Consider the following 53,387-nt stretch of genomic DNA (forward strand, 5'->3'; position numbering starts at 1 on the left):
TGCGCTCGCTCGCGAAGGGCGAGGCGATCACGCAGGACACGTCCACGCTCGAGAACCCGGCGATCCTCGAGCAGCTCGCCGAAGTGCGCTGATCGCGCCTGTTGCGCACGTTGCGCGCACGGGCCCCTGCGCGGCAATCCCGATTGCCTGCGCAGGGGCTTTTTGCTAAATAACGGCATGACCGTTCCGCACCGTCCGGCGCCTGCCGCGCCGCCGCCCGTTCCCGAGCCGCTCGCGCGTGCGCATGCGCGCTATTGGCGCTTCAACGTCGCATTGATCCTGGTGCTGATGGCGATCGGCTTCACTGTGTCGTTCGTCGTGCCGTTCTTCGCGCCCGCGCTCGCGGGCATTCGCTTCGCCGGTTTCAGCCTGCCGTTCTATGTCGGTGCGCAGGGCGCGATTCTCGTGTATCTCGTGCTGATCGTCGTCTACATCGGCTTGATGCAACGCGCGGACCGCATGCTGCGGCGCGCGTACGACGAACATGCCGCGCACGCGGGCAATGCGCACCATGCTCGCTGATCCATGCTGACGCATCGACTGATTCGCGCGTACGCGCTTTACACACTCGGCTTTCTCGGGTTCGTGCTGCTGCTGTGGCGGATCGAGCGCGCGACCGGCTCCGGCGTGTGGATCGGCTATGTGTTCCTGTTCGTGCCGATCGCCGTGTATGCGGTGATCGGGCTGCTGTCGCGCACGTCCGATCTCGTCGAATACTACGTGGCCGGGCGGCGCGTCCCATCCGCGTTCAACGGAATGGCGACGGCGGCCGACTGGCTGTCGGCGGCGTCGTTCATCGGCCTTGCCGGCTCGCTCTACGCAACCGGCTACGATGCGCTCGCGTACGTGATGGGGTGGACCGGCGGGTTCTGCCTCGTTGCGTTCCTGCTTGCGCCGTACGTGCGCAAGCTCGCGCGCTACACGATTCCCGATTTCCTCGGCACGCGCTTTTCGAGCACCGCCGTGCGCGCGCTCGCGGCCGGCGCGGCGATCCTGTGCTCGTTCGTCTATCTGGTCGCGCAGATCCAGGGGATCGGGCTGATCGCGACGCGCTTCATCGGCGTCGATTTCGCGATCGGGATCTTCTGCGGGCTCGCGGGCATTCTCGTGTGTTCGTTTCTCGGCGGAATGCGCGCGGTCACGTGGACGCAGGTCGCGCAGTACATCATCCTGATCAGCGCGATCCTGATTCCCGTGTCGCTGATCGCGATGAAGAACGGGCTCGGGCCGGTGCCGCAGTTCAATTACGGCAAGCTGATGGAACGCGTGGCGGCGCGCGAGGCGCAGCTGCGCGACGCGGCCGAGGAGCAGCAGGTACGCGATGCGTATCGCCGGCAGGCGGCGGCCGTGCAGTCGCAGCTCGATCGCTTGCCCGCATCATATGCGGATGCACGCCGGCAACTCGTCGACCAGCTCGCGGACCTGCGGCGCCACAACGGGCCGCTGCGCGAGATCAACCAGCGCGAGCGCGAACTGGCGGACTTTCCGCGCGACCCGACGGCGGCGCGCGTGACGTGGACACAGGCGCGCGACGACCTGCTGGCACGCGCCGAGCCGCCCGTGCCGATGCACGAGCCGTTTCCCGCGGCGAACGACGACGACCGCAAGCCGCGCGAGCGGAATTTTCTTGCGTTGTTGCTGTGCCTGTCGCTCGGCACCGCGAGCCTGCCGCACATCCTCACGCGCTACAACACGACGACGTCGGTCGCATCCGCGCGGCGCTCGGTCGGCTGGACGCTGTTCTTCATCGCGCTGTTCTACCTGAGCGTGCCGGTGCTCGCGGTGATGATCAAGTACGAGATTCTGACCAACCTCGTCGGGCGGCCGACCGCTGAATTGCCCGCGTGGGTCACGCAGTGGCATCACTTCGAGCCGGACCTGATCAGCGTCGTCGAGGTGGTTCGCGACGGCATCGTGCACTGGTCCGAGATCCAGATGCAGCCGGACATGGTCGTGCTCGCCGCGCCGGAGATCGCAGGGTTGCCGTATGTCGTGTCGGGGCTGATCGCGGCCGGTGCGCTGGCTGCCGCGCTGTCGACCGCGGACGGGTTGCTGCTGACGATCGCGAATGCGTTGTCGCACGACGTCTATTACTGCATGGTCGCGCCGGATGCGTCGAGCCAGCGGCGCGTGACGATCTCGAAGGTCTTGCTGCTCGGTGTCGCGCTGTTCGCGTCGTATGTCGCGTCGCTCAATACCGGGAAGATCCTGTTTCTGGTCGGGGCGGCGTTTTCGCTCGCGGCGTCGAGTTTCTTTCCGGTGCTCGTGCTTGGGGTGTTCTGGAAACGCACGACGACGCGCGGTGCGATCGCCGGGATGGTGACGGGGCTCGCGGTGTGCGTGTACTACATCGTGTCGACTTATCCGTACTTCACGCAGCTCACCGGATTCGCCGGGCAGACGTGGTTCGGGATCGAGCCGATCAGTTCAGGCGTGTTCGGCGTGCCGGCGGGGTTCGCGGTGGCGATCGCAGTCAGCCTGTTAGATCGGCAGCCGGATGAGTATACGCGGGCGTTGGTGGATTACATTCGGCATCCGTGACGCGAAGGCGCTGGATGGGGGGGGCATCGTGGCGGGAAAAAGAAAGCCCCTTGATTTCTCAGGGGAATCAAGGGGCTTCTGCGTTCTGGCGGAGAGAGGGTCCGCCAGAATTAGATTAATCGAGACAACGAAAGACAACGAAACACTATATGTGTCGGGCATTTGGCGAAATGTGTTGTCTTGATTCGCCTTCGGTGTCACCATTGAATCTCAATATTTATGGTGGGTACGAAGGCGGGTAAGAATGCCAAAGGTCGCGAAAGAGCTTGGGGCTCTGGCTGTATCAAAATTGTCGCAACCCGGGATGCATCCGGTCGGGAAGGTTGCCGGCTTGTACCTGCAAATTGGCAGCTCGAATGCGCGTTCCTGGATCTTGCGGGTGAAGGTCGGCGATAAACGTCGCGAGATTGGCTTAGGACCGTACCCGTCGGTTTCGCTGAAGGATGCTCAGACGAAGGCGCAGGCGGAGCGGGACAAGATTAAGGCGGGCTTCGATCCAATCCTCGAGCGGAAGGCCGCAGAAAGCGCGCTGCGCGTCGCGCAGGCTTCTGAGATTACATTCGCCGAGGCGGCCAAGCAGTTCATCAATTCCCGGTCCCACGGCTGGAAAAACGCGAAGCACGGCGATCAGTGGCGCAACACGATCGCCCAGTATGCAGAGCCGGTGCTCGGCAAGATGCTTGTGCGTCATATCACTCGTGAGCACGTGCTTCAGGTGCTCGAGCCGATGTGGACGACGAAAACCGAGACTGCCTCCCGCGTACGCGGTCGCATCGAAAACATCCTCGACTGGGCTCGCGTTAAGGGCTATCGGTCAGGGGAGAATCCAGCACTCTGGCGCGGCAATCTGGATCATCTTCTCGCCAAGCCGTCGACGATCGCAGTCGTTCGACATCACCCAGCACTTCCATATCAAGAGATCGGTGCATTCATCGGAAGCCTTCGCGAGACTAAGGCGACCGGCGTGAAATGCTTGGAGTTTGCGATCTTGACTGGCTCGCGCTCGATTGAGGTGCGCGGCGCCCGCTGGTCTGAGTTCGACCTCGATACCGGTGTTTGGGCCGTGCCGGCTGAGCGCATGAAGCTCAAGAAGGAGCACCGGGTACCGTTGTCACAGGCGGCCGTCGATCTATTGCGCGGACTTCCGCAACCCGAAAAGACAGATGGGGATCGCTTGGTATTCCCGAGCCCTCGCGCCAAAGTGCTGAGCGATATGACGCTATTGGCCGTTATCAGGCGGATGAATGGCGACAGTGCGCCGCCGATCTGGCGCGATCCGAAGCAAAAGAATGCGCCTGTCGTGCCTCATGGATTCCGATCGACATTCAAGGACTGGGCCACTGAGATGACAAACCATCCCCGCGAGTTGATCGAGGTGGCGCTTGCACACATCCCAGGCGACTCCAGCGAAATGGCTTATTGGCGCAGCGAAGTACTTGAGCGGCGTCGCCGGCTCATGGAAGATTGGGCGCAATTCATTTCCAGACCATTCGAAGCCGGTAAGGTGTTATTACTGCAATGAACGGCATGAATTGATCAAACCGCGCCTAGGCTGATCCCCCGAAAACCGGCTCCTCGCCGGCTGGCGCGGTCCCTAACGAGGGCTATTGCGTGAGGGCGCAATGACTGACGAAAAGAAGGACATCAACGAGATTCACGCTGAGTTTTGGCAGAAGAGAAAAAAGCAAACAGACGAACTGCTTTCGCATGTGCCCATCGCGAAAATGGCCTATGCGGTCTATCAATCGCAGGTCAAATACACGCCGTTTGACCAGCAAAAGCCCTACGACCTGACGGTCGACATGGCCGCAACGCTTGCCGGGGAGCACGTTGAGGCGCTGCGCTCAGTTGTTAACTCGGTTAACGCTAGTGCGCCCAGACCTCGATCACGCAGCCACCGCAACATTGTGATCGAGGTCATGAAGCGCGCGCTGCGGGAGGATATGACGCTGCCCCAGTTCTTGGAGAACATGGCAGAAGAGCGTGATGGCGTGGAAATCAAGCCAATCGCGAAGCGTGGCGTGACCAACCTGTACACGGTGTTTTGCGCGGAATTGGTACCTGTCGACGAGGAGGGTGCCGAGACGGCCAAGGCTGCCGCGACAAAGCAAGTCACCTTGAAATCTCTCGAAGGTTGGTTCACTGCCGCACGAAAACCCTGAGTTAGCCGGCTCTCTTAGAGTCTGTTCTTAATCTGCATGACAACCAAGACAGATTGTCTTGGGAAACAACCTGATACGAACAGGAGTTTCTATGTCAGCAGAAGCACAAGGGCGCGCCCTGCGCCCATCGAAGGCCGCCGAACACCTCGGCATCGGCGTTTCGACCTTCTGGCGCTACGCCAAGACCATCCCCGATTTCCCCAAGCCGATAAAGCTTTCGCCGCGCTGCACGATCTTTTTCGAGTCGCAGCTCAATGACTGGCTTGCATCGCGCGCAGCCTCCTACAAGGCATAAGGAGTCGCGCGCATATGACCACCAATGCAAACGAAAAGGGCCGCAACTCCGGCAAGAGCGCGACCCAGAAGACCACCAAGGTCAATCATAGAGACATGTCGGCCGCCGCGCAATGCAAGCGCGTGCTCGAATTTCTCAAGGCCGATGGGCAGACCACGTATTCACTCAGAAGCCACGGCATTTCGCATCCTGCGCAGCGCATCAAGGAATTGATCGGGCTCGGCTACAGGATCGTGGCGGATCGAGTCGTGGCTGTTGATTCCGACGGCTTTTCACACGCCAATGTGGCGCGATATAGCCTCGTCGACCGCGAGCCCGATCTCGTCGACGCGATGCTGGAGGGCGCGTGATGTATGCGGAAATCAAGGCGACACAGCACCTCCAGCCGCGACGCCGGCGGATTTGTGCCGATCCCATGGATGGTGCTGGACAGTCCCGCGTACGTAGCGTTATCGCACCCAGCGAAGGCGCTGCTACTCGAGATTGCGCGGCAGTTTCACGGGGACGACAACGGGCGGATGATCGTCACGCTTGCGCACCTGAAGCCGCGGGGCTGGACCTCCTACGACACGATACAGCGCGCCAAGCAGGAATTATTGGACGCCGGTCTGATTCACGAAACGGTCAAGGGTCACAGGCCGAACAAAGCGAGCTGGTATGCGCTCACGTGGCTGAGCCTGGACAAGCTAGACGGGTTCGACGAGGGGGCTGCAGCCGGATTTGTGCGGAGTGCGTATTTGAAAACGCAGCCCTTACACCGCCAGACGGTGTAGAAACCGCCCATATTGCACCGGGAGACGGTGTAGAGACCCCTTCCACTACACCGCCAGACGGTGCAATGAAGGCCGTTTTCTGGGTTCTCTCTACACCGCCAGGCGGTGACCCTCTAGAGAAGCCATCTCCTACGGCAATTCTGTCGACGGGAGAGCGCCATGAATGACTCGAGCATGTGGGCGGCGATCGAGGGCACGCTTTCGAGCGAACCGCATCGGGCTCGGACGGGGATGACGCTGCGCGCCAAGTTGCTGGCAACGGACGCCAAAGGGAACTGGGTGCGGGTGCGCCTCGTGATCCGTAGGGGCGCTGCATACGACTGCATGGCTCATCTGGCGGCCGGTACGCGTGTCCGGGTCATCGGACAGTTTGCCTTGCCGGAAGATGACGCCGGCAGCGACGAACAGACCAAGTCCAACCTTTGGATGGATGTAGACAGTGCCGTGCGGCTGGGCGCCGAACGCACCAAGCACTCAGTTTTCGAGCGCCTTACCGAACGACTAAAATTTTGGAGTGCAAAATGAAATCCTACTGGCAGATCCGTGACACGCAGGGTCGCATCCTTGCCGATCACCTGTCGTGGTCGATCGTCAGCGACGTGCTGGCGACCTTCCAGCATCACAACATCAACGTGACGCTGCACCAGATGCAGGCGCAACCGGAAGGTGTGCAATGAGCGATTTCGATTGGATGGTTATCGACACGACCGGCCATGTGTATTCGCGCGGCCTATCGAGCGACGGCGCGACGGCGATGATGGAATCGCTGCTCTCGTCGAAGCCGGCGCTGGGCATCAAGACCGTGCGCGCGAGCTGGGAAGGCAAGGAGCCACTCAACATGCTCGCCACAGTTCCGGCTTACGTCCCTTCAGCGCAGCCGCTGCCGGCCATCGAGCCGGGCAGCGAGCGGCACGCATTGCGCGAGGCGCTAGAAGCCCGTCAGGACGCCACCAAGCGCCTTGCAGATGCCGTACAGGCGGTCGAGCGCGCAAAGGCCTTTCACGACGCCCGGAAGTCCGAACACGTAGCGCTCACGGTCGCACACGAGGCCGAAGTGCGCAACGCCGGCAGCAACCTGGCTGAAGCGTTCAAGGCTGGCGGATCGGTGGCGGCGAACCGGTTTATCGATCGCAGTGCCTTGGTGGATTGCGAAACGCGGCTCGCTACGTCGCAAGCTGCTCTCGACCAGCTCGAGGCCGAGCGCGGGGCGGCTGAATCTGCGGAGCGGAGCGCAGAAAGCGCCGTGCGGCTCGCAATTATGGCCGTGAAGCGTGTCGACGTCGACGCCATGACGAAGCGCCTGATTGACGTCAAAGCCGAATACATGGCCCTGGCGTCCGCGATCGACGCAGCGCGCTTCTCCGATGTTCCGACGACCCATGAAGCGCTGGAGGCGATGCAGATCGATGATCCTCACGTTGGCCATATCGACCTGATGGCGAAGCGCTGGCACGCCTACACCACAGCGCTGCGCGAAGACCCGCAAGTTACTTGGGAGATAACAAATGGCTAATCAGGAAGTTCTGCGCGAATTTTTGGTGTCTTTAGGCTGGAAAATCGACGAGTCCGGCCAAAAGAAGTTCGTCGATAGCGTTGCCGCGGCTTCTGTCAGAGTCGCCGAGCTTGGTGCCGCCATCGCAGCTGCTTCAGCGGCTGTCGTGGCTGGCGTTACGAAGATCGCCGACCAGATGGAATCGCTGTACTTTGCCTCGCAGCGCACTGGCGCGGCAGTCGCGAACATCCAGGCGCTTGGCTTTGCCGCCGCTCAGATGGGCTCAACGGTAGATGCTGCCCGCGGCTCGCTCGAGAACCTCGCGCGCTTCATGCGTAACAGTCCGGGCGCGGCTGGATTGATCCAGGGCCTTGGCGTTCAGACGCAAGGCACAAACGGCCAGTTGCGCGATACGGCCGACATTCTGAAGGATCTCGGCAAGCAGTTCGCGAACATGCCCTACTACCGGGCTAATGCGTATGCGCAGGCGCTCGGCATCGACGAAAAGACCCTGATGGCTTTGCGTCAGGGTCTCGGGCAGTTCGGTGATGAATACAAGGACATGCTCGCGAAAGCGGGCTTGAACTCGCAGCAGGCGGCGGAGTCTTCGCATGCATTCATGAACGAAGTGCGCTCTCTGGGCGCAGCGTTCGTGATTCTCGGTCAGAAGGTTGCTACCTCACTGACTGGAAAGATGTCGGGAGACATCAAGCGCTTCCGCGAAGGGCTGGTCGACAACTTCGGGCGCATTGCGGCAATCGTCGAAAAGATCGCCAATGGCATCCTGAAGTTGGCGGATGTGGTTAGCACGCTGGCGCTCCGCGGTATGCAGGCAATCGGCGCGGTCATCGACTGGTTCGATAGTCTCGACGACACGACGAAAAAGGTCATCGAGGGTTTGGGCCTGCTACTCATCGCGTGGAAGGCGCTAAGTGCTGGCATCTTGGCTACACCGACTGGCCGCGTGCTCCTGTTAGGCACTGCTCTTCTGTCTCTATATGACGATTACAAGGTCTGGCAGGAAGGCGGCAAATCCCTTCTCAACTGGGAGGTCTGGGAGCAGCAAATCGAAAAAGCGCTGTTCGGCCTGTCCAAGATCGGTCATGCGCTGCGCGCGCTGAGCAAGCTCGCTCAAGATGCCTGGCACGGTAATTGGGCAGCCCTCGGGAAGGATTGGGAGGCTGTCAAAGGGGCATTGACCGCCAAGGAAGTCGCGCCAGGGTTCTCGCAAACCGACATCGACGCAGCCAAGAATCAAGGCGGTGTAAAGCTGACATCAGATGCGCAAAAGCGGCTTGCGGCTCTCCCCGCACCATCCAGTCAGGAGCCTCGTGGCATCCGCAACAACAACCCTGGCAACTTGAATTTCGCCAGGCAGGTCGGGGCGACATTGGAGTCGGGGCCGAACGCACGGTTTGCTGCTTTCAAAACGCCAGAGGAAGGTTTGCAGGCGCTTGCGCATCAGCTCCGTCTTTATGCTCAACGCGGCATCAATTCGATCCGCTCGATCATCTCGAAGTTCGCCCCGGCTAGCGAGAACAATACCCAAGCGTACATCGCGAATGTGGCGAAGAGTCTCGGCGTGGGGTCCGAAGCAGCGCTCAATCTCAGCGACCCTCGAATCATGCAAAGCCTGATGGGCGCGATCATCCGAGTTGAGAACGGCAAGAACCCGTACAGCGCCGAACAGATTGCTGCTGCATCGGGCGTCCGCGCAGCAGGTGCACCAGCTTCTGCGCCCGTCTCCGTAAGCCAGACGACGACGATCCACGTGACAGGTTCGGGTGACTCGCATTCAACAGCACAGGCGGTCGCTCAGGCCCAATCCGGCGTGAATCAGCGTCTCGTTCGCAACATGAAGGTGGCGATCCAATGAAGACGGTTCGCAAATTCACCTGCGACGCGCTCATCCGCCTGTCGCTGGCAAAGCGTAAGGCCTCTGCGCCCAAGCCTGCGGCGACTGCCGATAAGCGTCAGCCGGTCGACCTAAACGAGATTCATCGGCGCTTCTGGGCGAAGCTGGCCGGACGGGAGGAATAGCAACAGACGGGGATTAGTCGTGAGTGCCCCAGTCCATGAAAAACCGCGACAGCCGGCGGGTGCCCTTTGGAACGCCGCGGCCGGCACCTAACACTGGAGAAACGAATGGACGAACAGCTTTGGGAAGTGACCGACAGCACCGGGCGACATCACGGCACGTTTGCGCGCCATGTCGCCTCTGACGTGCTGGACCAGATCTGGCTGGATAACCCGTCTCTCGCCTGGGTCGCAATGACCGAGACGAGCGCACCGGAAACCACGCACTAGGTGGACGACACATGACGCAACAATGGCTCAGAAGTGCTCAGCTCGTAATCGGGGACAACGCCGGCAACGGTCTGGACCTGTCGCAGCTGCATATCACTTTCTCAGTGAAGGGCGCGACTACGCAAACGATGAAGCAGGCGTCCGTGCGCATCTATAACGCCGCCCCGACGACTCTGCTGCGCATTCAGCAGGAGTTCACGCGCATTAGCCTCTCGGCTGGCTATGAGTCGGACGGCACCGAGGGCATCATGCAAATCTTCGCCGGCAGTATTTCGAAGATCAGGCAGGGACGGCAGAACGCAACGGACACGTTCATCGATATGGACTGTTTCGACTCAGACCAGGCCTATAACTGGTCTGTCACGAACGCGACTCTTGCGGCCGGCTGGAGTCCGGACGACATGCACCGGACACTGTCGCAGTCTGTCGGTCTGTACGGCGTGAACGCTGGTCTCAAACCGACACTGCCGCAAGTCAAATTGCCCCGCGGACGCGTCCTGTATGGGATGACTCGGGACCATTTGCGCGGACTTGCTAACTTCGTCGGCTGCGATTGGAATCTGCAGGACGGGCAGCTGAACCTAGTTCCTTGGAATGGTTATCTGCCGGGAGAGGCGCTCGTGCTGAGCCCGTCTACAGGCCTCATTGGCACGCCCGATCTCACTATCGAGGGGATCATCGTGCGATGCCTGCTCAACCCACGAATCAAATCGGGGATGCGCATCCAGATCGATAACTCGTACATCACAGATACCGTGGTGAAGACGCCCGTAACGCAGCAGGACATCGCAATGCCGTCGCTCGATCCTCGAGGCATCTACAAGGTTCTGTATGTCGTGCACAACGGCGACACGCGCGGGCAATCATGGCAAACAGAAATGGTGTGTGCGGCGATCGACGGCACTCAGCCGCTCAGTGGTCCCGCGATCAATGCTGTGCCCGAGATTGGCGTTTGATAAAACAAGGAAAGAACAACGCCCCGCTTAGATGGGGCTTTGAAAACAATCAAAGGAAATCAAACGGGCGGTGCGGATAAGTTCGCAGTTTCTTCGCATTTTTCCGAACCGCCGTGAACGCGCAAAGCCCCGCCCAGCTTGAGAGACGGCCATTCCGTGAACAGAATTTCCGAACCGATTTCTCCGCACTTAGATGCGCCCGTCCAGCGATTGTTGCATTTTTAGCAACATCGAAACGGGCGGTAGCCACTCTGGTAGCCACGGAAAACGCGGTTGGTTTCCACGATGGTTTCCACGGTTTTGGGCCTTTTGGAAACCATCTACTTCGCACGTTGCTTCGCACTGTTGCTGCGAAGTAAGGCATTCGGTACGCAGCCCGGTACGCACGGTTTGGCGCCTTCGGGAGCGCACTGTAACAACCGGTGTAACAGCAAAACCGGAGTTGAGTTTTCCGAGTCCATAAAAAAGGAAGTGGCACCCCAGGTGGCAGGCCACATAGCCAAAAAGGAACAGTAGGCAGCCCGGTTCGCACAGCCGAGGTTCGCAGGGTTTCAGGCCTTTTCCGAAACAACCTCATGAACGAGGCCACCCGCGTTTGGAACGCGACCAAGCCGCAACTTCAAATCCCACCTGTTCATGTCGACGTTTACGACATGAACACACTATTGCCAATGTTGGCTCAATAGCCAATGCTCGACTACTATGGCCCGATCACGTTCAATTTCGGAGAGGCCACCATGGATGACGAACCGATTGTGTACCGTGTCAGCATCGCGATGAAGAAGCTTGGCCTGTCGAAGGCAACGATTTACCGTATGGCCGCCCGCGGCGATCTGAAGCTGGTCAAGATCGGGCGCAGAGCAAGCGGCATCACAGCCGAGAGCATCCGCGCCCTGATTGAGCGCGGTAGTACCTCATAAGGAACTCATTGTCGTTTTTGGGACGGCCGGCGTTTAGTCGGCTTTGCCGGTTCGAGTCCGGCCTCGGGCAACCTCAAGCACCTAGTTTGCGCTGAGCTTATCGACCGGAAGGTTAATTCCGGCTAATTTCCAAGACCAGAGTCCGTCCCGCTTGAAAACAAACGTCACCTGATCCTCAGTTCCTTTTCGCGCCGTCGCCGTGACGGTCGACCAATCTTTGTAGCCCACTGAGTAATCGACCTGCGGAGAATCATTTGACGCGTGCGGCGTCACCTCACCATTGGCATTTGCCTGACCTTCCTCCGACTTCCCCGCGGATGACGGTGGTACGTCCGGGTGCACGGGCTTAGCCGAACCTTGGGCCATCATGGTCATTACTCCGGACGGGGTCACCATCGTGTCAATCAGCTGATTCGCAAAGCCCATTGCCATCATCATCCCCAGTCCGGCGAACGGGTTGTCCTTCATGTCCGCCGAGTTCGTCATTTTTACCTGCATCAACGCCGCGAACTGCGCCCGCAAGCTTTCGCGCAGCGATGGGAAATCGACGTGAGAAGAGAATGCATCGGCATTTTTGTCGACCATGGCTGATCGCATTTGATGCATGGTTATGTATGGACTTGCGTAACTTGTGACACCGCCGATGGCAATAACGATTACCCCTGCAATCAATGCTTTCTTTTTCATGGTCTCTTAGCACACGTAGCGCGTTTGTTGTTGGAAGGTTATTTGGCCATCGTCGCTCGATTCGCGACATTTGGCAATCGTCGGCAGCAATACGGCGGATCATCGGTCCGCCTCAAGGTACTGCTGGGCTTGCCTGATAGCGTTGTTTGGCCAATATACCCACCAACCATCCCGCCATCGCTAATCCTGAGTTAGCCGGTTAGCTTGGGATGCGGTAATTCAATAACTATCAAGCTGAGACTTTAGACCACTAGCGGCAGCAAACGCACAAAGAAACACTCAGCCCGCGAATAGCTGTTGCGCGAGCAAACAATGAGTAACCAGCAAGCAGCCGGCATCGATTCCGCCGTGCTGAATTTTGATCTACTGCCGGACTCGGCCTATGTGCCGCGCCGCACTCTAGCCGCGCTTCTCGGCTGCTCCGAGCAAACCATCACGCGCCGTATCGCCGATGGGACACTGCCTCCGCCAGTCGGCATCCTCGGCCTGCAGCGCTACCAGGTGAGCACGGTTCGCGCGATTCTTGGATCGCGAGATCTCATCGCGCTCGACGACTCGAGCGGCGGATTTGGTAGGCCGCTGACAGCCGCCAGCTATGTGGGAGGCGAGCAATGACAATCGAGAATGATTTCCTTCCATTTGCAGTCGGTGGTTCGGCAAATGTCGTAAGCCAGTCGGCGTATGCGGCCGATACCTCCACCCTGCAGAACGGCTTCTCGTCGGGAGTCGCCCAATCGAACAGGCTAAACAAGGTGTGGCGCCAGTCGAGCATCATGTCCGCTGTATTGGCGCAGTTCATTTCAGACCGCACCGGACAAAATGCGGTAGATGACGGGACAACAGCGACACTGCTTGCCAACCTGAAGCTCGCTGCAGCGGCGCTCAACGGGGATGCGGCCCAGACGTTTTCTGTCGCCCCCGCCACGCAGAGCCAGCATGCGGTCAACCTTGGTCAGTTCGCCAATTCGCTGGTGACGAGTGGTTATTCGAAGCTTCCGAACGGCCTCATTCTCCAATGGGGTGTTGGAACGTTGCCAAATAGCGGCGCGCGCACCAGCAGCGTCACGGTAACGCTGCCTCTTGCATGGCCGGCCTCGACATTGTTCTCGGCAGTAGCAAACGCAAACGGAGCGGCCAACTCATCAGTCGGCGGCTTACCTGTGATCGGCGCCACCTCCAACACCTCGTCAAGCATCACATTTACGGCTGACACTCTCGGCTACACCACATTCAACCAGACGATGACGTTTCTCTGGTTCGCTATCGGGAAATAACGATGGGAAAAAAATTCGCAGCATATGACGCGCAAGGAGACATCTACGCGTACTACGACGACATCGATAGCCCGGTTCCGTCCGGCGTTACGAGCGTCCTCAAAATCACCGACACGCAATGGCAGACATGTATCGCGACACCGGGCTATAGGGTGCGGAGTGACGCTCTCGTCGCGCCCGTCACGCTGACAACGGCGGAGATCGCTGCGCGACAGGCCGCTTCTGCGTGGTCCGCCTACCAAGCCAGCGCCAAAGCTGCGCTCGATGCATCGGACCTCACAATCCTCCGATGCTGCGAGAGCGGCGTAGCGGTGCCGGCGGTATGGGCGACGTATCGAAAGGCTCTGCGCACAATCGTGGGTGCTACGGCGGGAGATCCAACGCAGCCGCTTCCCGCAAAGCCGGCATACCCAGCGGGAACGTGATGGTCGGTCGGCCGCCCTTGGGCGGCGCTTCATGCCCTCCCCGGTGACGCGCAGCAGGAGTGCGCGGAACCGCTATTTTGGCGGTATCGAATCCGCAAAGCTTTGTTTGACAAGGCTTTGACGGCGCGCGCACTTCGCGCATGCACATCGGGCCCCAGAATCACCAAAAAATGCCCAACACCCTTATCGGATAAGGGTTTGAGGGCGGCCCGCCGTCGACGCTGCACGTTCGTCCCCGTGCGACGTTTGGCAGGCTTTCATTTACTCCAAACGGTGCTATGATTTCCCCACGGGTGCAAATTTGGAGTGTTTTTGGTGTCAAATCCGCACCCGAGCGGAGGAAAGATCATGCAAAAGCTCACCCTGAATGTTTCGGATGAAGTAGCCGAAGAAATCGAGAAGTTTGCCCGCCGAGAGGGCGTCACGAAGACGGAAGCCATGCGGCGCATCCTGTCCCTCGTAAAGGTTTCCAATGAGGAATCCAAGAAAGGCCGTAGCCTCGGCGTCATACGTGATCATGATGGCAAGATGGATGTCATCGCAAAACTGATCGGGGTGTAAATGGCCGACCCGGTCGAAGGCCCACTCGACTTGACCGAAGCCGGCGATGCCGGGTTCGGTACGAGTGATGTCAAGAATTTTGACATGGAGAAGGAGAGGATTGCGCTGGCTAGGCTTGTTCTGCTCTGGCTAGCGATCCTTTTCGTTCTTACGCTTGGCGCCTACATTACGAAAAGTGCTTACATCGATAGCGGTTCAGCAAAGGCAGTTTTCGAATTTGTGAGAGAGGCCTTCCCGCCAATCGTTACACTGGTCCTCGGCGCCTACTTCACGCGCAGAGGCGATTAGCCTGCTTCCGCGCTGCACGCGATCCTAAACCGTCCGCCGTGGCGGTTTTTGCTTTTGGCGCGGAACCTGTTTCCGCCTTACTTCAAATGCCAGCGCAGCGCGTGCGCTGGCTTCTCACCTCAACCCACCATCCACCCGCCAACTCACGCCGATCACTCGGGCGTGAACTGCGCGACCCCCTGCACTAGAAAGCTGACTGTTAGCAGCATCAATCCGGCGCGCTGAAGCAACTGCCGTCGATCGTTGCCCTTCTTCATGTCAGCCAGCAGGGCAGTGTTCATATAGGCGCCTGGAGCAACCAGTCCGAACGTTCCTTTGTACATCAAGAAGGTTCCGAGCACGCCAATTGCGGCGCTCGCGATGTTTAGGATTTTGGTGATATTCATGGTTCCGGCGGTTGGAAGGGGCCGACAGGAAACAGCTTGGCTTCCCACATCATTAGGACTTGACGCACGACACCGGCAAGAGGGCGCACGGTCCCATCATCTAGCGTCACCGTAACCCATGATGCTTCATTGACCACGCCTTGACCGAAAGGAGCATTGAACAGACCAAGCGGGCGAGAAACTTGGCCGGCCATCGAGATTTGCCGAGGGGCTTTCGGCCGCACTTGCAAGCGGGAATGTTTCGATGCATCGGCAATGTCGCAAATGAGCGCAAAGTCAGGGCAGGCGGCAACCAATTCTAACTTCAGTGCCCCGAGCCGCTCCCCCATTGCCGCGCCGTCGTAACCGTCGAGCGCGGCGTAATCGGCCATGTGATACAGCACGATGGCCGCGAGGCGCCCGCGCCTGATGTCGCGCGTTTCTGCGAGGTATTCGTCGACGGTCGGTTTGACCATCGAACGATAGAAATCTATCGCAGTGAAAGGGCGCACGTGCCTCATTCTTCAGCGCTTTGGCCGCTTCTTCTCGCGCGCGTCCAGCACCTGGCCGACCTTCTCGGCGAACAGGTCTAGCGTGTATTCGTCGACCACTGGCGCCTTCCCCGCACCGGCGTTCGTAACGCTGTCCTCAAGACGCTTCACTACCTCTGCATTGAGCGAGCGGTTGTTTTCTTGCGCAGCAGCGGTGAGCACGTCTTTCAGCTCGGCCGGCAGGCGCAATTTCATCTGGGGATCTTCACGAGTCATGGGTTGATTATGATGAACCACGGTGGTGTTGACAATAGGACCACGGTGGTCCATCATGGTCTCAACGACGTGCAGAGATGTGCACGCGTGTTCAAACCGGACCAGAGGGGATCGAAATGAACCAGCCTGAAATCACCAAGCCTTCCATGTCGTTCTGTGCAGCAGCCGGCGCCGAGGCCGCACGCCGTTGGCTGCTCTGCCCAAGTGCCAGCATGGCTGACTACCGCGACAACGCACTCGCCACCCTGCTTGAGGCGTGCGACCAGCCGGAGCTGTCCGCAGGACGCGCCCGTGACTTCTGCGACGGCTTCGCAGCGCGTATCGCGAAAGAGATCGCGAACCGGTCGACCGACGTCCACTATCGGGCGCGAAGGGCTTTGCAGACGCCGCATCGCGCCGCGCGCATCCGTGGACGCCGCAAGTCGGCAGCGCCCCAGCGGCCGATGCTCCTTGCGATTGCGAATAGAGGCGTACTGTAGGCATTGCGCCAACGTTGGCGCGGTTAGAAACGTGATAGGAGCAACGCCATGGATAAGCACTACGACGCAGTTTTAGCCGAAAAGAGACAGGACTCGCTTCGAGCAGCTCGCCAACTAAGCGCTCTACTTCTGAATTTCAGCGGAGACCCGGCGATGATTGAAGACCATCTCGAGGGCCGGAAGGAGGCAATGTTCGTTTTGATGTCTGATCTCAGCCTGAAGGTCGAAGCAGCCTTGGTGGAGGCTCTCCATGACTGAGGACTCCGCTATCGCGACTCGCGCTGCCAACGAGTTGCGCGCAGCAAGCGAGGCATTGCTCCGCATCAATGCGCTTCTGGGCGTCATCCAATATGCAGTCTCGGGTGACGAGATTGACAAATTCAGCACGCATTCGCTGATCGAGATCGCGATTGAACTCAGTGGGGCCTATGCTGAACGCGCCGAGGGTCGGGCCGATTTCTTTTCAGAGGTGAGCCATGTCTAAGGTAGAAGCGATCGAGGCAAACGAAACCAAGCTCGCGAACACGCTGCAGCTCGTTGATTGCATTGCCCAGGAAGGGTTGTCAGAAATCATCTCGATTTGCAGCATTTCGCTTGCAGCAATGACGAATCCTGATTTCTGGAGCAAAACCGACGACATCGCGACAATCATGCGCTCGATCCGTGCACGAGCCGATGACTTGATGAACACGATCAACTGCGAAGCGGAAGCACATGGTTGCAATTGGGCAGATCACGAACAAAACCGCGCGCGCCATGATGCTCACGAGTCGTATGTGAAAGATCGCGCAGCCTTCCTTCAACAGGTAAGGGGGCGTCATGACTAACGCAGCCATTGTTAAATTCAAAGATTATGGCGGTGGAATACGCGAGGCGACCAAGCGTATCAAGTGGTCTGTCTCGAGTAGCGCGCCATGCACGCCAGAAGATCTTCCTTTCACGGCCCGAGATGAAAACGGGCACATGGTGTGGTGGAGCGTCGTCCCTCCGAACACTGACTATTACGCTGTTCATCATACGTTGGGGCGCGCGTATGCGTTTGAGCTGCTTGATCTACTAAACAATCCAGAGGGCGAATTCAATGAGCACATCCTGAGCTTTATTACCGGAAACATGCTCAGAAGCGTGCAACGTTCTGGTGATTGGCGAGAGGCCACAATGGTAGAGGGCTTTTTCGCGGTGGTCAGCGAATATATCAGTACCGGCCAAGTAAGCCGGTAATCGAGCCATGCAAGAAGAACAACATCTCATCCGCGACCGTGCCTATGGTGTCTGGCACAGGTCGCGATCGATTAGTCGCTTCCTCGGCCGTCGCCAGGCGCAGTCTCTGACGATGGCCGATCTCGATAGCGTTTTGTTCGTCGAGTATGGCTATTCTGGGAAGCTCCCGCTGGCGCTCGTCGAGGTCGCACAGGACATCGGACAGGAAAAGCCAACCGGCGTTATCCGCGAACTTGCGAAGATGGCGAATCTGCCGGCGTTCGTTGCTTTGTACACACCGGCACCACGCGCCAATCCAGCTAGCCGCGCTTGGCATGACATCGAGCAATTTCGCGTGAAACGCGTATGGCCCAAGCCCGAGCCAGACTGGCGAAATCTGTCTCCCGGCGAGTGGGCGAATGCCCTTGTGCAGATCCGTGATTGGCAGTTGCGGCGGTACTCGTCGCGACCGGCGGCGAATGATGAAACCTACTGACTTCCGCTTCGAGGGGGCGACGTATGAGCCGGTCGAAGCGGTTCAAAGCCGATGCAAAGCGACGCGACGGCTCGACGTTTGCCGCGCTGCCGATGGTCGTTTTAGAGAGCCAGGGCTACATCAACCTCAGCGTGTACGCTCGCGCTCTGCTGCTTGAGTTCTGCCGAGAATTCAACGGTCGCAACAATGGCCGTCTGTGCTGCATCTGGGATCAGTTGAAGCTGCGCGGCTGGAACTCGCCAAATACCGTCACGAAAGCCAAGGCCGAGTTGATCGACAATGGCCTGATCTGGGAATCGCGCAAGGGTGCTTTTCCGAACCGAACCGCATGGTATGCGCTTACTTGGCGCGACCTGGATGTCACCGAGGATCTGGATGCGTCGGCCGCGGCATTTCCGCGGCGAGCCTACCTGACCGTTGAGCCGATTACGCGCACGAAGAAGACCGTTGGCCGCAAGAAGGTCGAGACACCTATTACACTGCGTGTAGCTAAGGCAGCTTGAACAGGTACATGCGATGTAACGGGCGATGCGTTTCCAGATACATGCCGTGTATCTATTGGAGCCCGTTTCGACGATCTCTAGTTACATGGCATGTACTTCTCTAAGAGTTACCATCTGTTTTCGGCATCGCCCCAGTCGGTACCAATTCATCAGCCGTTGTCGTTTTGACAACCGGGGTTGTTGATTCGACAACCGGCTGAGGCGTTCCTGATTCGGTAACCCCGCGCGAGCATTCGCGAATCCTCGCATATGTTTGTCGCGCGGTCGGAGTACGCGCTTTCCGTGCGTACCTCACTGCGTACCTTGGCCGCCCCATCGGAGTCCCTTGTAAGCCCCTCCCGGCGTTGGGACGGATCGACACGCGTTCCCAATGAATCCGGCCCGCCCATTCCTGGGCCTGCTACGGGACTTGTCACCAAGGACACAAGCGCTTGTCACTTGGGACACCCGCGGACGTCCCAGGGACACCTGCACCAAAGGTAGGCTTGGGTGAAGGGTTCGGGGAGGCTTCGGTGACGATCTGATATCAGGCCGTCATCACCTAGGTAACGTTTCGGTAACGACCGAGTAACGATGCGGATGAGAGTTCCGATTTCGGACTAGTCCCGAATCGGGACACCGCGTCACGCACCTGTCACGCACCCGTCCGCGTGACAGGTGCGGACGGCCACGCCGGGTTTCAAACCCGGTGGGCTACGAGGCAACGCAATGCAACGAGGATGCTTGGAGGAATGCTTGTGGGATGCTGCAAGGATGGCGGTGTGGAGTCGGACTCCGCCTTGATATCAAGTCGATATCAAACCCAAGCATCAGCTTAGCAAGTGCTCACGGATGCTCGCACCAATGCCAGCACCCAAGGTAGGCATCGGTGCAAGCTTGCGCCTAAAATTTAAGCATGGCTGTGACTTTTGGAGACTGCCATGAGCGACTTATTGTTGGCGATCTTGATAGGGACTATTTTGATTGCATTTGGCGCGGCGCTCTGGGCCACGACCCAGAACGAGGCGCGCCTGTCCCACTGGTTCCAGGAACATCATCTTCGGGACTTGATCCATCGCAGGCATTGATGGCCCACCCAAAAGACATTTTGATGTTTGGCGGGTTCTTTGGCGGGTAGAAATGAAAAACGGGCCGAGAGGCCCGTCTTTGCTAGTGTTCTGGCGGAGAGAGGGGGATTCGAACCCCCGATAGGCGATTAACCTATACACGCTTTCCAGGCGTGCGACTTAAACCACTCATCCATCTCTCCGGAAGACCGAAAGTATAGCAAACTCTGGCGGCCTCCCGCCACTCTCTTTGGCGAGCCACTGAAATTAACCGGGAAGCCGCCTCCCGCGGCTCGCGCGGCGGCCCTGCGTCGTCCGAATGCAGCCGCCGCGGAAGAGCCGTGCCCTCAACTCACGCCCGCGCCCGCACGCACGGCGTCCCGACTCTGCTATCTTCCCGGGCATCTCACCGCTTTCCCCGCCTCTCCATGACCGACCGCATCGTCGCCGCATTCGATTTCGACGGCACCATCACGACCACCGACAGCTTCCGTCATTTCGTCCGCTACGCGGTCGGCACGCCGCGTTTCGCATGGGCCGGGCTGCGCGCGCTGCCGTGGATCGTCGCGATGAAGGCGGGCCTCTTGTCGCGCGGCGATGCGAAGGCGAAGTTCGCTTGGTTCGCGTTCGGGCCGATCCGCGAGGACGCGCTCGACGCGCTCGCGTGCCGCTTCGTCGATGGTTATCTGCCGAACCTCGTGCGTCCGGACATGCTGGAACGGGTGCGCGAGCATCAGGCGCGCGGGCATGAAGTCGTGCTGGTCAGCGCGTCGCCGTCGCTGTATCTGGAGAAGTGGGCGAAGACGGTCGGCATCGGCACGGTGCTCGCGACGCGCCTCGCGTTCGAGCGCGGCGCGTTTGCCGGGCGGCTGAACGGCGAGAACTGCTGGGGCCCGCAGAAGGTCGTGCGTTTGCGCGGCTGGTGGGGAAATCAGCCGCCCGCGAAACTGTTCGCGTACGGCGACAGCCGCGGCGACAAGGAAATGGCCGAACTCGCGAACCGGGCATGGATCCGCGGGCAGGGACCGATGCCGGCGATCGGCGCTGAAGGACTGACCGACTGACCAGCTAATCGACTGACCGACTGACCGACCGACTGACGGGACCCGCGCGGCGAGCCGCGCCGCCCGCCGTTACGCGTCGGCGCGCTGCGCGCCGCGCGTACCGCGAATCGGACGATACGCGCCCCAGCGATTGGCGCGCCTGAACGTGCCGACATCGTTGAACCGCACGCCGACTTCACGCAGCGCCGCATGCGCGGTGCGCGCGGTCAGCTGCCGGATGTAGAACGGATCGCGCACCACGAAGTGATGGATCGCGTGCGTGCTGCCGAAGTTGAAGCAGAACAGCTGGAACGGCAGCATCCACCACGGGTTGAGCACCTGGGTCTGCTGGATCACGTTGCGCGAATCGATGTCGCCGAAGTAATGCATGTTCGAGCTGACGAAGTTGATGCAGAAGCTGCGTACGAAGTTCGGCCCGAGCCACACGACCGCGAGGAAATCGACGACGCTCATCACGCGCTCGACGACGGCCGGCACAGTCACCGCGTAGCCGAACGCATGCAGCGCGAACAGGCCGGCGTGATACACGATGAACGCGTGCCACAGCGCGTAGTACGCGTGACCGACCGGCATGTAGGACGACACCTGCTCGATGCGCAACTGCGCACGCTCGGCCGCATCCTGCACCGGTTGCGCGGCCACGTACTGCTTGACCTTGCGGCGCATCGCATCCGGCCGCAGCACGACGGCGAGCATGCCGTCCGCGATCATCAGCAGGCGCTTCACGCCCCAGCGTTCGCCGTTGGTGATGCCGAATTCCTCGAGATCCGATTCGCCGCCCGATACCTTGTGGTGATGCAGGTGCATGCGCCGGCGCGTCCACGGGTTGATCGTGCCCGGCCGCGTGAGCCAGCACAGCGCCATCATCAGGTGATAGGCCCACGGCGTCTTCTTGAAGTACATCAGGTGGATCAGGTCGTGCTCGAGTTCGTGGATCAGCGACGTGACGAACGCGGCGAGCGGCAACGCGACGTACCACGCGATCGCGCCGCGCGCATACAGCCACGCGATCGCGAGCATCGCGCCCACCGACACGGCCATCACGGTCGCGCCGACGAGGTTCTGGTTGTCGAGCAGCGGAAAGCGCGCGCGGATCGCGTCGCTCGCGGCGTTGACCTCGCGGCGGACATACGCGACCTTGTCGGCGTCGTGGCGAAAGACGGTTCGTGCGGGTTGGCTCATCGACCGGAATCCGTGCGGAAAGAGTGGGGCGCAATGCCGATGTGACAAGCATAGGCGCGCCCCGGAGCGCACGCGAGGGCCGCCGGTGCCAATGATGGTGTCATTTCGGGTCACGGTGGCCGGTGCACGGGCGTGCGATGCCGCATCGGGCGGCTAGAATGCCGCTGTGGTGTCATTACGGGCCAGCAGCGCTACAATCCGCCGAAACCGCTCCGGAGTCCGCCGCATGGCCCTGTCCGTCCCGGATGCCGCGCGCCAGCTGAACAAGGCGACGGTATCGTCCGCGTATGCGCTGTTCATGCTGATGCTCGCCGAGGAGCGTGGCATCGATGGCGGCCGGATTCTCGCCGGCTCGGGCGTCGAGCGCGAGCGGCTCGCGCAGCCCGACGCGCGCATCACGCCGCTGCAGCAGGCGGCGATCGTGTTCAACCTGCTCGAGGCGACGGGCGATCCGTCGATCGCGATCGAGATCGGCCTGCGCAGCAGCCTCACGAAATCCGGGCTGATCGGCTTCGGGCTGATGAGTTGCGCAACGCTCGGCGAGGCGATCGCGCTCGGCATCCGCTACCTGCCGACGCGCGTGCCGTTCTTTTCGGTGCGGCTCGCTGAGCTCGACGGGATCGTCGACATCGACGTGCTCGAGGCGTTTCCGCTCGGCCGGTTGCGCCAGTTCGCGGTGGAGAACTTCCTGGTCGAGACGGCGATCCTGTTCAACTCGCTGCTCGATCCCGCGCCGGGGCGCACGCTGCAGTCGCGTGCGGAGCTGCATTTCGAATGGCCCGAGCCGCCGTGGTTCGAGCGCTATCGCGCGCGGCTGCCGCGCTGTCATTTCGACGCGAGCGCGAACCGTATCCGCTGCGACGCCGCGCTGCTCGACGAGCCGATCGGCACCGCGAACGCGCAGACCGCGCAGATGATCGTCCAGCAATGCGAGGCCGAACTCGCGCGGCTCGGCTATGCGGAAAGCATTGTCGAGCGCGTGCGCAACCTGCTGATCTGCGGCGAGACCGGTTATCCGTCGGTGGACGAAATCGCGCGCGAACTGCATGTGTCAGCGCGCACGCTCAAACGCAAGCTCGCGGAATTCGGTGCGACCTATTCGGCGCTGCTCGACGAGATCCGGCTGCGCGATGCGCTCCGGCTGCTCGAGGGCACGCGCCTGCCGGTCGACGAGATCGCGGCGCGGGTCGGCTATACCGACCGCGCGAATTTCACGCGTGCGTTCAAGCGCTGGACCGGCGTCGCGCCGAGCGAGCGGCGCTGACGGCGCGCCGGGCGGCGCGGGCCGGTGCCGGTCGTGCGCCCGGCGTCGATGAATCGATCATTGGATCCATCGGTCGATGGCCCCGTCAGACGATCGCCACCCAGTTCGCCCCGCGGCCGCCCGGCACGCGTGCGTGCAACGCCAGCGTGCCGTCGTCCGGCGCGATCGCGTACACCGACACGTATTCCGACTGCTCGCCGCATGCGACGAGCCAGCGTCCCGACGGATCGATCGCGAAGCCGCGCGGCTGCGTTTCGGTGGCCGTCGCGTGTACGGGGTCGAAGGCGCCGTCCGCATCGCGGCGATAGCAGAGCAACTGGCTCGACGTGCGTTCGCTCACATACGCGAAGCGCTCGTCGGGCGTCAGGTGGAGATCGGCAGCCCACACGGCGGGCCCGGTCGGCGCGGGCGGGCGCGCATGGCCTTGCGCGAGGCCGGCGACGGCCGGGTGGCGCGCGCTGACCCGTGCGTCGCCGAGGCGGCCGCTGTCGGCGTCGCGCGCGAAGGTCGCGAGCGTGGCCTGGAATTCGCCGACCGCGACCAGCGTCCGGCCGTCGCGCGCGAAGCGCAGGTGGCGCGGCCCGAAGCCGCCCGGCACGCGCGTTTCGCCGTGCTCGACCGCACGCAGGCCGCCGGCATCCTCGATCAGCGCGAACGTGAAGATCCGGTCCGAGCCGAGCGAGCTCACGTACGCGAAGCGGTTGTCCGGCGACACGACGACCGCATGTGCGTTCGCGATGCCGTGCGCGACCTGCAGCGCTGCGCCGTCGCCGTCGCGCACGCGCGCGGCGTCGTAGAGGCTCAACGAATGGCCGCCGTACGACGCGCCGAGCAGCCAGCGGCCGCTGCGGTCGAGCGACAGGTAGGCGAGGCTCGCGTCGATCGCGGTCGCGCCGATGCGGGCGAGCGCGCCGGTGGCTGCGGCGACGCGGAATGCGACGATCGTCGGCTGCTCGCCGCGCGTCGCGACGTACAGCCGCGCGCGATCGGGCTGCACCGCGACCGGCATCGCGACGTCGCCGGCCGGGTAGCGGGCGAGCGGCGCGAGCGTGCCGTCGGACGTGAGCGAGAACGTGGCGAGGTCGCCGTCGACGGCATTCGGGACGACGACGGTCAGGCGGTCAGTGTTCGGCATGGCGGAGCATTGCGGTGTTGCGTGAAGGACTCGTCGGCCGGCAAGCCGCGCGGCGGATCGCTGCGCCGGCGCGTGCGCGCGAACGGCGCGGCGACCGTGGCGACTAGGAACGCGATCGCGAGCGCATCCCGGCCGCCCGCGATCGAACCCGTATGTTGCTTCAGATAGCCGAAGGCCGTCGGCAGCGGTCGATATCGTTCGCGATGAACATGATCGACACGAGCGGCAGCACGTGCCATTTCACTTTCGAGGTGGCGGATGCGAGCGGGTCGCGGCCGGGCAGGGCGGGCGAGGTCAAGGGAGTCTCCGGGCGGGCGGCGAACGGGGCAGGGGCCCGCGTTCGCATCGGTGGTGATCTAGGTAGTATGTTGTCGTATGACATGGTACGCCTGAGATCCTGATATGACGTCGCGGGTTTACCCGGAATATATCGGGAAGTGCCGGTTGTCTCCGTGCGCAATCACATCTGATGACGGATGACGTGAGTGGGCAGGCGTGCCGCTCGGTCCTGCCCTGCGGCGCCCTTCGCCCCGGCAACCTGCCGGCTTCGTGCGCGGCCCGCTATGCCATCGACACGACGCTGTTCAGCAGCATCTTCACGAGCACGGCCTGCCGCGTCGCGCCCGTCTTCGCGAAGATTCCGCGCAGATGCGCACGGGCGGTGTTCTTCGTGATGCCGGTCGCGGCGGCCGCTTCGTCGAGCGTCAGGCCGTCGACGAGCAGCAGCGCGATCTCGGTTTCCATCGGCGTGAGGCGGAACAGCCGGTGCAGCATGTCGCGCGAGGTCTGCGGCGACGACGCCGGATCGCGGACGAACACCGCGACGGCCGGCCGGTGCTGGCGGTCCTCCGCGCCGTGAAAGGGCGCGAGCGGGCGCAGCAGCACGTTCAACGGCATCGCGCCGCCGGGGCGCGACAGCGTGGTGGCCTCGATGCGGCCGAGCGCGCCCGCGCGGAAATGCTCGAGCGCGGCCTGCAGCGCCTTCTGCAGCCGGCGCTCGTCGAGCGGGCACGATGCATGGAGCCGCTCCTGGCGCAGGCACAGGCCGTCCTGCTGCTCGAACAGCCGCTCGGCGATGCGGTTGTGCTTGATCACGCGACCGTCCTCGTCGAGGATCGCGGTGCCGACGTCGAGCCGGTCGACCGTGCCCGCGTACAGCGCGCGTTCGGCGTCGAGCACGTCGAGCGCCGCGTGCAGCTCGACCGCGCGCTGCAGGTGCGGCAGCAGCGTCGCGACCTGCGCGCGTTCGGCCGCGTCGAAGTCGCGCGCATGATGCGGGCGGCTCACGAAGAACGCGCACTCGACGCCGCGCTCGCCGCGCAGATTCGCGCCGAGGATGAAGCGCAGGTCGAGCGGCTGCAGGTATTGCCGGTAGAAATCGTGCGCGCACCAGCGCGTCGCGCCGAACAGCGTGTCGGCCGTGAACACCTGGCCGGGCGGGTGGTCGAGAAACGGGCACAGCGCGTAGAACTCTTCGCTGTACGATGGTTCGCCGGGCAGCAGCGGGCCGTGGGTCGATGCGTTGATGATGAGCCCGCGCCGCGTGCCGCGCGGGCTGCGCAGCACGAGCGTCGTGAAGCTCGCGTCGAGCCGCACGCGCATCGCTTCGAGAAAGCCCGCCCAAGGCGTCGTCTCGGACGGGCCCTGATAGACGAGCCCGAGCCACGCGCCGAGTTCGCGGGCCGTCCATGCCGCGTCGTCGAAGCTGTCGTGTGCGGCCGTGTCGCCGGGCGCCAGCGCGATCCGCATGCTCGTGTTCTCCTGGGTCGGGGTGAATGCTCCCGAGCCAGCATACCGACCGGCCAGCCGCCCGCGTCATCCGAACGGAGTAGACGACGCGGGCCGTGCCGGAGCGACGCAGCGTGCGTAGCCCCCGGCGCCGCTTACGCGGTGCGTTCGCGCAGCAGGTACGCGACGATCCGTTCCGCCGCGGCCTCCGGCGACTCGGCCACCGTATCGATGCGCAGTTCGGGCTGCGCCGGCGGCTCGTACGGCGAGTCGATGCCCGTGAAGTGCTTCAGTTCGCCCTTGCGCGCCTTCTTGTACAGCCCCTTCGGATCGCGCTCCTCGGCGACCGCGAGCGGCGTGTCGACGAACACTTCGACGAACTCGTCGGGACGAACCAGCGCGCGCGCCATGTCGCGTTCCGCGCGGAACGGCGAGATGAACGACACGAGCGTGATGAGCCCGGCATCGAGCATCAGCCGCGCGACTTCGGCCACGCGCCGGATGTTCTCCACCCGATCGGCCTCGGTGAAGCCGAGATCGCGGTTCAGGCCGTGCCGCACGTTGTCGCCGTCGAGCAGGTACGTGTGCTTGCCGAGCGCATGCAGGCGCCGCTCGACGAGGTTCGCGATCGTCGACTTGCCCGCGCCCGACAGCCCGGTCAGCCATACGATGCGCGGCGTCTGCGCCTTCTGCACCGCGCGCGCGTCGCGGTCGACATCGACGGCCTGCCAGTGCACGTTGTGCGCGCGGCGCAGCGCGAAGTGCAGCATCCCGGCGCCGACCGTGTCGTTGGTGAAGCGGTCGATCACGATGAAGCCGCCGGTGTGGCGATTCAGGTCGTACGGATCGAACGCGACGGGCCGGTCGAAGCTCAGGTTGCACACGCCGATCTCGTTCAGCGCGAGCGTGCGCGCGGCGAGATGCTCGCGCGTGTTCACGTCGATCTTGTACTTCGGCGTCGCGCAGGTCGCGCCGACCGTCTGCGTGCCGAGCTTCACGAGATACGGCCGGCCCGGCAGCAGCGGTTCGTCGTGCATCCACACGAGCGTCGCCTCGAACTGGTCGGCGACTTCCGGTGGCGCGTCGGCACGCGCGATCATGTCGCCGCGGCTCACGTCGATCTCGTCGGCGAGCGTGAGCGTCACCGCTTCGCCGGCGCGCGCGACATCGGTTTCGCCGGCCGGCGTGATCACCGACGCAACGCGGCTCTCCTTGCCGGACGGCAGCACGCGCACGCGTTCGCCGACGCGCACTTCGCCCGATGCGATGCTGCCGGCATAACCGCGGAAGTTCAGGTGCGGACGGTTGACCCATTGCACGGGCAGCCGGAACGGTTCGTCGCGCGTCACGCGCTCGACGAGCGGCAGCGTGTCGAGATGCCGCATCAGCGGGGGGCCCGCGTACCATGGCATCCGCGCGCTCGATGCGATCACGTTGTCGCCGCGCAGCGCGGACATCGGAATGCTGACGATTTCGTCGAGGCCGAGTTCGGCCGCGAACGCGCGGTAGTCGGCGTCGATACGCTCGAACACGGCACGGTCGTAGTCGACCAGGTCCATCTTGTTGATCGCGAGCACGACGCGCTTGATGCCGATCAGCGCGACGAGATGGCTGTGGCGGCGCGTTTGCGTGAGCACGCCCTTGCGCGCGTCGATCAGGATCACCGCGAGATCGGCGGTCGACGCGCCGGTGATCATGTTGCGCGTGTACTGCTCGTGGCCGGGCGTATCGGCGACGATGAACTTGCGTCGCGCGGTCGCGAAGAAGCGGTACGCGACGTCGATCGTGATGCCCTGTTCGCGCTCGGCCGACAGGCCGTCGACGAGCAGCGCGAAATCGAGTTCGCCGCCTTGCGTGCCGACCTTCTTCGAATCGGCTTCGAGCTGGGTCAACTGATCGTCGAACAGCATGTTCGATTCGTAGAGCAGGCGGCCGATCAGCGTGCTCTTGCCGTCGTCGACGCTGCCGCACGTGATGAAGCGCAGCAGGTCCTTCGGTTGCGCATCGTCGGAGTGCATGTCGGGCGTCGTGTGCGCAAGTGCCTCGGGGGCGGTGAGTACGTGTGCCATCAGAAATATCCCTCCTGTTTCTTCTTTTCCATCGAACCGGCCGAATCGCTGTCGATCAGCCGTCCCTGGCGCTCGGACGTGCGCGTGTCGCGCATCTCCTGCAGGATGTCGTCGAGCGAGCTCGCGTCGCTGTCGATCGCGCCCGTCAGCGGATAGCAGCCGAGCGTGCGAAAGCGCACCTTGCGCGTCTGCGGCACTTCGCCGTCGCGCAGCGGCAGGCGTTCGTCGTCGACCATGATCAGCGCGCCGTCGCGCTCGACCACCGGCCGCTCCTTCGCGTAGTAGAGCGGAACGATCGGAATGTCGTGCAGCCGGATGTATTGCCAGATGTCGAGTTCGGTCCAGTTGGAAATCGGGAACACGCGCAGGCTTTCGCCGCGGCGCTTGCGCGCGTTGTACAGCGACCAGAGTTCGGGACGCTGGCGCTTCGGATCCCAGCGGTGCTGCTCCGAGCGCAGCGACACGATGCGCTCCTTCGCGCGCGATTTCTCCTCGTCGCGGCGCGCGCCGCCGAACGCGGCGTCGAAACCGTAGTGGTCGAGCGCCTGCTTGAGCCCCTGCGTTTTCCACACGTCGGTGTGCACGGCCGAGCCGTGCGTGAACGGATTGATGTCGTTCGCGACGCCGTCGGGATTCACGTGCACGCGCAGGTCGAGGCCGAGGCGCGCGGCCGTCTCGTCGCGAAACGCGATCATCTCGCGGAATTTCCACGTCGTATCGACGTGCAGCAGCGGAAAGGGCGGCTTCGCCGGGTAGAAGGCCTTCATCGCGAGATGCAGCATGACCGAGCTGTCCTTGCCGATCGAATAGAGCATCACCGGGTTTTCGCTTTCCGCGACCACCTCGCGCATGATGTGGATGCTTTCGGCCTCCAGTCGCTCCAAGTGGGTCAACATCGTTCGTCTCCTTGTTGCATGCCTGCGCCGCGCGACATGTGCGGCGTTTCGTGCATGACGCCAACGGTATCGAGCGAGGGCGGTGCCGTTCTTCGTCCGGGTGGACTAACACGCGGCGCGGCGGGCAGCGGATCTTTCCTTAGTCCACCCGGACGAAGTGGCGCGCGAGGCGCTCGCTTAAGGTGAGCGCTCGACCATCGGCGGAGACGACACATGACGGACGACACACGCGCCACGCAATTGCTTTCGGGCCAGACCTGGGCCGATTTCTGCGACACCCTGAAACGCAGCGGCGAGCAGATCCTGCGCGCCGAGGCGCCGGACGATCCGCTCACGCGCGCGGAAGGATTCCGCTACCTGAGCCGGCTGATGCGCATCGCGCTCGAAATGCACGTCGAGTTCGCGGACGGCGCGTGGCCCGGCTTCTTCTCGCCGTCGCACGAGACCGCGAAGATCGGCGCCGACAATCCCGACAACCTGTACCAGTACGCGCGCCTCGACGGCCGCTGCGAATATCGTGTGACGGGGCGGCGCGGCACGGTCGCATACCTGAGCTTCGGCACGCAGAAGGGCGGTTACGAGACGGACGGCAAGATGCTGCAGACCGGGTTTCTCGACGCGAAGCAGCTCGAGCTCGCGCCGGACGGCAGCTTCGAGATCGTGCTGAGCGAAACGCCGCGCGCGGGCAACTGGGTGCGCATGGAGCCGGGCACGAACGCGCTGCTGGTGCGTCAGACTTTCCTCGACCGGCGCGCGGAGACGCCCGCGCAATTGAAGATCGAACGCATCGGCGCGCACGATCGCCCGGCGCCGCTCGATCCGCTCGTGCTGCAGGGCGGCCTCACGCGCGCCGCGCAGTTCGTCGAGCAGACGGCGAAGCTGTTCGCCGACTGGGCCGCGAGCTACGGCTCGCACGTAAACGCGCTGCCGCCTGCGGACCAGGCGCTGTGCCAGTCGGTCGGTGGCGATCCGAACATCTACTACTACCACTCGTGCTGGTCGCTCGCCGACGACGAGGCGCTGGTGATCGACGTCGACACCGTGCCCGACTGCGATTTCTGGAACGTGCAGCTCAACAATTACTGGATGGAGTCGCTCGACTATCGGCACTTCGACATCTGCGTGAACAAGCACAGCGCGCGGCTGAATGCGGATGGCGGCGTGACGGTGGTGGTCGCCGCGTCGCGGCCGGGTGGCGCGAACTGGCTCGATACGGCCGGGCATCGCACCGGCACGATCTGCTGGCGCTGGGTCGGCGCCGCGCAGCCGGTGCATCCGCGCGCGCGCGTCGTCAAGCTCGCCGCGCTGAAGGAGGCCGCATGAACGCGCCGCTCGACCCGATCCGCACCCAGCTCGACGCCGACGCGCTGATCGCCGAGGCCGTGTCGCGCACGGGCGGCCTCACCGCGTTCGGCGACGGCCCGTATCGCGAGGCGCTCGACGTGATGTGCGCATCGCTGATCGACGAAGCGAAGCTGTCGGCGCGCGGTGTGGCGATGATGCGCGAGAAACTCGTCGGCCAGCTCGTGAACCGGCTCGTTATCGAGGATTACTTCGGCCGTCATCCGGAGATCGCCGACATCGAGATCGACGATCCGCTCGTGATCGTCGGGCTGCCGCGCACCGGCACGACGCTGCTGCAGCGGCTGCTCGCGGTCGATCCGCGCTTTCATTCGGCCGCGTGGTGGGAAACGCGCTATCCGGCGCCGCTCGACGGCGAGACGCTCGACGCGCCGAGCGTGCGCATCGCGCGCGCGCAGGCCGAGGTCGCGACGATGATCGACTGCATTCCGCAGATCCTCGCGATCCATCCGCTCGACGCGATGCTTGCCGACGAGGAGTTCATGCTGATGGAGCATTCGTTCGTGTGCGCGATGGATTCGTACGCGAACGTGCCGGGCTATACGGCGTGGCTCGCGAAGCAGGACCTGACGCCGGTCTATACGTACCTGAAGCGGATGCTGCAGTTCCTGCAGTGGCAGAAGGCGCAACGCGGCGTCGCAGCGGCCGCGCGCTGGCTGCTGAAGACGCCGCAGCATCTGCATGCGCTCGACGTGCTGTGCCGCGTGTTTCCGCGGGCACAGGTCGTGCTCACGCATCGCGACCCGGCGCAGACGATTCCGTCGATGGCGAGCATGGCGCACACGCTGTGGCAGATGTATGCGGACGACCCCGATCCGCGCACGGTCGGCGCGCAGTGGAACGCCGGCATGGCGCGCGCGATCGGCGCGGCGATGACGGCGCGCGACGCGCTGCCGGCCGAGCGCTTTCTCGACGTGCGTTTCGAGGACACGGTGTCGGATCCGCTCGGCGTGGCCGAAGCCGTGTACCGCTTCGCGGGCATGTCGCTCGATGCGCCGCAGCGCGCGGCGATGACGGCCTGGATGGCGCGCAACGGCCGCGACAAGCGCGCCGCGCACGATTACTCGATCGCGCGCTTCGGCTTCACCGATGCGCAACTGGAGCACGACTTCGCCGCGTATCGCGCGCGGCACCTGCGGGCGGCCGACTGACGGCGCGCCCGCGAGACGAACGATAACCAGGAGACAACCCATGTTGCTGAAGGACAAGATCGTCGTGATTTCAGGGATCGGGCCGGGGCTCGGTGTAAAACTCGCCGTCGAGGCGGCACGCGAGGGTGCGCGCGGCGTGGTGGTCGCGGCACGCACGATGGACAAGCTCGACGATGCGGAAGCACGGATCGGCGCACTCGGCGTCGCGTGCGACGTGCTGAAGGTGCGCACCGACATCGCGGAGCGCGCGCAGTGCCGGCAGCTCGCGACGCAGGCGGTCGAGCGCTTCGGCCGGATCGACGCGCTCGTGAACAGCGCGTTCGCGCACGGCACGTTCCCGGAGCCGGTCGAGGAAGCCGATCTCGACGGCTGGCGCGCGGTGTTCGACACCAACGTGTTCGGCACGATGACGCTCACGCAGGAAATCGTGCCGCACATGAAGCGGCAGAAGCGCGGCGCGATCGTGATGATCAACACGCAGGCCACCCGCAAGCCGTTTGCAGGGGAAGCGGGCTACGCTGTATCGAAGGGCGCGCTCGCGGTTGCGGCAAAATACCTGGCGCGCGAGCTCGGCGTGCACGGGATCCGCGCGAACAGCATCCACATGGGCTGGATGTGGGGCGTGCCGACGCAGACGTATTTCCGGCAGGTGGCCGCCGAGTACGGCACGACGGAGGAGGCGATCATCGCGCCGATCGCGTCGAACATCGCGCTCGCGAAGCTGCCGACCGATGACGACTGCGCGCGCGCGGCGCTGTTCCTCGCGTCGGATTACGCGAACGCGGTGACCGGCGCGACGCTCGACGCGAACGGCGGCGATTTCATGCCCTGAGGACGGAGCAACGGATCATGCAGGAACGACAACAGGAACAGGGGCGCCACTTCTTCGCGTTCAACGGCGACGCGGACGGCCTGTGCGCGCTGCAGCAGCTGCGGCTCGCGGAGGGCGAACGCGGCACGCTCGTGACCGGCGTGAAGCGCGACATCAGGCTGCTCGAGCGCATCGACGCGCGGGCCGGCGACCGCGTGACCGTGCTCGACGTGTCGCACGACCAGAACCGCGACGCATGCGCGCGGCTGCTGCGCGACGGCGCCGCGGTTCGCTACTTCGACCATCACTTCGCGGGCGAGCTGCCCGGCGATCCGCGTTTCGACGCGTATATCGACACGGCCGCCGACGTCTGCACGAGCGCGCTCGTGAACCGCCGTCTCGGCGGCCGGCATGTGCGCTGGGCGATCGTCGCGGCGTTCGGCGACGAACTGCCGGCGCTCGGCGACGCGCTCGCGCGCGAATACGGGATCGACGCAGCCGAACGCGGCACGCTGGCCGAACTCGGCCTCTACCTGAACTACAACGCCTACGGCGAATGCGTCGGCGACCTGCATTTCGATCCGGCCGTGCTGGCCGACGCGATGCTGCCATGCGTCGATCCGCTCGACTTCGTGCGCGACACGCCGGTGTTCGCCGCGTTGCGCGACGGCTATCGCGACGACATGGCGCTCGCGGGCGCACTCGCGCCGTTGCGCGACGTGCCGGGCGCGACGCTGATCAGGATGCCGGATCATCCGTGGGCGCGGCGCGCGACGGGGATGCTCGCGAACGAGCGGATGCGCAATGCGCCGCATGCGGCGCTCGCGGTGCTGTCGCCACGCGCGCAGGGCGGGTTCGTGGTCAGCGTGCGCGTGCCGGACGGCCGGGCGCTCGGCGCGGACGAATTCTGCCGCGGTTTCCCGACCGGCGGCGGGCGCAAGCGCGCGGGCGGCATCAACCATCTGCCGGAAACCGAATTCGACGCGTTCGCCGCGCGCTTCGAAGCGGCGTTCCGTCTCGACTGACCCGAGGGCCTGCGACACGCGCGCCGTGCAACGATGCCACGGCGCGCGCGTCGTGCGACGTGTCGCTGTTCAGCCGGTCGCGTTCGCAAGCACGGCCGGCACGTTGTGGCCGTAGCAGCGTTCCTCGACGCGCTCGGCGATGCGCCAGCCCTGCGCGGTGCGCACGAACCGGTCGACGTACCACAGCCCGAGAAACATCACCTGCGTGCCGCCGTCCGGCAGCGCGACTTCCATCGGATTGAAACAGATCGTGCGGCCGCGCGCGGTGTCGCCGTCGAGCGTGATCGACAGGTTGCCGACCATGTGCTGGTACTGCGGGAACTGCGGCAGCACGGTGCGCAGCCACGCCTTGACGTCCGGATACGTGCCGGCGATGCCGCCCATCGCGCGATAGTCGATCGTCGCGTCGCGCATGAACACGGTATCGAGCGCGTCGAAGTCGCGCGCATCGATCGCGCTCGAGTACGCGACGATCAGCTCGCGGATGTCGTGATGATCGGAGAGGGTCTGCAGGTCGGGCATCGGTTGCGCTCCGTCACGCGCTTTTGCGCCGGCGGGCCGCATGCAGCGCTTCTGCGCGCTGCTTCACGTCGCGCGCGCACTGGTCGAACCCCTGTTTCACCCAGCCGCCGTGCTCGCGCATGATCGTTTCCGCGTTGAGACCGAGGAACTGGTCCGTCGTGAAGTAGCGGCAGCGCTCGGCGCCGTCGGCTTCGACGTACTGGTCGCGGCGCGCGGCGTCCTTGTTGTCGTCGGTCGGGCGCTGCTCCCACGACAGCAGGCGCTCGGGCTCGTATGCGACGAGGATTTCGTTGACGGGAATCACCGTCTCCGTGCCGGGAATGCGCACCTGCATGTGCACGAAGTCGCCGATCCGGCCGGTCGTCTCGAGGCCGACGCAGAACGTGTTCCATTCGCCGTAGCGCGGGAAGTCGGTCAGCACTTCCCAGACGACGGCAGCGGGGGCGTCGATCGCGACGGTGATCGAGGTGACGAGATTGGCTGGTTTGGTCATGGCGGGTATCGAATGTGAGTGAGGGAGCGGAGGGGGCCGCGGCTGCGCCCGCACGGGCGGGTACGCGCCGCGACAGCCGGAACGGGTCGCGCCGGCGCCGGCGGGCATGGCGGACGCGCCGCGCAATGCATGGGGCTGAGCGGCGGCCGGCGCGCGTCGCACATCGCGGCGAACCCCACATCGAGCGTAGGCCGGTGCGTGCGGCGAAGAATCGTCGGAACGGACTAAGGCGTTTCACCGGGCCGGCGATCCGGTGTCGGCGTCGGTACGCGACGCACGCGCGCGGTACGCCGTGCGGTTCGAACGTCGACATCGCGCGAACCTGCCGCGACAATACCGGTCACTCTTCAGTTTCCTGCTCGAGGTGCCCGTGCCAGCGAAGTCGACCATTGCTCCTGCCATCGTGTGGTTCCGCGACGATCTGCGCGTGACCGACCAGCCCGCGCTGACGCGCGCGGTTGCGTCGGGCCGGCCGCTCGTATGCGTGTACGTCGACGACACGGGCGAAGGCGCGGGGCGCGCGCTCGGCGGGGCGGCGCGCTGGTGGCTGCATGGATCGCTCGCCGGACTCGATGCGGCGCTCGCGCGTCATGGCGGACGCCTGCTGCTGTTGCGCGGCGATGCGCCGCGCGAGATCGAACGCGTCGCGCAGGACACGGGCGCGGCAGCGGTGTACTGGAACCGCCGCTATGCGCAGCCGCAGCGCGATGCCGATGCGGCGTTGAAGGCGTCGCTGAAGGCGCGCGGCCTCGAGGTCGAGAGCAGCAACGGCAGCCTGCTGAACGAACCGTGGGACGTGCTGACGGGCGCCGGCACGCCGTTCCAGGTGTTCACCGCGTACTGGCGCGCGGTGCGGCGCGATCGCACGGTGGCGGCGCCGCTGCCGGAGCCTGAGCGGATCGTGTTTCATTCGTGGCCGGCCGGCGTGCGCGAACGCGCGCTGCCGCTCGACGCGCTCGGGTTGCGTCCGCACGCGCCGGACTGGGCGGGCGGCCTGCGCGACGCGTGGCCGGCACCCGACGAAGCCGGCGCACAGGCGCGGCTCGATACGTTTTCCGTCGAGTCGCTGACCGGCTATGCCGATACGCGCGACCGGCCCGACCGGTCGGCGACGAGCCGGCTATCGCCGTGCCTGCGCTTCGGCAACCTGTCGCCGCGACAGGTGTGGCATGCGGTGCAGGGTGTGGCACAGGCGGGCGGTGCGGCCTGCGCGGCCGGCGCCGAGAAGTTCCTGAGCGAACTCGGCTGGCGCGAATTCAGCCATGTGCTGCTGTATTACTTTCCGGCGCTCGCGACCGACAACTTCCGGGCGCAGTTCGACGCGATGCCGTGGCGCGACGATCCTGCCGCGCTGCGCGCGTGGCAGCGCGGGCTGACCGGTTACCCGCTCGTCGATGCGGGGATGCGCGAGCTGTGGACGACCGGCTGGATGCACAACCGCGTGCGGATGGTCGTCGCATCGTTTCTCGTCAAGCATCTGCTGATCGACTGGCGGGCCGGCGAGCGCTGGTTCCACGACACGCTCGTCGACGCGGATGCCGCGAACAACCCGGCGAACTGGCAATGGGTGGCCGGCTGCGGCGCCGACGCCGCGCCGTATTTCCGCATCTTCAATCCGGTGACGCAGGGCCGGAAGTTCGACCCGCAAGGGGCGTACGTGCGCCGCTGGGTGCCGGAACTCGCGGGCCTCGACGCGGTGACGATCCACGCGCCGTGGGAGGCATCCCCGATGGAGCTTGCGGCGGCCGGCGTGCGGCTCGACGTCGACTATCCGGCGCCGATTGTCGATCACGACGGCGCGCGCCGTCGCGCGCTCGATGCGCTGGCCTCGTTGCCGAAGCGTCGCCAGGCGTGACCGGCCGTCGCTGCGCGCGGCCACGGTTCGCCGCGTCAGTCGCAGAACGCCGCGTGCTCGAGCAGCGCGAGCGCGACGCCCGAATCGAAGTAGGCCGCGCCGCACCACGCGACGAACGCGAGCGCGCCGGCGGCCAGCGCCGCACGCATCACGCCCATGCGGCTTTGCCCGGCACCGGCCGCGCGATGCGCGCGTCGTCGATCGGCAGGTGCAGCAGCGCGGCCAGCACGCCGAGCGCGATCGAGCCGATCCACAGCGGCAGGTACGAATGCGTCGCGTCGTACACGAGCGCGCCGAGCCAGACGCCGAAGAAACTGCCGAGCTGGTGCCCGAAGAACACGAAGCCGAACAGCGTCGCGATGTAACGCACGCCGAACACCTGCGAGATCACGCCGTTGGTCAGCGGCACCGTGCCGAGCCACGTGAAGCCCATCACGGCCGCGAACACGTAGACGCTCGCGGGCGACAACGGCGCTGCAACGAACGCGGCCATTGCCAGCGCGCGGACGAGGTACAGCACGGACAGCACGTACTTGCGCCGCAGCAGGCCGCCGAGATGGCCGCATGCGTAGGTGCCGGCCACGTTGGTCAGCGCGATCAGCGCGAGCGCGACGCTCGCGTGGCGCGCCGGCAGGCCGTGATCGAGCAGGTAGGCGGGCAGGTGGGTCGCGATGAACGCGAGCTGGAACCCGCACGCGAAGAATCCCGCGTTCAGCAGCCAGAAGCCGCGATGCGCGAACGCTTCGCGCACCGCCGCGCCGATCGACTGGTCGGGGCCGTCCGCGCGGCTCGCGGCCTGCGCGGGCCGGTCGCGCACCAGCGCGGCGAGCGGCGCGAGCAGCGCGGCGACGAGGGCGAGCGCGACGAAGGCATGCTGCCAGCCGATGCCGCCGATCAGCACCTGCGCGACCGGCACCATGCAGAACTGGCCGAGCCCGCCGATCGCGCCGGCGACGCCGAGCGCCCAGCCGCGCCGGTCGGGCGGAAACAGGCGGCTCAGCGCGCCGTAGATCGACGCGAAGGCCGACCCCGACAGCGCGACGCCGATCACGAACCCCGCGCCGGCCGTGAACACGCCGGCCGACGCGGCGAACGCCATCGTGACGAGCCCGACCGCGTACAGCAGCATGCCGGCGACGATCACGCGCACCGACCCGAAGCGGTCGGCGATCATGCCGGTGAACGGTTGCGCGATGCCCCAGATCAGGTTCTGCAGCGCGAGCGCGAGGCCGAACGCTTCGCGCGACCAGCCGTGGTCGAGCGTGACGGGGGCGAGGAACAGTCCCTGCACGTGACGGATGCCGAGCGCGGCGCCCATGATCAGGCCGCCCGCGAGCACCGGCAGCCAGCGGCGCCGGGCGTCTTGTTCGATCGGGGTCATGCGTGTCTCCGGATGGATGCGTGCGGCGCGGCGGCCGCGTTCGATCCGATTAGACGATCCGGTGCCGGGCCGCTCAAGCAATCATTCGGTCGCGTTCGCATGCGTGCGGGGAATGCGATGCGGCGCGGACGCGATGCCGGTGACGGGGGCTGCACGCGCCGGATGCGTGAAGCCGCTGCGCCGCATGCAGCCGGCGTGACAGGCGGCCGATGCAGCGGGGACGGGGCGTCGGTGCATTGCCCGTGGCGGCGTTCATGTACGTGCGCAAGACCGCGCCGGCGCCGGCTCGATGCGGAATTTCGCTCGCGGCTACCGCTGCGCCACGTCGTACGCCCGCATCGCGGCGTCGCACTCGGCCGCTTCCGCGAGGATCCAGTCGCGCACGTCGGCGACTTCGCGGCGCGGTGCCGGATCGTGCCGGAACAGCCAGTAGCCGTACGCATCCGACAACGCCTGCGAGTGCGGGCCGAGCACCGCGAGCCGGCCGTCGGCGAGCATCGGCGCGACGAGCGCGAGCCTGCCGAGCGCGACGCCCTGGCCGGCGATCGCGGCGTGGATGACCTGGTCGTACTGGTTGAAGCGCAGCACGCCCTTCGGGCGCGCGTCGCCGAGCCCGGCCGCGTGCAGGTGCGCACGCCACTGCAGTCGGGTTTGCGGCGGCCCGTCGAATTCGAGCAGCACGTGCTCGGCGATAGCGGCCGCGTCGGTGACGGGCCGGGTGGCCAGCGCGGGGTGCGCGACCGGCACGACGATCTCGTCGAACAGGTGCAGCGCGCCGGCCGGCGCGCGCTCGCGCGGGCAGTAGCGGATTCCGAGGTCGATGCCTTCCGCGCGCAAATCGAGTACCTTGTCGTTCGCGGCCACGCGCAAGTCGATGTCGGGCAGGCGCGCCTGCAGGCGCCCGAGTCTGGGCAGCAGCCACAGCGCGGTGACGCCGATGCTCGCGGTGATCGTGACGGGTTGCCGCTCGCGTGCGGCGGCGAGCGACGCGACGGTGTCCTGCAGGCTGAGCAGCGCCGCATCGGCGGCGCGGAACAGCCGCTCGCCTTCCGGCGTGAACGCGATCTTGCGATAGCCGCGCTGCAGCAGCGCGACGCCGAGATGCGCCTCGAGCGCGTGCACCTGGCGGCTGACCGCCGACTGCGTGACGCACAGGTCCTGCGCGGCGAGCGTGATGCTCATGCGGCGGCCGACGGCGACGAAGCCGCGCACGAGGTCCAGCGACGGGAGACGGACGAGCGGCGTTGACATGCGTAGGGCTCATGCGAACGGAGCAGCAAGATTGGTTGAGAACGTCCGGCGCGTCAAGTTCAATGGAGGCTGGCCGATCGGGCGGGCGCCGGGCAGGCGGCGCCGCACAGGAGACACGATGACGATTTCGAACGAAGCAGGCGGGGCCGCGTGCGCGGCGGATCAGGCAGCGGGGCGCCCGGCGGGTGCGTTGCCGCCGGAGGCCGTGACGCTGACCGCGGCCGACGGTTACGTGCTGCGCGGCTACGTGTGGCGGCATCGCGGCAGCACCGTGCGGCCCGTGACGGTCGTCAATTGCGCGACGTCGGTGCGCTGCGACTACTACTTCCGTTTCGCGGCCTGGCTGTTCGCGCGGGGGCGCGACGTGCTCGTGTACGACTATCGCGGGATCGGCGGCTCGCGCCCCGCGCGGCTCGCGAAGCTGCGCGCGAACTGGCTCGACTGGGGGCGGCTCGATTGCGAGGCCGCCTTGCAGTACGCGCGCGACGCTTTTCCGGGCCAGCCGCTCGACGTCGTCGCGCACAGCATCGGCGGCTGCGTGCTCGGGCTCGCGGCGTCGAACGCGTACGTGCGTCACGTGGTGACGGTGGGCGCGCAGTATGCGTACTGGCGCGACTATCGGCCGGAAGAGCGGCGGCGCATGTGGTGGAAATGGCACGTCGCGATGCCGGCGCTCGCGGCCGTATTCGGCTACGTGCCCGCGAAGCGGCTCGGCTGGATGGAAGACACGCCGCGCGGCGTCGCGCTGTCGTGGGTGCGTGCGCAACCGCGCTTCGAGGACGCCTTCACGCACGGCCTGCTCGCCGAACCCGCGGCGAGCCGCGCCGCGCTGCCGGCCCGCTTCGCGCGGCTGCCGGCGTCGATGCTCGCGATCGGCCTCGACGACGACGGGTTCGGCACGGTCGACGCGATCGAACGGCTGGTCGGCTACTACACGGGCAGCGACGTCACGCACCTGCGGATCGCGCCGCGCGACATCGGCGTCGACGCGATAGGCCACTTCGCGTTCTTCCACAGCCGCTTCACCGACACGCTGTGGCCCGTCGCGCTGGACTGGCTGCAACACGGCGCGCTGCCGGCCGATGCGCCGGGCCGCGTCCACGCGCGCCATCCGGCGCAGCGTGCGCGGCTGGCGGGAAGCGGCGTGCCGGGTGCCGTCGCGCACGGGTGAACGCGCGCGCAACCCGGCCATCGCGTCGCACCGGCTGCCGCTGCTGCCGCTGCCGACGATCTCGGTCGCGATGCGTCGGTCTCCGTCCCGTACGATCGATTAACATCGAACGTTTCGTTCGCCTGACTGCCGCGTGCCGATGTCCATTCCACCCGATTCCGAGATTGCCGACGACCTGTCCCGCGCGTGGCGCGTGCACCTGCTCGATGTGCCGCCGGCCGCGTCGCGTGCCGGCGTGCAGGTCGCGCGCGTCGATTTCGACTGGCGCGTGCCGCTCGCATCGCCCGCCTACGCGGCGCTGAGCGACGCGGAGCGGGCGCGTGCCGGGCGCTATCTGCGGCACGAGGATGCGGTGCGCAGTGCCGCGACGCGCGCCGCGCTGCGCGACGTGCTCGGTGCGGCGCTCGGCATCGCGCCGAAGGACATCACGATCGTCGTCGACGCATCGGGACGGCCGTCGCTGGATTCCGCGCATCGCGTGTCGCTCGATTTCAACGTGTCGCACGCGGGCGATCACGCGCTCATCGCGTGGGCGGCGACGGGGCGCGTCGGCGTCGATATCGAAAGCTGCAACCGCACGACCGACTGGCGTGCGCTGACGCGCGAAGTGTGCGCGGCCGCCGAGGCTGCGTATCTCGACGGCCTGCCGCTCGCCGCCCGCGCGGACGCGTTCATGCGCGTGTGGACCGCGAAGGAGGCGCTGCTGAAGGCGCTCGGCACCGGCATCGTCGGCGGGCTGCGCGCGTTCGCGGTCGTGCCGCCGCGCGATGCGGCGACGCCCGCGACGACGATCGTCGAGCCGGCCGCGCCCGCCGCCGGCGTGGCCGCGTTCGACGCGGGCTGGCTCGACGCGGCGCCCGGCTACGCGGCGTGCGTCGCGTGGGCGCGCTGACCCCGTTTCAGCGCGCGACGCTCATTCGAGCGGTACGTCGTTGGGCGCCGCGTAGCGCGCCTTGATCACGTCGCTCATCGGGAACTCGAACGCGAGCCCCTTCGGCGGCACCGGCTTCATGAACCACTTGTCGTACAGCGCGTTGATCTCGCCGCTCTTCATCAGCTGCACGAGCACGCCGTCGACGAGCGCCTTGAACTGCGGATCGTCCTTGCGCAGCATGAACCCGTACGCTTCCGACGATTGCGGCGTGCCGACGATCGCCCAGTCGGCCGGCTTCGCCGCGAGCTGGCGCACGCCGGCGAGCAGCACGTCGTCCATCATGTACGCGGCCGCGCGGCCCGATTCGAGCGTGAGGCGTCCTTCGCCGTAGTCCTTCGCGCTGATGATCTGCATGTTCATCTTCTTTTCCTCGTTCATCTTGCGCAGCAGGCGTTCGGACGTCGTGCCCTGGTTCGTCACGACCGTCTTGCCGGCGAGATCGGGGAAGTCGCGGATGCCCGAGTTCGTGCGCGTGAGCAGGCGCGTCGTCGCGACGAAGAAGGTGGTCGAGAACGCGACCTGCGCGTGACGCGCGGCGAGGTTGGTGGTCACCCCGCATTCGAGATCGACGGTGCCGTTCTGCACGAGCGGGATGCGGTTCTGCGACGTGACCGGGATGAAGCGCGCCTGCAGGTCGGGCTTGCCGGTGCGCGCCTTCACGGCGGCGATCACGCGGTCGCACAGGTCCTGCGAGAAGCCGATCACCTTGCCGCTCGCGTCGACATAGGAGAACGGCACCGACGTCTCGCGATGGCCGATCGAGATCAGGCCGCTTTGCCGCACCTTCTCGAGCGTGCCGGACAGCGGCTCCGCGGCGAGCGATGCGCCGCACGCGAGCGCGCACGCGGCGACGAGCAGGCTGCGGCCGAGAAGGGTGGTCAACCGGGGCGGGATGGTCATGGCGGATCTCCGTGGGCGGATCGTAGGGAAGCGTCGATTCGTATGTTGCCAAAGACAAAATAATTGCAACATATGTTAATTGCGAGGCTTGTCTGGCCGCTCCGGCGCGCCGCGCCGGACATCAGGGAAACTCCTGAGTCGGAATTATGAAAAACAGGTTGTCTAGACAAGTCGCGGTGGCTACACTGCAATCCATCCCGAACTTGTCTAGACAGGATTGCTCACATGATTACGTTGACCCCCGGCCACCTGACCCTTCCGCAACTGCGCAAGATCGCTCGCGAATCCGTGCAGCTCAAGCTCGACCCGGCGAGCTTCGCGAAGATCGACGCGGGCGCGAAGGCCGTCGCCGACATCGCGGCGAAGGGCGAGCCCGCATACGGCATCAACACGGGTTTCGGCCGCCTGGCCAGCACGCACATCCCGCACGACCAGCTCGAGCTGCTGCAGAAGAACCTGGTGCTGTCACATGCGGTCGGCGTGGGCGAGCCGATGGCGCGCTCGTCGGTGCGTCTCCTGATGGCACTGAAGCTGTCGAGCCTCGGCCGCGGCCACTCGGGCATCCGTCGCGAAGTGATGGACGCGCTGATCACGCTGTTCAACGCCGACGTGCTGCCGCTGATCCCGGTGAAGGGCTCGGTCGGCGCATCGGGCGACCTGGCACCCCTCGCGCACATGTCGGCCGTGCTGCTGGGCGTCGGTGAAGTGTTCATCCGCGGCGAGCGCGCCAGCGCGCTGGACGGTCTGCGCGTCGCGGGCCTCGCGCCGCTGACGCTGCAGGCGAAGGAAGGCCTGGCGCTGCTGAACGGCACGCAGGCGTCGACCGCGCTGGCGCTCGACAACATGTTCGCGATCGAAGACCTGTACCGCACCGCGCTGGTCGCGGGCGCGCTGTCGGTCGACGCGGCAGCCGGCTCGGTGAAGCCGTTCGACGCCCGCATCCACGAACTGCGCGGCCATCAAGGCCAGATCGACGCGGCCGCGTCGTACCGCGACCTGCTCGAAGGCTCGCCGATCAACCAGTCGCACCGCGACTGCGACAAGGTGCAGGATCCGTACAGCCTGCGCTGCCAGCCGCAGGTGATGGGCGCGTGCCTGGATCAGATGCGCCATGCAGCCGACGTGCTGCTGGTCGAAGCGAACGCCGTGTCGGACAACCCGCTGATCTTCCCGGATACCGGCGAAGTGCTGTCGGGCGGCAACTTCCACGCCGAACCCGTCGCATTCGCGGCCGACAACCTCGCGCTCGCCGCATCGGAAATCGGCGCGCTGGCCGAGCGCCGCATCGCGCTGCTGATCGACGCGACGCTGTCGGGCCTGCCCCCGTTCCTCGTGAAGGACGGCGGCGTGAACTCGGGCTTCATGATCGCCCACGTGACGGCGGCCGCGCTGGCATCGGAAAACAAGACGCTCGCGCACCCGGCGTCGGTCGACTCGCTGCCGACCTCGGCGAACCAGGAAGACCACGTGTCGATGGCGACGTTCGCCGCGCGCAAGCTCGCCGACATCGCGGACAACACGAAGCACATCCTCGCGATCGAACTGCTGGCCGCCGCCCAGGGCGTCGACCTGCGCGCGCCGTACCACACGAGCCCGAAGCTCGCGCCGGTGATGGAAACGATCCGCGGCAAGGTTGCGCACTACGAGCTCGACCACTACTTCGCACCGGACATCGCGGTGATCGCGAAGCTCGTCGGCGAGCGCGCGTTCGCGAAGGTCGCGCCGTTCTCGTTCGCATCGGAACAGTAAGCCCATGAGCGCGCCGGTCTACCAGGAGATCAAGGATTTCATCCTGGGCCGCATTCACGCCGGCGAGTGGGCGGAGGGCGACCAGGTGCCCTCCGAGAACGAACTGGCCCGCGAGTTCAAGGTCGCGCGCATGACCGTCAACCGCGCGTTGCGCGAGTTGACGGCCGAGCAGGTGCTGACGCGCATGAAGGGCGCCGGCACCTACGTCGCGCGGCCGAAGTACGAGTCGACGCTCGTCGCGATCCGCAGCATCTCGGAAGAGGTCGACGCGCGCGGGCATGCTTACCGCGCCAGCGTGCTCGGCCTCGAGACGATCCGCGCCGACGAGGCGCTCGCCGACGAGATGCAGATGGCCGTGCGCGCGAAGCTGTTTTATTCGCAGGTGTTGCACTTCGAGAATGACGAACCCGTCCAGCTCGAAGAACGGTGGGTGAATCCGGCGGTCGCGCCGGATTATGCCGAGCAGGATTTTACGAACACGACGCCGAACCTGTACCTGATGCGCGCGGCCCCGCTGCAGCGCGTCGAGTACCGGATCGAAGCGGCGGCTCCGGCGCCCGGGCGGCGCGAGCAGCTGCGGATGGACGACGTCGAGCCGTGTCTGGTTTTACATCGGCGCACCTGGTCGCAGGGCGTCGTCGCCTCGGTGGCGAATCTGTGGCACCCCGGCAGCCGTTATCGCTTCACCGGGCATTTCTGATTCCTATTTGATAGTCATTTTCCTTCGGGAGCAGTCGTCATGAACCATCCGAAACACATCGATCCCCGTCTCGATCCGACCCGCACGATCCGCGCGCCGCGCGGCAGCGAGAAGGTCTGCAAGACCTGGCTGGCCGAAGCGGCCTACCGGATGATCCAGAACAACCTGGATCCGGAAGTCGCCGAGCATCCGCACGCGCTCGTCGTGTACGGCGGCATCGGCCGCGCGGCGCGCAACTGGGAATGCTACGACCAGATCCTCGCGTCGCTGAAGGATCTCGAAGAGAACGAGACGCTGCTGATCCAGTCGGGCAAGCCGGTCGGTGTGTTCCGCACGCACAAGGATGCGCCGCGCGTGCTGCTCGCGAACTCGAACCTGGTGCCGCACTGGGCGACCTGGGATCACTTCCACGAGCTCGACCGCAAGGGCCTGATGATGTACGGCCAGATGACGGCCGGCAGCTGGATCTACATCGGCAGCCAGGGCATCGTGCAGGGCACCTATGAAACCTTCTTCTCGGTCGCGAACCAGCACTTCAACGGCGATCCGTCGGGCCGCTGGATCCTGACGGGCGGCCTCGGCGGCATGGGCGGCGCGCAGCCGCTCGCCGCGACGATGGCCGGCTTCTCGATGATCGCGGTCGAATGCGACGAGACGCGCATCGACTTCCGCCTGAAGACGCGCTACGTCGACAAGAAGGCGACGACGCTCGACGAAGCGCTCGGCATGATCGACGAAGCGAAGCGCACCGGCAAGCCGGTGTCGGTCGGCCTGCTCGGCAACGCGGCCGACGTGTTCGCGGAACTCGTGACGCGCGGCATCACGCCGGACTGCGTGACCGACCAGACGAGCGCGCACGACCCGATCAACGGCTACCTGCCGCAAGGCTGGACCGTCGCGCAATGGCGCGAAGCGCAGAAGGTCGATCCGCAGAGCATCGTGAAGGTCGCGAAGCAGTCGATGGCCGTGCAGGTGCGCGCGATGCTGACGCTGCAGGAGCGCGGCGCCGCCACGCTCGACTACGGCAACAACATCCGCCAGATGGCGCTGGAAATGGGCGTCGAGAACGCATTCGACTTCCCGGGCTTCGTGCCGGCCTATATCCGCCCGCTGTTCTGCGAAGGCAAGGGTCCGTTCCGCTGGGTCGCGCTGTCCGGCGATCCGGAAGACATCTACAAGACCGACCAGAAGGTGAAGGAGCTGATCCCCGACGATCCGCACCTGCACAACTGGCTCGACATGGCGCGTGAGCGCATCGCGTTCCAGGGTCTGCCGGCGCGGATCTGCTGGGTCGGCGTGAAGGATCGCTATCGCCTCGGCCAGGCGTTCAACGAGATGGTGAAGAACGGCGAACTGAAGGCCCCGATCGTGATCGGCCGCGACCACCTCGACACCGGTTCGGTCGCGAGCCCGAACCGCGAGACGGAATCGATGAAGGACGGTTCGGACGCCGTGAGCGACTGGCCGCTGCTGAACGCCCTGCTGAACACCGCAGGCGGCGCATCGTGGGTGTCGCTGCACCACGGCGGCGGCGTCGGCATGGGCTTCTCGCAGCACTCGGGCGTCGTGATCGTCGCCGACGGTACCGCCGAAGCGCACGAGCGTCTCGGCCGCGTGCTGCTGAACGATCCGGCGACGGGCGTGATGCGCCATGCGGATGCCGGCTACGAACTCGCGCAGCAGACGGCCCGCGAAGCCGGCCTGAAGCTGCCGATGCTCGGCCGCTGAGCATGACGGCGCTCGACCAGGCGCCGGTGAGCGTGACGATGATCCGCGCGGCGGATCTCGTCGCGTCGCCGTGGAAGAACGGCGGCGGCGTGACGCGCGAGATCGGTGCATTCCCGCCGGGCGCCGCGCTCGATAGGTTCGCATGGCGCGTGAGCGTCGCGGACGTCGGCGCGGCCGGCCCGTTCTCGCGTTTCGACGGGATCGACCGCACGCTCGTGCTGCTGTCCGGCGCGGGCATGACGCTCGCCGAAGAAGGGGGCGCGCGCCACGTGCTCGACGCGCCGCTCGCGCGTGCGGACTTCGCCGGCGAGACGGCGATCGACGCGACGCTGCACGACGGCGCGACGCGCGACTTCAACCTGATGACGCGCCGTTCGGCCGCGCGCGGGACGCTCGACGTGTGGCCCGAAGGCACGCACCGCGCCGAGCGCGCCGATACCGTGCTGCTGTTCTGCGCGACGGGCGCGGTCGGCGTCGAGATCGACGGCGCGCACTACGCACTGCAGGAAATGGACACGCTGCGGCTCGACGGGCCGCAGCGTGCGTTTGACGTCGTCGTGAGCGGAGGCGGCGCGCTGCTCGCCGTGTCGCTCGCCGTCGGCGAACGAGACTGAACGCATGAAACCGACTGTCTGGCATCACCTGAGGCTGTGTCCGCACGGCCATCCCGACGAGACGATCGACGACGCGGCGATCGCCGTCGACGAAACCGGCACGATCGTGTGGCTCGGCGCGTTGTCCGCGCTGCCGCACGGTTATGCGCACTGGCAGCGGGAAGACCTGCACGGCGCGTGGGTGACGCCGGGCCTCGTCGACTGCCATACGCACCTCGTGTACGGCGGCACGCGGGCCGACGAGTTCGCGCAGCGCCTCGCCGGCGTCAGCTACGAGGAGATCGCGCGGCAGGGCGGCGGGATCGTGTCGACGGTGCGCGCGACGCGCGCGGCCGACGAGACGACGCTGTTCGTGCAGGCCGCCGCGCGCCTGCAGCCGCTGCTCGCCGACGGCGTGACGGCGATCGAGATCAAGTCGGGCTACGGGCTCGACCTCGCGAGCGAGCGCAAGATGCTGCGCGTCGCGCGCCAGCTCGGCGAGCGCTTCCCGGTCACGGTCTACACCACGTTCCTCGGCGCGCACGCGCTGCCGCCGGAATATGCGGGCCGTGCGGATGAATACATCGACGAAGTGTGCGGCCGGATGCTGCCGGCGCTCGCCGACGAAGGCCTGGTCGACGCGGTCGACGTGTTCTGCGAGCGCATCGGTTTTTCGCTCGCGCAGACCGAGCGCGTGTTCGAGGCCGCGACGCGGCGCGGGCTGCCGGTGAAACTGCACGCGGAGCAGTTGTCGAACGCGGGCGGCACCGCGCTTGCCGCGCGTTATCGCGCGCTGTCGGCCGACCACCTCGAATTTCTCGACGAAGCCGGCATCGAGGCGATGAAGGCGGCCGGTACGGTCGCCGTGCTGTTGCCCGGCGCGTATTACTTCATTCGCGAAACGCAATTGCCGCCGATCGAGCTGCTGCGCAAGCATGGCGTGCCGATCGCGCTCGCGACCGATCACAACCCCGGTACCTCGCCGCTCGAATCGCTGCTGCTGACGCTGAACATGGGCTGCACGCTGTTCCGCATGACGGTGCCCGAGGTGCTGCAGGGCGTGACGCGCCATGCGGCCGCGGCGCTCGGTCGCGCCGATCGTCACGGTGCGCTCGAGATCGGCCGCCAGGCCGATTTCGCGGTCTGGTCGGTCGGCTCGCTGTCGGAGCTCGCGTACTGGATCGGCCGGCCGCTGTGCGAGCAGGTCGTGCGCGGCGGCGCGACGGTGTTTCGCCGGATGAACGGCTAGTTTTTGCGGAGGGCCGGACGCGGCGCTGAAGCGTCGCTCCGGTCGATCGCCTCGGAGCGGAAGCGGGCGCCGACGCGCCGTCTCCTGCCAACCGGGGCTTGGGACCGGACCGACGCTTCAGTGCGCCGAATCCGGCCAACAAGGACTCACGATGACCGACTCTATGTTGTTCGCGGACCATGCCCGGCTGCCCGATGGCTGGCGCCGCAACGTGCTGCTGCGCTGGGACGCGGCCGGCACGCTGACCGACGTGACGCCCGACACCGACGCGCCGGCCGGCGTCGCGCGCGCGGCCGGGCCCGTGCTGCCCGGCATGCCGAACCTGCATTCGCACGCGTTTCAGCGCGCGATGGCGGGGCTCACCGAATATCGCGCGAATCCCGCCGACAGCTTCTGGAGCTGGCGCGACCTGATGTACCGCTTCGCGCTGAAGATCACGCCCGACGCGCTTGCGGCGATCGCGCGCTGGCTGTACGTCGAGATGCTGAAGTGCGGCTACACGTCGGTCTGCGAATTCCACTACGTGCATCACGCGCAGGACGGCTCACGCTATCCGCAGATCGCGGAACTCGGTGCGCGCGTGGTCGATGCCGCGCGCTCGGCCGGCATCGGCATCACGATGCTGCCCGTGTCGTACCAGTTCGCCGGCTTCGGCAACAAGCCGCCGCGCGACGACCAGCGCCGCTTCATCAATACGCCGGACGGCCTGCTCGAGCTGCTCGACGCGATGCGCCGCGTCGCGCCCGAGCACGGCGGCCTGCGCTACGGCGTCGCCCCGCACTCGCTGCGCGCGGTGTCCGAGAACGGCTTGCGCGTGCTGCTCGAAGGCCTGCCCGACGACGCGCCGGTGCATATCCATATCGCCGAACAGACGGCCGAAGTCGACGATTGCGTGCGCGCGTACGGCGCGCGTCCCGTGCAATGGCTGCTCGATCGTTTCGACGTCGATGCGCGCTGGTGCCTCGTGCACGCGACGCACGTCGATGCGGCCGAAACGGCCGGGCTCGCGAAGCGTCGCGCGGTGGCCGGCCTGTGCCTGACCACCGAGGCGAACCTCGGCGACGGCGTGTTCCCGGCGCTCGACTATCTCGCGCAGGGCGGCGTGATCGGCGTCGGCTCGGACAGCCATGCGTCGGTCGACTGGCGCTCGGAACTGCGCCTGCTCGAATACGGGCAGCGGCTCGTGCATCGCGCGCGCAACGTGCTCGCGAGCGACACGCAGGCGCATGTCGCCGACCGGCTGTTCGACGCGTCGCTCGCGGGCGGCGCGCAGGCGAGCGGGCGGCGCATCGGCGCGCTGCGTGAAGGCAGCCGCGCCGACTGGCTCGTGCTCGATCCCGATCATCCGGCGATCGCGGAGCACGACAGCGCGTCCTGGCTGTCGGGCACGGTGTTCGCCGAGCACGGCGACACGCCGGTGCTCGACGTCTATACCGGCGGCGAGCGCGTCGTGAGCGGCCGCCGCCATCGCGACGAAGCCGCAGCTTATGCCGACTACCGCGCCGCGCTGGCGCAACTGCTGCGCTGAATGCGCGGCATCCGGCGCACGCCGCGCGCGTGCGCCGGCCGACTTTTACGGTGATGCGACATGACTGAACAACCGGCTGTATTCACGCTGAAGCAGGGCACGCTGCCGCTGCTGATCTCGATTCCGCACGCAGGCACCCACATCCCCGACGACATCGCCGCGACGATGACGCCCGACGCGCGCTTCGTCGACGATTGCGACTGGCACCTCGAGCGCCTGTACGGTTTCGCGGCGACGCTCGGCGCGTCGATCCTCGTGCCGTCGCACGCGCGTTACGTCGTCGACCTGAACCGTCCGCCCGACAACGAGAACCTGTATCCGGGGCAGGACACGACGGGGCTCGTGCCGGTCGATACGTTCGACAAGGCACCGCTGTATCCGGCGGGCGCGCTGCCCGGCAACGACGAGATCATGCGCCGTCGCGACCGCTACTGGCGCCCGTATCACGACGCGCTGCAGGGCGAGATCGCGCGGCTGAAGCGCGAGCACGGCCGCGTGCTCGTGTGGGAAGCGCATTCGATCCGCTCGCACGTGCCGCGCTTCTTCGAGGGCCGCCTGCCGGACTTCAACTTCGGCACGTCGAGCGGCGCGAGCGCCGCGCCGGGCCTTGCCGAGGCGCTGGCCGCATGCGTGAGCGCGCACGGCGGTTATACGGCCGTCGCGAACGGGCGTTTCAAGGGCGGCTACATCACGCGCCACTACGGCGTGCCCGCGACCGGCGTCGAAGCCGTGCAACTGGAGCTGTCGCAGATCACTTACATGGAAGAGACGCGTCCGTATGCGTACGACGAAGCGCGCGCCGCGCGGATCGTGCCGCTGCTGCAGACGCTCGTCGAAACCGCGCTCGCCCATCGCTGATCCGTCGGCGCGCGCGCTGCGTGCGCCGGCACTGCGCGATGTCGCGCCACGGCCGGCCGGCTGGCAAGGCGCACATTGGTGCATCGCACAAAACGGCATCGACCCGAGCGGTCGATGTCGTTTTTTTTCGTCTGATCGATGTCGGGATCGGTACCTGAAAATTTGACGCAATTTTTAGGTGATATAAGCTGAATGTCAGGAAGTCGTCACGCGCGCCCCGGCCGCGACGGCGTCGATCAGCGCCGCACCGCGCCGGAATCCGTTGCGAGACACCTTGCCGACGTGTCGTCGCGCGGCATTGCCGCCCCCGCTTCATCGCGACACGTGTCCTGCCTTCATCAGTCAGTCGAGTACGATCGTGAAAGCCGCCAGCCCTTCGATACGCCGGACCCGAAGTCCGTCGGCGGGCGCGCCGCCTCAGGCCGGGCCGATCCGGCATGCTGATCGCGGCACGCGCGCCGCCCCCATACGCGAGCCCCGCTTCTTCGCTGTGCCCCATCGCGGCCTGCGCCGCTTCAATGTCGTCACCGCACACGTGTTCAGCGCGGTGCAGTGCGACGGCAGCGCTTCATTGTTGCCCTAGCGTCCTTTTCCGCTTTCGCGTCGGATCGCACCGCCTGCTGCCGCACCGTCCGAGCGGCACGATCGCGCGTGGACGCGTGCAGCGCCATCGCGGGCCGCCATCGTCCTGCGCGTCCGCACGCGTCGCGCATTTATCGCGGAGGCGATCATGCGACCGCGCCCGCTCGTAGCCGTCACCGCCGATCGCGTCATGCGCGGCGCCCATCCGAACCACACGGCCGGGGAGAAGTATCTCGTCGCGCTGGTCGACGGTGCCGGCGCGCTGGCGTTCGTGCTGCCCGCGCTGGGTGCGCGGCAGCCGGTCGACGCGATCGTCGCGGCGATCGACGGGCTGCTGATGACCGGCAGTTATTCGAACGTCGAGCCGCATCACTACGGCGGCCCGGCGAGCGCGCCCGATACCCTGCACGATCCCGCGCGCGATGCGACCGCGCTGCCGCTGATCCGAGCGGCGATCGATGCGGGCGTGCCGGTGCTCGCGATCTGCCGCGGCATGCAGGAGCTGAACGTCGCGTATGGCGGCACCTTGCATCAGCGGCTGCATGCGAGCGCGGGCTTCGACGATCATCGCGAGCGCGACGGCGATCCGCTCGAGCGGCAGTACGGCCCCGCGCACCGCGTGCAACTCGCGCCGGGCGGGCTGCTGCAACGGATCGCGCACGGCGCGCACGACGCGATGGTCAATTCGTTGCACGACCAGGGTATCGCGCGGCTCGGCGCGGGCCTCGCGGTCGAGGCGAGCGCGCCCGACGGGCTGATCGAGGCCGTGAGCGTGCGCGGCGCGCGCGCGTTCGCGCTCGGCGTGCAGTGGCATCCCGAATGGCGCCACGCGGAGCAACCGCTGTCGCGCGACATCTTTACGGCATTCGGCGCGGCGTGCCGCGCGCGCATGACACACCGCATTCATGCGGCCGGCGGCACCATGCCGTCGCCGGCTGCATCCGACATCGACTGAACGAGGCCGATCATGCAACCCGAACTGAGCGAATTCCTGCGCCAGCACCGCATCACCGAAGTCGAGGCGATCATTCCAGACATGGCCGGCATCGCGCGCGGCAAGATCATTCCGCGCAACAAATTCGAGTCCGGCGAATCGATGCGCCTGCCGCAGGCCGTGATGGTGCAGACCGTCACCGGCGACTATCCGGAGGACGGCACGCTGACCGGCGTGACCGATCCCGACATGGTGTGCGTGCCCGATCCGTCGACGATCTGCCTGATTCCGTGGGCCGTCGACCCGACCGCGCAGGTGATCCACGATTGCGTGCATTTCGACGGTTCGCCGGTCGAGATCTCGCCGCGCTACGTACTGCGCCGCGTGCTCGACCTGTACAAGGAAAAGGGCTGGAAGCCCGTGGTCGCGCCCGAGCTCGAGTTCTATCTGGTCGACATGAACGCCGACCCCGACCTGCCGCTGCGTCCGCCGGTCGGGCGCACGGGGCGGGCGGAAACAGGCCGTCAGTCGTATTCGATTGAGGCCGTCAACGAGTTCGATCCGCTGTTCGAGGACATCTACGAATACTGCGAGATGCAGGGCCTCGACATCGAGACGCTGATCCACGAGGTCGGCGCCGCGCAGATGGAGATCAACTTCGTGCACGGCGACGCGCTGTCGCTCGCCGACCAGGTGTTCCTGTTCAAGCGCACGGTGCGCGAGGCGGCGCTGCGCCACAACATGTATGCGACGTTCATGGCCAAGCCGATGGAAAACGAGCCGGGCTCCGCGATGCATATCCACCAGAGCCTCGCCGATGTGCACACCGGCCGCAACCTGTTCGCCGACGACGGCGGCGTCGTGTCGCCGATGTTCCAAAGCTATCTTGCGGGCCTGCAGAAATATACGCCCGCGCTGATGCCGATCTTCGCACCGTACATCAACTCGTATCGCCGCCTGTCGCGCTTCATGGCCGCGCCGATCAACGTGCAGTGGGGCTACGACAACCGTACGGTCGGCTTTCGCATCCCGCAGTCGACGCCGGTCGCGCGGCGCATCGAGAACCGGATTCCGGGCGTCGACTGCAATCCGTACCTCGCGTTCGCGGCGACGCTCGCCGCCGGTTATCTCGGCCTCACGCAGCAGCTCGCGCCGACCGAACCGATCGCGTCCGACGGCTACGACCTGCCGTACCAGCTGCCGCGCAACCTCGAGGAAGGCATCTCGCTGATGGCGGCGTGCACGCCGCTCGCCGGCATTCTCGGTGACAAGTTCGTGAAGGCGTACCTGGCGCTGAAGGAAACCGAATACGAAGCGTTCTTCCGCGTGATCAGTTCGTGGGAACGTCGCCATCTGCTGCTGCACGTGTGAGCGTGCGCACGACCGCATCAAGGAACGACGGAGGAAACATGACTTACCGTAACGAACCCGCGTGGATCCAGCCCGCCGCGCCGGCCACCGCACCGCGCACGACGCAAGCACACTCGACCGCCGAATACCGCGCGCTCGACGCCGCGCATCACATCCATCCGTTCTCGGACATGGGCGCGCTCAATCGCGCGGGCAGCCGCGTGATCGTGAAGGCCGACGGCGTCTATTTGTGGGACTCGGACGGCAACAAGATCATCGACGGGATGGCCGGCCTCTGGTGCGTGAATGTCGGCTACGGCCGCAAGGAACTTGCCGATGCCGCATATCGCCAACTGCAGGAACTGCCGTTCTACAACACGTTCTT

61 protein-coding genes, 1 tRNA gene and 2 pseudogenes are annotated in these 53,387 nt (G+C 65.5%); 46 read left to right on the forward strand and 18 right to left on the reverse strand.

All coding sequences use genetic code 11. The features are described 5' to 3' along the window. Positions 1–177: 177 nt before the first annotated feature. The 15 genes from DIE16_RS31595 to DIE16_RS31650 all read left to right on the forward strand — a co-directional run bounded on the left by DIE16_RS31595 (position 178) and on the right by DIE16_RS31650 (position 11,446). Positions 178–522 (forward strand): DUF4212 domain-containing protein, encoded by a 345-nt coding sequence (locus tag DIE16_RS31595; protein WP_124489532.1) that lies wholly within the window; start codon positions 178–180, stop codon positions 520–522. A gap of 3 nt (positions 523–525) precedes the next feature. Beyond that, positions 526–2,541 (forward strand): sodium:solute symporter family protein, encoded by a 2,016-nt coding sequence (locus DIE16_RS31600; protein ID WP_124668388.1) that lies wholly within the window; start codon positions 526–528, stop codon positions 2,539–2,541. 244 nt (positions 2,542–2,785) lie between these two features. Continuing rightward, positions 2,786–4,063: a site-specific integrase gene (locus tag DIE16_RS31605; protein WP_124894075.1), complete on the forward strand. Its 1,278-nt coding sequence runs from the start codon at positions 2,786–2,788 to the stop codon at positions 4,061–4,063. A 100-nt stretch (positions 4,064–4,163) separates the two neighbouring features. Beyond that, the gene (locus DIE16_RS31610) at positions 4,164–4,703 is read left to right on the forward strand and encodes a hypothetical protein (protein WP_124894076.1); all 540 of its coding nucleotides are present in this window, start codon (positions 4,164–4,166) and stop codon (positions 4,701–4,703) included. 91 nt (positions 4,704–4,794) lie between these two features. Then, positions 4,795–4,998, forward strand: coding sequence for an AlpA family transcriptional regulator (locus tag DIE16_RS31615; protein ID WP_124894077.1), 204 nt, complete (start codon positions 4,795–4,797; stop codon positions 4,996–4,998). Between the two features lie 14 nt (positions 4,999–5,012). Beyond that, positions 5,013–5,348, forward strand: a complete 336-nt coding sequence (locus DIE16_RS31620) for a helix-turn-helix domain-containing protein (RefSeq protein WP_124894078.1) — start codon at positions 5,013–5,015, stop codon at positions 5,346–5,348. A gap of 69 nt (positions 5,349–5,417) precedes the next feature. Beyond that, complete coding sequence (locus DIE16_RS31625) at positions 5,418–5,771, forward strand: hypothetical protein (RefSeq protein WP_124894079.1); 354 nt, start codon at positions 5,418–5,420, stop codon at positions 5,769–5,771. A 159-nt stretch (positions 5,772–5,930) separates the two neighbouring features. Beyond that, positions 5,931–6,296, forward strand: coding sequence for a hypothetical protein (locus DIE16_RS31630; protein ID WP_124894080.1), 366 nt, complete (start codon positions 5,931–5,933; stop codon positions 6,294–6,296). Continuing rightward, positions 6,293–6,448 carry a hypothetical protein gene (locus DIE16_RS36810; RefSeq protein WP_185735536.1) on the forward strand — a complete coding sequence of 52 codons (156 nt, stop codon included), beginning with the start codon at positions 6,293–6,295 and terminating at the stop codon, positions 6,446–6,448. The genes DIE16_RS31630 and DIE16_RS36810 overlap by 4 nt, the downstream gene beginning before the upstream one ends. Next, positions 6,445–7,284: a hypothetical protein gene (locus DIE16_RS31635; RefSeq protein ID WP_124894081.1), complete on the forward strand. Its 840-nt coding sequence runs from the start codon at positions 6,445–6,447 to the stop codon at positions 7,282–7,284. Before DIE16_RS36810 ends, DIE16_RS31635 begins: the two co-directional genes overlap by 4 nt. Continuing rightward, a complete protein-coding gene (locus DIE16_RS31640) occupies positions 7,277–9,139 on the forward strand; it encodes a lytic transglycosylase catalytic (protein ID WP_124894082.1) in 1,863 nt (620 codons plus the stop codon). The genes DIE16_RS31635 and DIE16_RS31640 overlap by 8 nt, the downstream gene beginning before the upstream one ends. Beyond that, positions 9,136–9,303, forward strand: a complete 168-nt coding sequence (locus DIE16_RS36815; protein ID WP_185735537.1) for a hypothetical protein — start codon at positions 9,136–9,138, stop codon at positions 9,301–9,303. The genes DIE16_RS31640 and DIE16_RS36815 overlap by 4 nt, the downstream gene beginning before the upstream one ends. Before the next feature lie 105 nt (positions 9,304–9,408). Beyond that, entirely contained in the window at positions 9,409–9,570 is a 162-nt protein-coding gene (locus DIE16_RS36820; protein ID WP_185735538.1) for a hypothetical protein, read from the forward strand. Positions 9,571–9,581: 11 nt separating this feature from the next. Then, positions 9,582–10,526 (forward strand): phage protein, encoded by a 945-nt coding sequence (locus tag DIE16_RS31645; protein ID WP_124894083.1) that lies wholly within the window; start codon positions 9,582–9,584, stop codon positions 10,524–10,526. Between the two features lie 689 nt (positions 10,527–11,215). Beyond that, positions 11,216–11,446 carry an AlpA family transcriptional regulator gene (locus tag DIE16_RS31650; protein ID WP_260434492.1) on the forward strand — a complete coding sequence of 77 codons (231 nt, stop codon included), beginning with the start codon at positions 11,216–11,218 and terminating at the stop codon, positions 11,444–11,446. Positions 11,447–11,527: 81 nt separating this feature from the next. Here DIE16_RS31650 and DIE16_RS31655 read toward each other — a convergent pair whose 3' ends face one another. Next, positions 11,528–12,133 carry a DUF2939 domain-containing protein gene (locus DIE16_RS31655; RefSeq protein WP_124894084.1) on the reverse strand — a complete coding sequence of 202 codons (606 nt, stop codon included), beginning with the start codon at positions 12,131–12,133 and terminating at the stop codon, positions 11,528–11,530. Positions 12,134–12,445: 312 nt separating this feature from the next. Here DIE16_RS31655 and DIE16_RS31660 point away from each other — a divergent pair, with 312 nt between their 5' ends. The 4 genes from DIE16_RS31660 to DIE16_RS31675 all read left to right on the forward strand — a co-directional run bounded on the left by DIE16_RS31660 (position 12,446) and on the right by DIE16_RS31675 (position 14,681). After that, entirely contained in the window at positions 12,446–12,748 is a 303-nt protein-coding gene (locus DIE16_RS31660) for an AlpA family transcriptional regulator (RefSeq protein ID WP_124894085.1), read from the forward strand. Further along, positions 12,745–13,407 (forward strand): gp53-like domain-containing protein, encoded by a 663-nt coding sequence (locus DIE16_RS31665; protein ID WP_124894086.1) that lies wholly within the window; start codon positions 12,745–12,747, stop codon positions 13,405–13,407. The genes DIE16_RS31660 and DIE16_RS31665 overlap by 4 nt, the downstream gene beginning before the upstream one ends. A 773-nt stretch (positions 13,408–14,180) precedes the next feature. Further along, positions 14,181–14,393 (forward strand): ribbon-helix-helix protein, CopG family, encoded by a 213-nt coding sequence (locus tag DIE16_RS31670; protein ID WP_124894087.1) that lies wholly within the window; start codon positions 14,181–14,183, stop codon positions 14,391–14,393. Then, the gene (locus tag DIE16_RS31675; protein ID WP_124894088.1) at positions 14,394–14,681 is read left to right on the forward strand and encodes a hypothetical protein; all 288 of its coding nucleotides are present in this window, start codon (positions 14,394–14,396) and stop codon (positions 14,679–14,681) included. It begins immediately after the preceding gene. A 152-nt stretch (positions 14,682–14,833) separates the two neighbouring features. Here DIE16_RS31675 and DIE16_RS31680 read toward each other — a convergent pair whose 3' ends face one another. Genes DIE16_RS31680 through DIE16_RS31690 form a run of 3 tightly spaced genes read right to left on the reverse strand, consistent with a single transcriptional unit; the run spans position 14,834 to position 15,870 of the window. Continuing rightward, positions 14,834–15,067 (reverse strand): hypothetical protein, encoded by a 234-nt coding sequence (locus DIE16_RS31680; RefSeq protein ID WP_124894089.1) that lies wholly within the window; start codon positions 15,065–15,067, stop codon positions 14,834–14,836. After that, positions 15,064–15,522 carry a hypothetical protein gene (locus DIE16_RS31685; protein WP_221625287.1) on the reverse strand — a complete coding sequence of 153 codons (459 nt, stop codon included), beginning with the start codon at positions 15,520–15,522 and terminating at the stop codon, positions 15,064–15,066. Before DIE16_RS31685 ends, DIE16_RS31680 begins: the two co-directional genes overlap by 4 nt. A 48-nt stretch (positions 15,523–15,570) precedes the next feature. Continuing rightward, entirely contained in the window at positions 15,571–15,870 is a 300-nt protein-coding gene (locus DIE16_RS31690; protein WP_311769730.1) for an Arc family DNA-binding protein, read from the reverse strand. Positions 15,871–15,929: 59 nt separating this feature from the next. Here DIE16_RS31690 and DIE16_RS31695 point away from each other — a divergent pair, with 59 nt between their 5' ends. From DIE16_RS31695 to DIE16_RS36825, 8 genes are all read left to right on the forward strand, one after another. Beyond that, positions 15,930–16,292 carry a hypothetical protein gene (locus DIE16_RS31695; protein ID WP_124894091.1) on the forward strand — a complete coding sequence of 121 codons (363 nt, stop codon included), beginning with the start codon at positions 15,930–15,932 and terminating at the stop codon, positions 16,290–16,292. Positions 16,293–16,340: 48 nt separating this feature from the next. Next, positions 16,341–16,550, forward strand: a complete 210-nt coding sequence (locus DIE16_RS31700) for a hypothetical protein (protein WP_124894092.1) — start codon at positions 16,341–16,343, stop codon at positions 16,548–16,550. Further along, positions 16,543–16,776 (forward strand): hypothetical protein, encoded by a 234-nt coding sequence (locus DIE16_RS31705; RefSeq protein ID WP_124894093.1) that lies wholly within the window; start codon positions 16,543–16,545, stop codon positions 16,774–16,776. Before DIE16_RS31700 ends, DIE16_RS31705 begins: the two co-directional genes overlap by 8 nt. Next, on the forward strand, positions 16,769–17,119 hold the full coding sequence (locus DIE16_RS31710; protein ID WP_124894094.1) for a hypothetical protein: 351 nt from the start codon (positions 16,769–16,771) through the stop codon (positions 17,117–17,119). The genes DIE16_RS31705 and DIE16_RS31710 overlap by 8 nt, the downstream gene beginning before the upstream one ends. Next, positions 17,112–17,513 carry a hypothetical protein gene (locus DIE16_RS31715; RefSeq protein ID WP_124523695.1) on the forward strand — a complete coding sequence of 134 codons (402 nt, stop codon included), beginning with the start codon at positions 17,112–17,114 and terminating at the stop codon, positions 17,511–17,513. The genes DIE16_RS31710 and DIE16_RS31715 overlap by 8 nt, the downstream gene beginning before the upstream one ends. Positions 17,514–17,520: 7 nt before the next feature. Next, positions 17,521–17,988, forward strand: coding sequence for a hypothetical protein (locus tag DIE16_RS31720; RefSeq protein ID WP_124523693.1), 468 nt, complete (start codon positions 17,521–17,523; stop codon positions 17,986–17,988). A 23-nt stretch (positions 17,989–18,011) separates the two neighbouring features. Next, positions 18,012–18,491 (forward strand): hypothetical protein, encoded by a 480-nt coding sequence (locus tag DIE16_RS31725; protein ID WP_124894095.1) that lies wholly within the window; start codon positions 18,012–18,014, stop codon positions 18,489–18,491. Between the two features lie 920 nt (positions 18,492–19,411). Beyond that, positions 19,412–19,558 carry a hypothetical protein gene (locus DIE16_RS36825; protein WP_185735539.1) on the forward strand — a complete coding sequence of 49 codons (147 nt, stop codon included), beginning with the start codon at positions 19,412–19,414 and terminating at the stop codon, positions 19,556–19,558. A 91-nt stretch (positions 19,559–19,649) separates the two neighbouring features. On the opposite strand, the gene DIE16_RS31730 is transcribed toward DIE16_RS36825, so the two are convergent. Beyond that, positions 19,650–19,740: transfer RNA gene (locus DIE16_RS31730), tRNA-Ser, on the reverse strand. Between the two features lie 225 nt (positions 19,741–19,965). Here DIE16_RS31730 and DIE16_RS31735 point away from each other — a divergent pair. Beyond that, complete coding sequence (locus DIE16_RS31735; protein ID WP_124894096.1) at positions 19,966–20,601, forward strand: HAD family hydrolase; 636 nt, start codon at positions 19,966–19,968, stop codon at positions 20,599–20,601. A gap of 69 nt (positions 20,602–20,670) precedes the next feature. On the opposite strand, the gene DIE16_RS31740 is transcribed toward DIE16_RS31735, so the two are convergent. Continuing rightward, entirely contained in the window at positions 20,671–21,783 is a 1,113-nt protein-coding gene (locus tag DIE16_RS31740) for a fatty acid desaturase (protein ID WP_124894097.1), read from the reverse strand. Between the two features lie 226 nt (positions 21,784–22,009). Between DIE16_RS31740 and DIE16_RS31745 the strand changes: the two genes are divergently transcribed. After that, entirely contained in the window at positions 22,010–23,047 is a 1,038-nt protein-coding gene (locus DIE16_RS31745; protein WP_124894098.1) for an AraC family transcriptional regulator, read from the forward strand. An 85-nt stretch (positions 23,048–23,132) separates the two neighbouring features. Here DIE16_RS31745 and DIE16_RS31750 read toward each other — a convergent pair whose 3' ends face one another. The 6 genes and pseudogenes from DIE16_RS31750 to cysD all read right to left on the reverse strand — a co-directional run. Next, positions 23,133–24,182 carry a beta-propeller fold lactonase family protein gene (locus DIE16_RS31750; RefSeq protein WP_124894099.1) on the reverse strand — a complete coding sequence of 350 codons (1,050 nt, stop codon included), beginning with the start codon at positions 24,180–24,182 and terminating at the stop codon, positions 23,133–23,135. Further along, positions 24,169–24,364 (reverse strand): annotated as a pseudogene (locus DIE16_RS37340) (MFS transporter); the annotation flags it as partial. The gene DIE16_RS31750 and the pseudogene DIE16_RS37340, both read right to left, overlap by 14 nt. Then, positions 24,343–24,480, reverse strand: a complete 138-nt coding sequence (locus DIE16_RS36830; protein WP_185733851.1) for a hypothetical protein — start codon at positions 24,478–24,480, stop codon at positions 24,343–24,345. The pseudogene DIE16_RS37340 and the gene DIE16_RS36830, both read right to left, overlap by 22 nt. A gap of 263 nt (positions 24,481–24,743) precedes the next feature. Then, positions 24,744–25,931: a helix-turn-helix transcriptional regulator gene (locus tag DIE16_RS31765; RefSeq protein ID WP_124572090.1), complete on the reverse strand. Its 1,188-nt coding sequence runs from the start codon at positions 25,929–25,931 to the stop codon at positions 24,744–24,746. Positions 25,932–26,065: 134 nt separating this feature from the next. Next, on the reverse strand, positions 26,066–27,979 hold the full coding sequence (gene cysN, locus DIE16_RS31770) for a sulfate adenylyltransferase subunit CysN (protein WP_124894101.1): 1,914 nt from the start codon (positions 27,977–27,979) through the stop codon (positions 26,066–26,068). Then, positions 27,979–28,899 (reverse strand): annotated as a pseudogene (cysD, locus tag DIE16_RS31775) (sulfate adenylyltransferase subunit CysD); the annotation flags it as partial. The gene cysN and the pseudogene cysD, both read right to left, overlap by 1 nt. A gap of 189 nt (positions 28,900–29,088) precedes the next feature. Between cysD and DIE16_RS31780 the strand changes: the two are divergent. From DIE16_RS31780 to DIE16_RS31795, 4 genes are read left to right on the forward strand one after another with little or no spacing between them, the layout of a single operon-like run. Further along, a complete protein-coding gene (locus DIE16_RS31780; protein WP_124894102.1) occupies positions 29,089–30,198 on the forward strand; it encodes a DUF1214 domain-containing protein in 1,110 nt (369 codons plus the stop codon). Beyond that, positions 30,195–31,388 carry a sulfotransferase gene (locus tag DIE16_RS31785; protein WP_124894103.1) on the forward strand — a complete coding sequence of 398 codons (1,194 nt, stop codon included), beginning with the start codon at positions 30,195–30,197 and terminating at the stop codon, positions 31,386–31,388. The genes DIE16_RS31780 and DIE16_RS31785 overlap by 4 nt, the downstream gene beginning before the upstream one ends. Positions 31,389–31,428: 40 nt before the next feature. Beyond that, on the forward strand, positions 31,429–32,220 hold the full coding sequence (locus DIE16_RS31790) for an SDR family oxidoreductase (protein ID WP_124894104.1): 792 nt from the start codon (positions 31,429–31,431) through the stop codon (positions 32,218–32,220). 17 nt (positions 32,221–32,237) lie between these two features. Further along, complete coding sequence (locus DIE16_RS31795; protein WP_044847643.1) at positions 32,238–33,224, forward strand: hypothetical protein; 987 nt, start codon at positions 32,238–32,240, stop codon at positions 33,222–33,224. Between the two features lie 69 nt (positions 33,225–33,293). Here DIE16_RS31795 and DIE16_RS31800 read toward each other — a convergent pair whose 3' ends face one another. Both DIE16_RS31800 and DIE16_RS31805 read right to left on the reverse strand, forming a co-directional pair. Next, on the reverse strand, positions 33,294–33,746 hold the full coding sequence (locus tag DIE16_RS31800; RefSeq protein ID WP_124489543.1) for a nuclear transport factor 2 family protein: 453 nt from the start codon (positions 33,744–33,746) through the stop codon (positions 33,294–33,296). Positions 33,747–33,759: 13 nt separating this feature from the next. Beyond that, positions 33,760–34,239: an SRPBCC domain-containing protein gene (locus DIE16_RS31805; protein WP_124572084.1), complete on the reverse strand. Its 480-nt coding sequence runs from the start codon at positions 34,237–34,239 to the stop codon at positions 33,760–33,762. Positions 34,240–34,609: 370 nt separating this feature from the next. Here DIE16_RS31805 and DIE16_RS31810 point away from each other — a divergent pair, with 370 nt between their 5' ends. After that, complete coding sequence (locus DIE16_RS31810; RefSeq protein ID WP_124894105.1) at positions 34,610–36,094, forward strand: deoxyribodipyrimidine photo-lyase; 1,485 nt, start codon at positions 34,610–34,612, stop codon at positions 36,092–36,094. A 35-nt stretch (positions 36,095–36,129) separates the two neighbouring features. Here DIE16_RS31810 and DIE16_RS37345 read toward each other — a convergent pair whose 3' ends face one another. The 3 genes from DIE16_RS37345 to DIE16_RS31820 form a co-directional block, all read right to left on the reverse strand. Then, positions 36,130–36,252, reverse strand: coding sequence for a hypothetical protein (locus DIE16_RS37345; RefSeq protein WP_044847646.1), 123 nt, complete (start codon positions 36,250–36,252; stop codon positions 36,130–36,132). After that, positions 36,243–37,475: an MFS transporter gene (locus DIE16_RS31815; protein ID WP_260434494.1), complete on the reverse strand. Its 1,233-nt coding sequence runs from the start codon at positions 37,473–37,475 to the stop codon at positions 36,243–36,245. The genes DIE16_RS37345 and DIE16_RS31815 overlap by 10 nt, the downstream gene beginning before the upstream one ends. A gap of 309 nt (positions 37,476–37,784) precedes the next feature. Next, the gene (locus DIE16_RS31820) at positions 37,785–38,726 is read right to left on the reverse strand and encodes a LysR substrate-binding domain-containing protein (protein ID WP_124894106.1); all 942 of its coding nucleotides are present in this window, start codon (positions 38,724–38,726) and stop codon (positions 37,785–37,787) included. Between the two features lie 118 nt (positions 38,727–38,844). Here DIE16_RS31820 and DIE16_RS31825 point away from each other — a divergent pair, with 118 nt between their 5' ends. Together DIE16_RS31825 and DIE16_RS31830 are read left to right on the forward strand one after the other, a co-directional pair. Beyond that, positions 38,845–39,897: an alpha/beta fold hydrolase gene (locus DIE16_RS31825; protein WP_124894107.1), complete on the forward strand. Its 1,053-nt coding sequence runs from the start codon at positions 38,845–38,847 to the stop codon at positions 39,895–39,897. 139 nt (positions 39,898–40,036) lie between these two features. Continuing rightward, on the forward strand, positions 40,037–40,789 hold the full coding sequence (locus DIE16_RS31830) for a 4'-phosphopantetheinyl transferase superfamily protein (protein ID WP_124894108.1): 753 nt from the start codon (positions 40,037–40,039) through the stop codon (positions 40,787–40,789). Between the two features lie 21 nt (positions 40,790–40,810). On the opposite strand, the gene DIE16_RS31835 is transcribed toward DIE16_RS31830, so the two are convergent. Then, on the reverse strand, positions 40,811–41,731 hold the full coding sequence (locus tag DIE16_RS31835) for a glutamate/aspartate ABC transporter substrate-binding protein (protein ID WP_124489550.1): 921 nt from the start codon (positions 41,729–41,731) through the stop codon (positions 40,811–40,813). 225 nt (positions 41,732–41,956) lie between these two features. On the opposite strand from DIE16_RS31835, the gene hutH reads away from it, so the two are divergent. The 10 genes from hutH to DIE16_RS31890 form a co-directional block, all read left to right on the forward strand. Beyond that, the gene (gene hutH, locus DIE16_RS31840) at positions 41,957–43,480 is read left to right on the forward strand and encodes a histidine ammonia-lyase (RefSeq protein ID WP_124894109.1); all 1,524 of its coding nucleotides are present in this window, start codon (positions 41,957–41,959) and stop codon (positions 43,478–43,480) included. Positions 43,481–43,484: 4 nt separating this feature from the next. After that, complete coding sequence (hutC, locus tag DIE16_RS31845; RefSeq protein WP_124489552.1) at positions 43,485–44,180, forward strand: histidine utilization repressor; 696 nt, start codon at positions 43,485–43,487, stop codon at positions 44,178–44,180. Positions 44,181–44,219: 39 nt separating this feature from the next. Continuing rightward, the gene (gene hutU / locus DIE16_RS31850; RefSeq protein WP_044847653.1) at positions 44,220–45,908 is read left to right on the forward strand and encodes a urocanate hydratase; all 1,689 of its coding nucleotides are present in this window, start codon (positions 44,220–44,222) and stop codon (positions 45,906–45,908) included. Between the two features lie 2 nt (positions 45,909–45,910). Next, complete coding sequence (locus DIE16_RS31855) at positions 45,911–46,522, forward strand: HutD family protein (protein ID WP_124489553.1); 612 nt, start codon at positions 45,911–45,913, stop codon at positions 46,520–46,522. Positions 46,523–46,526: 4 nt separating this feature from the next. Next, positions 46,527–47,750 carry an imidazolonepropionase gene (gene hutI, locus DIE16_RS31860; protein ID WP_044847655.1) on the forward strand — a complete coding sequence of 408 codons (1,224 nt, stop codon included), beginning with the start codon at positions 46,527–46,529 and terminating at the stop codon, positions 47,748–47,750. A 151-nt stretch (positions 47,751–47,901) separates the two neighbouring features. Next, positions 47,902–49,278 (forward strand): formimidoylglutamate deiminase, encoded by a 1,377-nt coding sequence (locus DIE16_RS31865; protein WP_124894110.1) that lies wholly within the window; start codon positions 47,902–47,904, stop codon positions 49,276–49,278. Positions 49,279–49,338: 60 nt separating this feature from the next. Next, positions 49,339–50,136: an N-formylglutamate deformylase gene (gene hutG, locus DIE16_RS31870; RefSeq protein WP_124489555.1), complete on the forward strand. Its 798-nt coding sequence runs from the start codon at positions 49,339–49,341 to the stop codon at positions 50,134–50,136. A 730-nt stretch (positions 50,137–50,866) separates the two neighbouring features. Further along, positions 50,867–51,673 carry a gamma-glutamyl-gamma-aminobutyrate hydrolase family protein gene (locus tag DIE16_RS31880; RefSeq protein ID WP_124894111.1) on the forward strand — a complete coding sequence of 269 codons (807 nt, stop codon included), beginning with the start codon at positions 50,867–50,869 and terminating at the stop codon, positions 51,671–51,673. Between the two features lie 12 nt (positions 51,674–51,685). After that, positions 51,686–53,023: a glutamine synthetase family protein gene (locus DIE16_RS31885; RefSeq protein ID WP_044847659.1), complete on the forward strand. Its 1,338-nt coding sequence runs from the start codon at positions 51,686–51,688 to the stop codon at positions 53,021–53,023. Between the two features lie 38 nt (positions 53,024–53,061). Next, positions 53,062–53,387, forward strand: a 326-nt coding sequence (locus DIE16_RS31890) for an aminotransferase class III-fold pyridoxal phosphate-dependent enzyme (RefSeq protein ID WP_124894112.1), incomplete at its 3' end; no start/stop codon positions are given.

Source organism: Burkholderia sp. Bp9090 (genome assembly GCF_003857985.1).
Taxonomy (GTDB): domain Bacteria; phylum Pseudomonadota; class Gammaproteobacteria; order Burkholderiales; family Burkholderiaceae; genus Burkholderia.

Excerpts from the sequence above, each read along its gene's own strand:
- DIE16_RS31735 (WP_124894096.1), top strand. The coding sequence starts at position 19,966 with ATGACCGACCGCATCGTCGCCGCATTCGATTTCGACGGCACCATCACG.
- DIE16_RS31650 (WP_260434492.1), top strand. The coding sequence starts at position 11,216 with ATGCTCGACTACTATGGCCCGATCACGTTCAATTTCGGAGAGGCCACC.
- DIE16_RS31790 (WP_124894104.1), top strand. The coding sequence starts at position 31,429 with ATGTTGCTGAAGGACAAGATCGTCGTGATTTCAGGGATCGGGCCGGGG.
- DIE16_RS31700 (WP_124894092.1), top strand. The coding sequence starts at position 16,341 with ATGGATAAGCACTACGACGCAGTTTTAGCCGAAAAGAGACAGGACTCG.
- DIE16_RS31745 (WP_124894098.1), top strand. The coding sequence starts at position 22,010 with ATGGCCCTGTCCGTCCCGGATGCCGCGCGCCAGCTGAACAAGGCGACG.
- DIE16_RS36820 (WP_185735538.1), top strand. The coding sequence starts at position 9,409 with ATGGACGAACAGCTTTGGGAAGTGACCGACAGCACCGGGCGACATCAC.
- DIE16_RS31715 (WP_124523695.1), top strand. The coding sequence starts at position 17,112 with ATGACTAACGCAGCCATTGTTAAATTCAAAGATTATGGCGGTGGAATA.
- DIE16_RS31705 (WP_124894093.1), top strand. The coding sequence starts at position 16,543 with ATGACTGAGGACTCCGCTATCGCGACTCGCGCTGCCAACGAGTTGCGC.
- DIE16_RS31655 (WP_124894084.1), bottom strand. The coding sequence starts at position 12,133 with ATGAAAAAGAAAGCATTGATTGCAGGGGTAATCGTTATTGCCATCGGC.
- DIE16_RS31765 (WP_124572090.1), bottom strand. The coding sequence starts at position 25,931 with ATGCGGATCGCGCTGGCGCCCGGCGACACGGCCGCACACGACAGCTTC.
- DIE16_RS31800 (WP_124489543.1), bottom strand. The coding sequence starts at position 33,746 with ATGCCCGACCTGCAGACCCTCTCCGATCATCACGACATCCGCGAGCTG.
- DIE16_RS31750 (WP_124894099.1), bottom strand. The coding sequence starts at position 24,182 with ATGCCGAACACTGACCGCCTGACCGTCGTCGTCCCGAATGCCGTCGAC.
- DIE16_RS31605 (WP_124894075.1), top strand. The coding sequence starts at position 2,786 with ATGCCAAAGGTCGCGAAAGAGCTTGGGGCTCTGGCTGTATCAAAATTG.
- DIE16_RS31785 (WP_124894103.1), top strand. The coding sequence starts at position 30,195 with ATGAACGCGCCGCTCGACCCGATCCGCACCCAGCTCGACGCCGACGCG.
- DIE16_RS31695 (WP_124894091.1), top strand. The coding sequence starts at position 15,930 with ATGAACCAGCCTGAAATCACCAAGCCTTCCATGTCGTTCTGTGCAGCA.
- DIE16_RS31670 (WP_124894087.1), top strand. The coding sequence starts at position 14,181 with ATGCAAAAGCTCACCCTGAATGTTTCGGATGAAGTAGCCGAAGAAATC.
- DIE16_RS31710 (WP_124894094.1), top strand. The coding sequence starts at position 16,769 with ATGTCTAAGGTAGAAGCGATCGAGGCAAACGAAACCAAGCTCGCGAAC.
- DIE16_RS31815 (WP_260434494.1), bottom strand. The coding sequence starts at position 37,475 with ATGACCCCGATCGAACAAGACGCCCGGCGCCGCTGGCTGCCGGTGCTC.
- DIE16_RS31645 (WP_124894083.1), top strand. The coding sequence starts at position 9,582 with ATGACGCAACAATGGCTCAGAAGTGCTCAGCTCGTAATCGGGGACAAC.
- cysN (WP_124894101.1), bottom strand. The coding sequence starts at position 27,979 with ATGGCACACGTACTCACCGCCCCCGAGGCACTTGCGCACACGACGCCC.
- DIE16_RS31610 (WP_124894076.1), top strand. The coding sequence starts at position 4,164 with ATGACTGACGAAAAGAAGGACATCAACGAGATTCACGCTGAGTTTTGG.
- DIE16_RS31820 (WP_124894106.1), bottom strand. The coding sequence starts at position 38,726 with ATGTCAACGCCGCTCGTCCGTCTCCCGTCGCTGGACCTCGTGCGCGGC.
- DIE16_RS31725 (WP_124894095.1), top strand. The coding sequence starts at position 18,012 with ATGAGCCGGTCGAAGCGGTTCAAAGCCGATGCAAAGCGACGCGACGGC.
- DIE16_RS31660 (WP_124894085.1), top strand. The coding sequence starts at position 12,446 with ATGAGTAACCAGCAAGCAGCCGGCATCGATTCCGCCGTGCTGAATTTT.
- hutU (WP_044847653.1), top strand. The coding sequence starts at position 44,220 with ATGAACCATCCGAAACACATCGATCCCCGTCTCGATCCGACCCGCACG.
- DIE16_RS31795 (WP_044847643.1), top strand. The coding sequence starts at position 32,238 with ATGCAGGAACGACAACAGGAACAGGGGCGCCACTTCTTCGCGTTCAAC.
- DIE16_RS31685 (WP_221625287.1), bottom strand. The coding sequence starts at position 15,522 with ATGGTCAAACCGACCGTCGACGAATACCTCGCAGAAACGCGCGACATC.
- DIE16_RS31690 (WP_311769730.1), bottom strand. The coding sequence starts at position 15,870 with ATGATGGACCACCGTGGTCCTATTGTCAACACCACCGTGGTTCATCAT.
- DIE16_RS36810 (WP_185735536.1), top strand. The coding sequence starts at position 6,293 with ATGAAATCCTACTGGCAGATCCGTGACACGCAGGGTCGCATCCTTGCC.
- DIE16_RS31630 (WP_124894080.1), top strand. The coding sequence starts at position 5,931 with ATGAATGACTCGAGCATGTGGGCGGCGATCGAGGGCACGCTTTCGAGC.
- DIE16_RS31615 (WP_124894077.1), top strand. The coding sequence starts at position 4,795 with ATGTCAGCAGAAGCACAAGGGCGCGCCCTGCGCCCATCGAAGGCCGCC.
- DIE16_RS31680 (WP_124894089.1), bottom strand. The coding sequence starts at position 15,067 with ATGAATATCACCAAAATCCTAAACATCGCGAGCGCCGCAATTGGCGTG.
- DIE16_RS31865 (WP_124894110.1), top strand. The coding sequence starts at position 47,902 with ATGACCGACTCTATGTTGTTCGCGGACCATGCCCGGCTGCCCGATGGC.
- DIE16_RS31740 (WP_124894097.1), bottom strand. The coding sequence starts at position 21,783 with ATGAGCCAACCCGCACGAACCGTCTTTCGCCACGACGCCGACAAGGTC.
- DIE16_RS31720 (WP_124523693.1), top strand. The coding sequence starts at position 17,521 with ATGCAAGAAGAACAACATCTCATCCGCGACCGTGCCTATGGTGTCTGG.
- DIE16_RS31665 (WP_124894086.1), top strand. The coding sequence starts at position 12,745 with ATGACAATCGAGAATGATTTCCTTCCATTTGCAGTCGGTGGTTCGGCA.
- DIE16_RS31805 (WP_124572084.1), bottom strand. The coding sequence starts at position 34,239 with ATGACCAAACCAGCCAATCTCGTCACCTCGATCACCGTCGCGATCGAC.
- DIE16_RS36825 (WP_185735539.1), top strand. The coding sequence starts at position 19,412 with ATGAGCGACTTATTGTTGGCGATCTTGATAGGGACTATTTTGATTGCA.
- DIE16_RS31600 (WP_124668388.1), top strand. The coding sequence starts at position 526 with ATGCTGACGCATCGACTGATTCGCGCGTACGCGCTTTACACACTCGGC.
- DIE16_RS31830 (WP_124894108.1), top strand. The coding sequence starts at position 40,037 with ATGTCCATTCCACCCGATTCCGAGATTGCCGACGACCTGTCCCGCGCG.
- DIE16_RS36815 (WP_185735537.1), top strand. The coding sequence starts at position 9,136 with ATGAAGACGGTTCGCAAATTCACCTGCGACGCGCTCATCCGCCTGTCG.
- DIE16_RS31595 (WP_124489532.1), top strand. The coding sequence starts at position 178 with ATGACCGTTCCGCACCGTCCGGCGCCTGCCGCGCCGCCGCCCGTTCCC.
- hutC (WP_124489552.1), top strand. The coding sequence starts at position 43,485 with ATGAGCGCGCCGGTCTACCAGGAGATCAAGGATTTCATCCTGGGCCGC.
- DIE16_RS31675 (WP_124894088.1), top strand. The coding sequence starts at position 14,394 with ATGGCCGACCCGGTCGAAGGCCCACTCGACTTGACCGAAGCCGGCGAT.
- DIE16_RS31640 (WP_124894082.1), top strand. The coding sequence starts at position 7,277 with ATGGCTAATCAGGAAGTTCTGCGCGAATTTTTGGTGTCTTTAGGCTGG.
- DIE16_RS31780 (WP_124894102.1), top strand. The coding sequence starts at position 29,089 with ATGACGGACGACACACGCGCCACGCAATTGCTTTCGGGCCAGACCTGG.
- hutI (WP_044847655.1), top strand. The coding sequence starts at position 46,527 with ATGAAACCGACTGTCTGGCATCACCTGAGGCTGTGTCCGCACGGCCAT.
- DIE16_RS37345 (WP_044847646.1), bottom strand. The coding sequence starts at position 36,252 with ATGGGCGTGATGCGTGCGGCGCTGGCCGCCGGCGCGCTCGCGTTCGTC.
- DIE16_RS31855 (WP_124489553.1), top strand. The coding sequence starts at position 45,911 with ATGACGGCGCTCGACCAGGCGCCGGTGAGCGTGACGATGATCCGCGCG.
- DIE16_RS31635 (WP_124894081.1), top strand. The coding sequence starts at position 6,445 with ATGAGCGATTTCGATTGGATGGTTATCGACACGACCGGCCATGTGTAT.
- DIE16_RS31885 (WP_044847659.1), top strand. The coding sequence starts at position 51,686 with ATGCAACCCGAACTGAGCGAATTCCTGCGCCAGCACCGCATCACCGAA.
- DIE16_RS31880 (WP_124894111.1), top strand. The coding sequence starts at position 50,867 with ATGCGACCGCGCCCGCTCGTAGCCGTCACCGCCGATCGCGTCATGCGC.
- hutH (WP_124894109.1), top strand. The coding sequence starts at position 41,957 with ATGATTACGTTGACCCCCGGCCACCTGACCCTTCCGCAACTGCGCAAG.
- hutG (WP_124489555.1), top strand. The coding sequence starts at position 49,339 with ATGACTGAACAACCGGCTGTATTCACGCTGAAGCAGGGCACGCTGCCG.
- DIE16_RS31625 (WP_124894079.1), top strand. The coding sequence starts at position 5,418 with ATGGTGCTGGACAGTCCCGCGTACGTAGCGTTATCGCACCCAGCGAAG.
- DIE16_RS31835 (WP_124489550.1), bottom strand. The coding sequence starts at position 41,731 with ATGACCATCCCGCCCCGGTTGACCACCCTTCTCGGCCGCAGCCTGCTC.
- DIE16_RS31825 (WP_124894107.1), top strand. The coding sequence starts at position 38,845 with ATGACGATTTCGAACGAAGCAGGCGGGGCCGCGTGCGCGGCGGATCAG.
- DIE16_RS31620 (WP_124894078.1), top strand. The coding sequence starts at position 5,013 with ATGACCACCAATGCAAACGAAAAGGGCCGCAACTCCGGCAAGAGCGCG.